The 57,671-nt window shown below is 63.8% G+C and carries 53 protein-coding genes and 1 pseudogene (2 of these 54 cut by a window edge); 32 read left to right on the forward strand and 22 right to left on the reverse strand.

The window, feature by feature from the left end:
- Positions 1-474: the 3' portion of a crotonase/enoyl-CoA hydratase family protein gene (locus ACT53M_RS06260; RefSeq protein WP_064310888.1), read on the forward strand. Its footprint begins 333 nt before the window's first position; the window shows 474 of its 807 coding nt (coding positions 334-807); the start codon falls outside the window, past its left edge; it ends in the stop codon at positions 472-474.
- 102 nt (positions 475-576) lie between these two features.
- Here ACT53M_RS06260 and ribB read toward each other — a convergent pair whose 3' ends face one another.
- The gene (gene ribB / locus ACT53M_RS06265; protein ID WP_064310759.1) at positions 577-1,710 is read right to left on the reverse strand and encodes a 3,4-dihydroxy-2-butanone-4-phosphate synthase; all 1,134 of its coding nucleotides are present in this window, start codon (positions 1,708-1,710) and stop codon (positions 577-579) included.
- A gap of 75 nt (positions 1,711-1,785) precedes the next feature.
- Between ribB and ACT53M_RS06270 the strand changes: the two genes are divergently transcribed.
- From ACT53M_RS06270 to ACT53M_RS06280, 3 genes are all read left to right on the forward strand, one after another.
- Entirely contained in the window at positions 1,786-2,592 is an 807-nt protein-coding gene (locus tag ACT53M_RS06270) for an IclR family transcriptional regulator (RefSeq protein WP_084445133.1), read from the forward strand.
- 131 nt (positions 2,593-2,723) lie between these two features.
- A complete protein-coding gene (locus ACT53M_RS06275) occupies positions 2,724-3,863 on the forward strand; it encodes an acyl-CoA dehydrogenase family protein (RefSeq protein ID WP_064310761.1) in 1,140 nt (379 codons plus the stop codon).
- Positions 3,860-4,828 carry an acyl-CoA dehydrogenase family protein gene (locus tag ACT53M_RS06280; protein ID WP_064310762.1) on the forward strand — a complete coding sequence of 323 codons (969 nt, stop codon included), beginning with the start codon at positions 3,860-3,862 and terminating at the stop codon, positions 4,826-4,828. Before ACT53M_RS06275 ends, ACT53M_RS06280 begins: the two co-directional genes overlap by 4 nt.
- 95 nt (positions 4,829-4,923) lie before the next feature.
- Here the strand turns inward: ACT53M_RS06280 and ACT53M_RS06285 are convergent, their stop codons facing one another.
- Positions 4,924-6,471 carry a class I adenylate-forming enzyme family protein gene (locus ACT53M_RS06285; protein ID WP_198161915.1) on the reverse strand — a complete coding sequence of 516 codons (1,548 nt, stop codon included), beginning with the start codon at positions 6,469-6,471 and terminating at the stop codon, positions 4,924-4,926.
- 436 nt (positions 6,472-6,907) lie between these two features.
- Between ACT53M_RS06285 and ACT53M_RS06290 the strand changes: the two genes are divergently transcribed.
- From ACT53M_RS06290 to ACT53M_RS06310, 5 genes are all read left to right on the forward strand, one after another.
- Complete coding sequence (locus ACT53M_RS06290) at positions 6,908-7,993, forward strand: amidohydrolase family protein (protein ID WP_064310764.1); 1,086 nt, start codon at positions 6,908-6,910, stop codon at positions 7,991-7,993.
- A gap of 88 nt (positions 7,994-8,081) precedes the next feature.
- On the forward strand, positions 8,082-8,750 hold the full coding sequence (locus tag ACT53M_RS06295) for a hypothetical protein (RefSeq protein ID WP_157105506.1): 669 nt from the start codon (positions 8,082-8,084) through the stop codon (positions 8,748-8,750).
- Between the two features lie 146 nt (positions 8,751-8,896).
- Complete coding sequence (locus tag ACT53M_RS06300) at positions 8,897-10,444, forward strand: AMP-binding protein (protein ID WP_476232175.1); 1,548 nt, start codon at positions 8,897-8,899, stop codon at positions 10,442-10,444.
- A gap of 40 nt (positions 10,445-10,484) precedes the next feature.
- Positions 10,485-11,792 (forward strand): phenylacetate--CoA ligase family protein, encoded by a 1,308-nt coding sequence (locus ACT53M_RS06305; RefSeq protein WP_064310767.1) that lies wholly within the window; start codon positions 10,485-10,487, stop codon positions 11,790-11,792.
- A gap of 114 nt (positions 11,793-11,906) precedes the next feature.
- Complete coding sequence (locus ACT53M_RS06310) at positions 11,907-12,722, forward strand: enoyl-CoA hydratase-related protein (protein WP_064310768.1); 816 nt, start codon at positions 11,907-11,909, stop codon at positions 12,720-12,722.
- Positions 12,723-12,759: 37 nt separating this feature from the next.
- On the opposite strand, the gene ACT53M_RS06315 is transcribed toward ACT53M_RS06310, so the two are convergent.
- Both ACT53M_RS06315 and ACT53M_RS06320 read right to left on the reverse strand, forming a co-directional pair.
- Positions 12,760-13,809: an NAD(P)H-dependent amine dehydrogenase family protein gene (locus ACT53M_RS06315; protein WP_064310769.1), complete on the reverse strand. Its 1,050-nt coding sequence runs from the start codon at positions 13,807-13,809 to the stop codon at positions 12,760-12,762.
- Between the two features lie 74 nt (positions 13,810-13,883).
- A complete protein-coding gene (locus ACT53M_RS06320; RefSeq protein ID WP_476232178.1) occupies positions 13,884-15,524 on the reverse strand; it encodes a GMC family oxidoreductase in 1,641 nt (546 codons plus the stop codon).
- 147 nt (positions 15,525-15,671) lie between these two features.
- Between ACT53M_RS06320 and ACT53M_RS06325 the strand changes: the two genes are divergently transcribed.
- Both ACT53M_RS06325 and ACT53M_RS06330 read left to right on the forward strand, forming a co-directional pair.
- Positions 15,672-16,436: an SDR family NAD(P)-dependent oxidoreductase gene (locus ACT53M_RS06325; RefSeq protein WP_064310771.1), complete on the forward strand. Its 765-nt coding sequence runs from the start codon at positions 15,672-15,674 to the stop codon at positions 16,434-16,436.
- Positions 16,437-16,485: 49 nt separating this feature from the next.
- Positions 16,486-17,280, forward strand: coding sequence for an SDR family NAD(P)-dependent oxidoreductase (locus ACT53M_RS06330; protein WP_064310772.1), 795 nt, complete (start codon positions 16,486-16,488; stop codon positions 17,278-17,280).
- 13 nt (positions 17,281-17,293) lie between these two features.
- Here ACT53M_RS06330 and ACT53M_RS06335 read toward each other — a convergent pair whose 3' ends face one another.
- Entirely contained in the window at positions 17,294-18,394 is a 1,101-nt protein-coding gene (locus tag ACT53M_RS06335; RefSeq protein WP_476232181.1) for an NAD(P)H-dependent amine dehydrogenase family protein, read from the reverse strand.
- Positions 18,395-18,483: 89 nt separating this feature from the next.
- Between ACT53M_RS06335 and ACT53M_RS06340 the strand changes: the two genes are divergently transcribed.
- The 3 genes from ACT53M_RS06340 (at position 18,484) to ACT53M_RS06350 (ending at position 21,486) form a co-directional block, all read left to right on the forward strand.
- The gene (locus ACT53M_RS06340; protein ID WP_084445135.1) at positions 18,484-19,611 is read left to right on the forward strand and encodes a zinc-dependent alcohol dehydrogenase; all 1,128 of its coding nucleotides are present in this window, start codon (positions 18,484-18,486) and stop codon (positions 19,609-19,611) included.
- Between the two features lie 164 nt (positions 19,612-19,775).
- Positions 19,776-19,976: a hypothetical protein gene (locus tag ACT53M_RS06345; protein ID WP_476232183.1), complete on the forward strand. Its 201-nt coding sequence runs from the start codon at positions 19,776-19,778 to the stop codon at positions 19,974-19,976.
- A gap of 40 nt (positions 19,977-20,016) precedes the next feature.
- Positions 20,017-21,486, forward strand: a complete 1,470-nt coding sequence (locus tag ACT53M_RS06350; RefSeq protein ID WP_064310775.1) for an aldehyde dehydrogenase family protein — start codon at positions 20,017-20,019, stop codon at positions 21,484-21,486.
- 72 nt (positions 21,487-21,558) lie between these two features.
- Here ACT53M_RS06350 and ACT53M_RS06355 read toward each other — a convergent pair whose 3' ends face one another.
- Positions 21,559-22,395 (reverse strand): SDR family oxidoreductase, encoded by an 837-nt coding sequence (locus ACT53M_RS06355; RefSeq protein ID WP_476232186.1) that lies wholly within the window; start codon positions 22,393-22,395, stop codon positions 21,559-21,561.
- 244 nt (positions 22,396-22,639) lie between these two features.
- On the opposite strand from ACT53M_RS06355, the gene ACT53M_RS06360 reads away from it, so the two are divergent.
- The 7 genes from ACT53M_RS06360 to ACT53M_RS06390 all read left to right on the forward strand — a co-directional run bounded on the left by ACT53M_RS06360 (position 22,640) and on the right by ACT53M_RS06390 (position 29,982).
- Positions 22,640-23,845, forward strand: a complete 1,206-nt coding sequence (locus ACT53M_RS06360; RefSeq protein WP_064310776.1) for an acetyl-CoA C-acetyltransferase — start codon at positions 22,640-22,642, stop codon at positions 23,843-23,845.
- Positions 23,846-23,870: 25 nt separating this feature from the next.
- Positions 23,871-26,042 (forward strand): 3-hydroxyacyl-CoA dehydrogenase NAD-binding domain-containing protein, encoded by a 2,172-nt coding sequence (locus tag ACT53M_RS06365; RefSeq protein WP_476232187.1) that lies wholly within the window; start codon positions 23,871-23,873, stop codon positions 26,040-26,042.
- A gap of 166 nt (positions 26,043-26,208) precedes the next feature.
- Positions 26,209-27,036: an enoyl-CoA hydratase gene (locus tag ACT53M_RS06370; protein WP_476232188.1), complete on the forward strand. Its 828-nt coding sequence runs from the start codon at positions 26,209-26,211 to the stop codon at positions 27,034-27,036.
- Between the two features lies 1 nt (position 27,037).
- Entirely contained in the window at positions 27,038-27,352 is a 315-nt protein-coding gene (locus ACT53M_RS06375) for an NIPSNAP family protein (RefSeq protein ID WP_064310779.1), read from the forward strand.
- Between the two features lie 18 nt (positions 27,353-27,370).
- Entirely contained in the window at positions 27,371-28,267 is an 897-nt protein-coding gene (locus tag ACT53M_RS06380) for a crotonase/enoyl-CoA hydratase family protein (RefSeq protein ID WP_476232189.1), read from the forward strand.
- Positions 28,268-28,322: 55 nt separating this feature from the next.
- Complete coding sequence (locus tag ACT53M_RS06385) at positions 28,323-29,258, forward strand: flavin reductase (RefSeq protein WP_476232190.1); 936 nt, start codon at positions 28,323-28,325, stop codon at positions 29,256-29,258.
- A 124-nt stretch (positions 29,259-29,382) separates the two neighbouring features.
- Positions 29,383-29,982 carry a TetR/AcrR family transcriptional regulator gene (locus tag ACT53M_RS06390; RefSeq protein WP_064310781.1) on the forward strand — a complete coding sequence of 200 codons (600 nt, stop codon included), beginning with the start codon at positions 29,383-29,385 and terminating at the stop codon, positions 29,980-29,982.
- 55 nt (positions 29,983-30,037) lie between these two features.
- On the opposite strand, the gene ACT53M_RS06395 is transcribed toward ACT53M_RS06390, so the two are convergent.
- Together ACT53M_RS06395 and ACT53M_RS06400 are read right to left on the reverse strand one after the other, a co-directional pair.
- A complete protein-coding gene (locus tag ACT53M_RS06395) occupies positions 30,038-30,967 on the reverse strand; it encodes a metal-dependent hydrolase (RefSeq protein ID WP_084445141.1) in 930 nt (309 codons plus the stop codon).
- Complete coding sequence (locus tag ACT53M_RS06400; protein WP_476232192.1) at positions 30,967-32,109, reverse strand: epoxide hydrolase family protein; 1,143 nt, start codon at positions 32,107-32,109, stop codon at positions 30,967-30,969. Before ACT53M_RS06400 ends, ACT53M_RS06395 begins: the two co-directional genes overlap by 1 nt.
- Before the next feature lie 197 nt (positions 32,110-32,306).
- Between ACT53M_RS06400 and ACT53M_RS06405 the strand changes: the two genes are divergently transcribed.
- From ACT53M_RS06405 to ACT53M_RS06415, 3 genes are all read left to right on the forward strand, one after another.
- Positions 32,307-32,990 (forward strand): TetR/AcrR family transcriptional regulator, encoded by a 684-nt coding sequence (locus ACT53M_RS06405; protein WP_476232194.1) that lies wholly within the window; start codon positions 32,307-32,309, stop codon positions 32,988-32,990.
- 266 nt (positions 32,991-33,256) lie between these two features.
- Entirely contained in the window at positions 33,257-34,378 is a 1,122-nt protein-coding gene (locus ACT53M_RS06410) for a thiolase C-terminal domain-containing protein (protein ID WP_245824770.1), read from the forward strand.
- Positions 34,378-34,830, forward strand: a complete 453-nt coding sequence (locus ACT53M_RS06415) for a Zn-ribbon domain-containing OB-fold protein (protein ID WP_084582332.1) — start codon at positions 34,378-34,380, stop codon at positions 34,828-34,830. Before ACT53M_RS06410 ends, ACT53M_RS06415 begins: the two co-directional genes overlap by 1 nt.
- A gap of 35 nt (positions 34,831-34,865) precedes the next feature.
- Here the strand turns inward: ACT53M_RS06415 and ACT53M_RS06420 are convergent, their stop codons facing one another.
- Entirely contained in the window at positions 34,866-36,233 is a 1,368-nt protein-coding gene (locus tag ACT53M_RS06420; RefSeq protein WP_476232195.1) for an MFS transporter, read from the reverse strand.
- Between the two features lie 254 nt (positions 36,234-36,487).
- Between ACT53M_RS06420 and ACT53M_RS06425 the strand changes: the two genes are divergently transcribed.
- The 6 genes from ACT53M_RS06425 (at position 36,488) to ACT53M_RS06450 (ending at position 43,421) form a co-directional block, all read left to right on the forward strand.
- A complete protein-coding gene (locus ACT53M_RS06425; protein WP_064310788.1) occupies positions 36,488-37,672 on the forward strand; it encodes an acetyl-CoA C-acyltransferase in 1,185 nt (394 codons plus the stop codon).
- A gap of 17 nt (positions 37,673-37,689) precedes the next feature.
- Positions 37,690-38,151: an HIT family protein gene (locus ACT53M_RS06430; RefSeq protein WP_064310789.1), complete on the forward strand. Its 462-nt coding sequence runs from the start codon at positions 37,690-37,692 to the stop codon at positions 38,149-38,151.
- Complete coding sequence (locus ACT53M_RS06435) at positions 38,148-39,161, forward strand: DUF2889 domain-containing protein (RefSeq protein WP_064310790.1); 1,014 nt, start codon at positions 38,148-38,150, stop codon at positions 39,159-39,161. The genes ACT53M_RS06430 and ACT53M_RS06435 overlap by 4 nt, the downstream gene beginning before the upstream one ends.
- Before the next feature lie 129 nt (positions 39,162-39,290).
- Positions 39,291-41,486: an acyl-CoA dehydrogenase gene (locus ACT53M_RS06440; protein WP_476232196.1), complete on the forward strand. Its 2,196-nt coding sequence runs from the start codon at positions 39,291-39,293 to the stop codon at positions 41,484-41,486.
- Positions 41,487-41,497: 11 nt separating this feature from the next.
- The gene (locus ACT53M_RS06445; RefSeq protein ID WP_084582326.1) at positions 41,498-42,292 is read left to right on the forward strand and encodes an enoyl-CoA hydratase/isomerase family protein; all 795 of its coding nucleotides are present in this window, start codon (positions 41,498-41,500) and stop codon (positions 42,290-42,292) included.
- A gap of 22 nt (positions 42,293-42,314) precedes the next feature.
- A complete protein-coding gene (locus tag ACT53M_RS06450; RefSeq protein ID WP_476232198.1) occupies positions 42,315-43,421 on the forward strand; it encodes an amidohydrolase family protein in 1,107 nt (368 codons plus the stop codon).
- 127 nt (positions 43,422-43,548) lie between these two features.
- Here the strand turns inward: ACT53M_RS06450 and ACT53M_RS06455 are convergent, their stop codons facing one another.
- Entirely contained in the window at positions 43,549-44,022 is a 474-nt protein-coding gene (locus ACT53M_RS06455) for a MarR family winged helix-turn-helix transcriptional regulator (RefSeq protein ID WP_064310794.1), read from the reverse strand.
- A 115-nt stretch (positions 44,023-44,137) separates the two neighbouring features.
- On the opposite strand from ACT53M_RS06455, the gene ACT53M_RS06460 reads away from it, so the two are divergent.
- Complete coding sequence (locus ACT53M_RS06460) at positions 44,138-44,977, forward strand: phytanoyl-CoA dioxygenase family protein (RefSeq protein ID WP_476232199.1); 840 nt, start codon at positions 44,138-44,140, stop codon at positions 44,975-44,977.
- Between the two features lie 88 nt (positions 44,978-45,065).
- On the opposite strand, the gene ACT53M_RS06465 is transcribed toward ACT53M_RS06460, so the two are convergent.
- The 9 genes from ACT53M_RS06465 to ACT53M_RS06505 form a co-directional block, all read right to left on the reverse strand.
- Positions 45,066-46,115 (reverse strand): NAD(P)H-dependent amine dehydrogenase family protein, encoded by a 1,050-nt coding sequence (locus tag ACT53M_RS06465; RefSeq protein ID WP_064310796.1) that lies wholly within the window; start codon positions 46,113-46,115, stop codon positions 45,066-45,068.
- Positions 46,116-46,206: 91 nt separating this feature from the next.
- Positions 46,207-47,190, reverse strand: a complete 984-nt coding sequence (locus tag ACT53M_RS06470) for an NAD(P)H-dependent flavin oxidoreductase (protein WP_476232200.1) — start codon at positions 47,188-47,190, stop codon at positions 46,207-46,209.
- 100 nt (positions 47,191-47,290) lie between these two features.
- Positions 47,291-48,034, reverse strand: coding sequence for an enoyl-CoA hydratase/isomerase family protein (locus ACT53M_RS06475; RefSeq protein ID WP_476232201.1), 744 nt, complete (start codon positions 48,032-48,034; stop codon positions 47,291-47,293).
- Positions 48,035-48,125: 91 nt separating this feature from the next.
- Complete coding sequence (locus ACT53M_RS06480) at positions 48,126-49,280, reverse strand: acyl-CoA dehydrogenase family protein (RefSeq protein WP_476232202.1); 1,155 nt, start codon at positions 49,278-49,280, stop codon at positions 48,126-48,128.
- Positions 49,277-50,392 (reverse strand): acyl-CoA dehydrogenase family protein, encoded by a 1,116-nt coding sequence (locus ACT53M_RS06485; protein WP_476232203.1) that lies wholly within the window; start codon positions 50,390-50,392, stop codon positions 49,277-49,279. The genes ACT53M_RS06480 and ACT53M_RS06485 overlap by 4 nt, the downstream gene beginning before the upstream one ends.
- A gap of 3 nt (positions 50,393-50,395) precedes the next feature.
- Positions 50,396-51,184, reverse strand: a complete 789-nt coding sequence (locus ACT53M_RS06490; protein WP_476232204.1) for an SDR family oxidoreductase — start codon at positions 51,182-51,184, stop codon at positions 50,396-50,398.
- A gap of 122 nt (positions 51,185-51,306) precedes the next feature.
- A complete protein-coding gene (locus tag ACT53M_RS06495) occupies positions 51,307-52,506 on the reverse strand; it encodes a CoA transferase (protein ID WP_198161935.1) in 1,200 nt (399 codons plus the stop codon).
- 243 nt (positions 52,507-52,749) lie between these two features.
- Positions 52,750-54,993 (reverse strand): TonB-dependent receptor, encoded by a 2,244-nt coding sequence (locus ACT53M_RS06500; RefSeq protein WP_476232205.1) that lies wholly within the window; start codon positions 54,991-54,993, stop codon positions 52,750-52,752.
- A 701-nt stretch (positions 54,994-55,694) separates the two neighbouring features.
- The gene (locus tag ACT53M_RS06505) at positions 55,695-55,934 is read right to left on the reverse strand and encodes a hypothetical protein (RefSeq protein ID WP_157105508.1); all 240 of its coding nucleotides are present in this window, start codon (positions 55,932-55,934) and stop codon (positions 55,695-55,697) included.
- A 57-nt stretch (positions 55,935-55,991) separates the two neighbouring features.
- Between ACT53M_RS06505 and ACT53M_RS06510 the strand changes: the two are divergent.
- Positions 55,992-56,346, forward strand: a pseudogene (locus tag ACT53M_RS06510) (transposase); the annotation flags it as partial.
- 236 nt (positions 56,347-56,582) lie between these two features.
- Here ACT53M_RS06510 and ACT53M_RS06515 read toward each other — a convergent pair.
- The 3 genes from ACT53M_RS06515 to ACT53M_RS06525 all read right to left on the reverse strand — a co-directional run.
- Positions 56,583-56,801 (reverse strand): helix-turn-helix transcriptional regulator, encoded by a 219-nt coding sequence (locus ACT53M_RS06515; RefSeq protein ID WP_084445150.1) that lies wholly within the window; start codon positions 56,799-56,801, stop codon positions 56,583-56,585.
- Between the two features lie 71 nt (positions 56,802-56,872).
- Positions 56,873-56,968 carry a DUF2274 domain-containing protein gene (locus ACT53M_RS06520; protein WP_084445151.1) on the reverse strand — a complete coding sequence of 32 codons (96 nt, stop codon included), beginning with the start codon at positions 56,966-56,968 and terminating at the stop codon, positions 56,873-56,875.
- Positions 56,969-56,977: 9 nt separating this feature from the next.
- On the reverse strand, positions 56,978-57,671 hold the 3' portion of the coding sequence (locus ACT53M_RS06525; protein ID WP_476232207.1) for a TraB/TrbI/VirB10 family type IV secretion system protein. Its footprint extends 530 nt past the window's final position; the window shows 694 of its 1,224 coding nt (coding positions 531-1,224); the start codon falls outside the window, past its right edge; it ends in the stop codon at positions 56,978-56,980.

Below are 57,671 nucleotides of genomic sequence, written 5' to 3' on the forward strand. Positions count from 1 at the left end.
GTGAACGGGCCGGCGATTGGCGCCGGCTGCGACCTTGCCTGCATGTGCGACATTCGCATTGCCGGACGCAGTGCAGCCTTTGCCGAAAGCTTCGTCAAGGTAGGCCTGGTCCCGGGAGACGGGGGCGCATGGCTGTTGCCGCGCGCGATCGGCCAATCGCGCGCGCGCGAAATGGCATTTACCGGCGACATGATTTCCGCGGAGAAGGCGCTTGCCTGGGGACTGGTGTCCGAGGTGGTGGAGGATGCCGACCTGCTCGACGCGGCAATGGCATTGGCAAAGCGGATTGCCGTGAACCCGCCCCAGGCGGTCCGCCTGACGAAACGTCTGATGACCTTCGCCCAGGACAGCACGCTCGAACGGGTGCTGGACATTTCCGCGGCGATGCAGCCACTCGCGCACGCGACGGCGGACCATCGCGAGGCGCTGGACGCCTTTATCGACAAGCGGAAGCCACAGTTCACGGGGCGTTGAAGGGCCGCGCTCCACAGGCAGGCCTGGAGATTTCGGGATCGGGGAGACGAGACGGCGGCACCGCCTCCCCCAAGCCACATCCCCGCAAGCGGCGCCCCTGCATCACTGCTCCGGGGGCGAAAACAGCATCTCGCCGACGATGTTGAGGCCATAGCCGCCCAGGCTGCCAATGGATCGGCCCGAAGGATTGCGCAGCAGGATCATGTCGTGAATGCCCAGGTCTGCCAGCACCTGCGCACCGAGGCCGTAACTGCGGCGATCCATCGGGTTGACATCCGGGCCCGCCGAAACGTGGGTCTTGGCCGGCGGCAAGAGCACCAGGATGACGCCGGCGCCATGTTCGGTGATCCGCCTGATCGCCTTCGGGATTAGCCCCTGGCGGGGGCCGGGCACCCCGAGCAGATCGTAGAAGGCGGACGCGACATGGACGCGCACCAGGGTTGCTCCCTCGGACAGCACTGCGCCTTTTTGCATGACATAGGCGCGCGTCCCGTCGATCTTGCTCTCGTACACCGCCATCGTCCAGCGGTCACCGAACTCGGAAACGAACTCGGACTGCGCGACGCGTTCGATGAGGCGATCGAACCGCATTCTGTGCGCAATCAAATCGCGGATCGTGCCGATCTTGAGATTGTGCTCGCGGGCGAAAGCGACGAGGTCCGGCCCGCGCGCCATCGTCCCATCCTCTTTCATGATCTCGCAGATCACGCCGGACGGATTGAGGCCCGCCAGGCGCGCCACGTCGACGGCCGCCTCGGTATGGCCGGCGCGCACCAGCACGCCGCCATCACGCGCGACGAGCGGAAACACGTGCCCGGGCGTGACAAGGGTTTCGGGGCCGCCCGCCGCGTTGATCGCAACGGCGATGGTCCTGGCACGGTCCGCGGCGGAAATGCCGGTCGTCACCCCTTCGCGCGCTTCGATCGAGACGGTGAACGCCGTCTCATGGGGCGACTTGTTCTCCTTGGTCATCATCGGCAGCTGGAGTTGCGATACCCTCTCGCGCGAAAGCGCAAGGCAGATGAGGCCCCGCCCGTGGGTCGCCATGAAATTGATGGCATCCGGCGTCGCCATCTGCGCCGGAATCACCAGATCACCTTCATTCTCGCGATCCTCATCGTCCATGAGGATGAACATGCGGCCGTTGCGCGCTTCGTTGATGATCGCTTCCGCGGACGACTTCGCCGCGTGGACTTCGCTTTCCGACATCCTGCCTCCTGGCCTGCGGGTCGACATGGCAGCGCCTGCAGCCTCCCCTCGAGCCTTGATATTTATCAAACAACTGATAGGTTGAAAACAGGAGAGAGAAATATGCGCGTCAGCCAGCTTTCACGGTCGTTGGGTGAAACGAACGTCATTTCCAGCGACGAGCATGAGAGCGATCCCGTCGTCAAATCGGCGGGACGCGTGCTCAAAATACTGGAACTGTTCGACATCCTTCGGCGCGAGGCGCCCGTTTCGGAAGTCTCCAGCCTGTTGCACATGCCGCAATCGAGCACCTCCATCTTGCTGCGCAGCATGGTGGTCCTCGGCTATCTCCAGTTCAATCCGGAAAGCCGGATGTTCAAGCCGACGACGCGAGTCGCACTGCTGGGGAGCTGGATCAACGGTCCGATGATCAGCGACGGCCGCCTCATGCAACTGATGGAGCGGATCAATGCACGCACCAGCATGTCGGTGGTGCTCGCTGCACGGAACCGGGTGTGGTCGGAATATATCCATGTGGTCCAGTCGCCCAACCCGGTACGCCTGTTCATGGTCAAGGGTTCCAGGCGTCCGCTGGTCCGCTCCGGGACGGGTCTGGCCCTGCTGGCCGGCCTCTCGGACCCCGAGATCAAGCGGATCGTCATCCGCACCAACGACGAGGCGGGTCGCAACGGTCAGCAGGTCGGCATCTCGACGCTGATGGAACAGGTTGTGCAGACGCGACAGAACGGCTGGGCCTTCACCTTCGACACGATCACGAAAGGCGGCGGGATGATCGCGATGCGCCTGCCGATGCTCGAAAATAACGAAGAACTGGTCCTCGGCCTGGCGGGGCGGACCCAGCAGCTCAAGGACAATCTCGAGGAGTATCTCACGGTGATGCGCGAGGAAATCGCACGCAAGCTCGCCTGAACGGCCGTCCTTTTCGCCTCCCCATCCCGTCACGATCGTGACACCGCGTGGTTCGCAGCCGCTAGCCCCGTCCTTGTCTCGTCACCAGTCTCCCACCCCGCAGAAAAAGTCGAACGCAACGGAGACGCCATTTGCAGACGTTTCATCCCCAACCCATCGCCTGGCCGGACAATGCCGCGTCGATCCGTGCGCAGGTTCGATCGATCATCGCCGCCCATCCGCGGCACCCGGATCCCGCCAAACGCGCGAACAGCTGGGCCGTGGCCGATCCGGCGTTCAGCGCAAGGCTGGGCGCCGAAGGTCTGATCGGCATGACGTGGCCGAAGGAATATGGCGGCCATGCGCGGTCCAACCTCGAGCGCTACGTGGTTTTGGAGGAACTGCTGGCCGCAGGCGCACCGGTCGGCGCGCATTGGATTGCCGACCGGCAGACCGGTGGAATGCTGCTGCGCTACGGCCATGAAACGGAAAAGCGGCGCTGGCTCCCCGGCATGGCGCGCGGCGAAATCTTCGCCTGTATCGGCCTTTCGGAGCCGAACGCCGGCTCCGACCTCGCCTCGGTCCGGACCCAGGCGCGCAAGCGCGGCGACCGATGGATCATCGACGGGCAGAAGGTCTGGACGACCGGCGCGCATTTCTCGCACCTGATGATCGCGCTCGTGCGTACCGCGGAAGGCTCGCAGCGCAACGAAGGGCTGAGCCAATTCGTCATCCCGATGGATGCGCCGGGCGTGAGCATCAAGCCGATCATCGATCTCACCGGCGGCCATGATTTCAACGAGGTGTTTTTCGACGGCGTCGAGCTGCCCGAGACGGCATTGGCCGGGATCGAGGGCGAAGGCTGGAAGCAGGCGACGGCGGAACTGTCGCTGGAGCGATCGGGGCCCGAACGCTATCTCTCCTCCACCGCCCTGTTCCTCGAACTGCTGCGGCATGTGGGCGAGAGCCCGGACCCCGCCGTCCGGCAACTTGTCGGGCGCCTCGCCGCAGACATGTGGACGCTGCGCATGATGTCGGCAACGGTGGCCGCGAAGCTCGCCGATGGCGAGGATCCGGCGCTGGAAGCCACCATCGTCAAGGATCTCGGCAACAGCTTCGAGCAGGCCATGCCGGGCCTGGTCCAGGCGACGATCGATATCGATCCGGCGAGCACCACGGCCCTCACCCGGGTGCTGGAGCATCTGCTGCAGGTCGCCCCCTCCTTCTCGCTGCGCGGCGGCACGCGCGAGATTCTGAAAGGCATCATCGCGCGGGGACTGGGATTGAGATGAACGAACAGCAGAACATGTTGAGCGACATGGCCAATGGCGTGTTCGCCGAGCTTCGCGACACGCCCGCAGCCGAAGCATGGGCCAGGATCGAGGCGCTCGGCCTGCCATCGTTGCTGATCCGCGAGGCCGATGGCGGGTTCGGTGGAAGCTGGCAGGATGCGCTCGTCGTCTTTCGTCTCGCCGGCCACCACACGCTGTCTACGCCGCTTGTCGAAGCCATTCTGGCTGCCGGTGCGGGAACGCATCTCGGCTTTGTCGGCCGGGGAACGATCGCGTCGCGCAGCGAAGGACGCTTGGAGAACGGGCGATTTACCGGCACGCTGGCAGGTGTCGTGGCAGGGCCGGGCGCGGACTTCGTCGTCGCCCCGCTGGGAGACCGGTCGGTGGTCGTCGACCTCTCCCAGGCACGATTCGTGGAGGAGACGCACTTCTCGGGTGCCAGCCGCACGGTGATCGGCATCGACGGAGCACGCGCCGCGGCGAGCGAGCTACGCATCTTCGCCCTCGGTGCATTCGCGCGCTCCGCGCAGATTGCCGGTGCGCTCGATGCAGCGCTCGTGATGACGGTGCACTATGTCAACGAACGCTGGCAATTCGGCAAGACGCTGGCGAAGTTTCAGGCCGTCCAGCAAAATCTGGCGACGTTCGCATGCGAGGCGGCGGCCGCAAATTGTGCGGCGATGGGTGCGGCACAGGCGCTCGATCGCGGCGACGGCGCGTTCGAAGTTGCCGCCGCGAAGCTCCGCGCAAACCAGGCGGCGGGCATCGGCACCGCGATTGCGCACCAGGCGCATGGCGCCATCGGCTTCACGCACGAATTTGGCCTGCACCCGCTTACCCGCCGCTTGTGGTCGTGGCGTTCGGAATTCGGCGGCGACGCCTATTGGGCAAATCTGCTGGGGGCAGGCATCCTGGCGCGCGGCGCGGACCATTTCTGGGCCGATCTCGCGGCGCGTACCGACTGAGAACCCGTTTTGGAAATGCGCCGCAGCGCAATGAGCGGCACCGGCGTCCGGCCGGAACGTTCCGCCGGACGCCGAATGGCAGGCCCTGCCCGACTTTATGCCAGGCCGTGTTCCTTGCGGATTTCCACCTTGTTGATCTTGCCGCTTGCCAGCTTGGGAAGGTCAGCAACGAAGACGATCGACTTGGGGCATTTGTAGCCGGCGATCAGGGTCCGGCAATGCGCGATCAGTTCGGCCTCGGTCACGCTTGCCCCTTCGCGCAATTCGATCACCGCACGCACCGCTTCACCCCATTTTTCGTGCGGCACCCCGATGACGGCGGCGTTCGCCACCGCCGAATGCTGGTAGAGCGCCTCTTCCACCTCGCGCGAATAGATGTTCTCTCCGCCGGACGAGATCATGTCTTTCTTGCGGTCGACGAGATAGAGATAGCCGTCTTCGTCGAACTTTCCCACGTCGCCGGTGTGCAGCCATCCGTCGCGTAGCGCTTCGATCGTCGCGCTCGAATTGTTCCAATAGCCGCGCATCATGATCGGCCCCCGCAGCAGGATTTCGCCCGGTGCACCCACGGGGCAATCGACGCCCGCCTCGTCCACCGTGCGGATCTCGACGCCCGGGAACGGAATGCCGATCGACTGGAGCCTGCGCAGGTCGCGCTCGTCGCCGTCGGGGCGATGCGCCTCGATGGGCAACACCGTCCCCGATCCCTCGGTCTGACCATACATCTGGAGGAACACCGGCCCGAGCAAGGCGAGGCCGCGCCGCAACAGCGCAACCGGCATCGCCGCCGCCGAATAGAGGATCATGCGCAGGCTGCTGAGATCGAACGCCTCGATCTTCGGATGATCGAGCAGCATCTGGATCATCGTCGGCGCCATGTGGGTGATGGTGATCTTTTCGTCCTGGATGGTCTGCAGGATCCGCTCCGGGTTGAAGTCGCGGTGCAGGAAGACGGTTCCCGCGCGCCAGCTCTGGCCGAGCGAGACGTCTTTCGCCCCCACATGGAACATCGGCATCATCAACAGCATCCGGTCCTCCGGACCGGCAGCCATGAGCGTGTTGTTGGTGTTGGCGACACTCACTTTGGTACCGTGCGTCAGCATCACGCCCTTGGGGCGACCGGTCGTACCGCTGGTGTAGATGATATAGCAGACATCGCTGGCGCGCGGTTGATAGGAAACCGCGGCATTCCCCGATTCCATCACATCGTCATAGCTTTCCGCCCATTCCGGCGCGGTGCCGATGCACACGAAATGCTCGACACTGGTGAGCGCGGGCCGCAGCCCATCGATCATGGATGTGAATTCTTCTTCGAACACCAGGATCTTCGGCGCGCTGTCGCGGACGATATACTCTACCTCCGGCGCCGCGAAGCGAAAGCTGACCGTAGCGGTGATGTACCCCCCCACCTCGCCCGCCGCATAGACTTCGCAGATCTCCAGCCGGTTGCGGCTCATGACGGCGACTCGCTCGTGCGGCAGCAGACCGCGCGCCGCCCAGGCAGAAGCAAGGCGCCGCGCGCGGGCGTGATATTCCGCATGAGTCAGCGTGTGCCCTTCAAAATTCCAGGCGACCCGATCCCCATAATGCCGGGCGTTTGCCTGCAAGATGCTCGAAAGCGTGAATGTCTCTACGTTATTCAAGTTTGCCTCCATCAGGGCACGGGAAGGTTGCACACCGCTTCGCCGGGACTCCGCGCAGGGAACATCCGCAGGCAGGCGCACGGTTCGAACTGGACGAGGAGCAGCGGCCCGGCCGCCGGGCGCTAGGCAGCGGCGGGCCGAGCCGGATCGATCGATGGTCCGAGCTCCCGCCCGCACAGATCCTCACGTTCAGCCCTCACCCAATGCAGCCAAAGCCGTGGCAATCAGCGCGCCTGAGCCGCTGCTTTCGTGGCGGACACGTCGCGGGTTCCGCGCGATCCGTCCGCCGAAGCTGACAATAATTCTATCGGTCGTCAATTAGATTATTTGGCAGCCATGCAGGCGCGGCGCGCGCCGCCAGCGGCGCCCTTGACTCGAAAATTGCCATTCTTCATATCGGACGATAGATAGATTTTACGGCTAGCGGGAGAGTGTGATGAAGCCGTTCGTATTGAGTTGCGACTCGCATGTGGTCGAGCCGAAGGACCTTTGGGCCGAACGGCTCCCTGCGAGCCTGCGCGACAGGGCGTTCCGTTCGCGCAAGGACGAGAAGAACTTCTTCGTCGAAGCGAACGGCATGACGCTGCTGAAGATGCAGGTTGCCGACGGGGTTTCCGGCAACGAGAAGATCGGCAGGTACGAAATCGACCTCCGCATCAAGGACATGATCCGCGATGGCGTCGATGCCGAAGTCATCTATCCCACCACCGGTTTGCTTACGCCCCGGCTCAACGATCGCGACCTGGAGCTGGCATCCTGCGAGGTGTACAATGATTGGGTGCTGAAGCATTTCGAGGCACATCCCGATATCTTCGTTCCGGCGGCGATCCTGCCGGTTTGCTCGATCGAAGACGCGGTTGCCGAACTCAAGCGCTGCGTCTCCCTAGGCTATCGGACCGCGATGATCCCCGGTCGACTGCCCACAGAGGTGCCGAAATACAATTCGGATGCATGGGACGCGCTGTGGGAGGTGGCGGCTTCGGCGAAACTCCCGCTGATCCTGCATTCGGGAACCGGCGGCGAAACCACGATGGAGCGCGGTTTCGGTGCCGCCCTCATCAACTATATGCTTTCGGGGCGCGGCCCCATCGACTCCGTCGCCTATCTCGTCGCGAGCGGCGCGCTGGATCGCTTCCCGGATCTCACGGTGGCGACCATGGAATGTGGTTCGTCCTATCTCAATTATCTCGCGGAAATACTCGACGAGATCTATCCGGCGCACATTCATTACGTGCGCCCCAAGCTCAGCCGGAAGCCGAGCGAAATCATTGCCCAGCAGGTCAAGGCGGCATTCTCGCACGATCGGTCAGCCGTCGAGAACCGTCACGTGCTGGGCCACCAGACGCTGATGTTCGCCACGGACTATCCGCATCTGGAAGGTTCCTTCCCCTATTCTCGCGAAGTCATTGCGGAAAACTTCCGAGGCATCGCCATCAGCGAGCAGGAAAAGGCCGACATTCTCGGCCTGACGGCGGCCAAACTGTTCGGGATTGCCAACCCGAAGGTTCTGACGGACGCATGAGGCTCGGCGCGACGTGCGCATGGGAGGGGATCTCCCGTGCGGACGCCACGTCCAATAAATTGATACGGTTGCGAGAGGAGCAGCGCTGATGGCAGCGAGATCACTGGCCGGGATTCCGGGCAATACGGATATCATGATCGTGGGGTGCCTGCGCACGCCGCACCTGGTGACGGAATATCCCGTCAGCTACCGCGACGTCGACGCGGACGCGCGCTTCGGCGCGGCCATGTTCGGCAAGATGGGGGTGGTGCCCGGCTCGATGGTGATGTGCACCTCCGGCTCGTCCGAATATGCCCATTTCTGGCCCTACCAGCTTGCCGTCGAATCGCTCGAAGCGTGCGTGGCGATCGGCGAGAACTTCATCTTCGACGCCGGGCGTGCGGAGATGTTCATGCGCCGCTTCCCCATCAAGGTCGCCTTCGGCATCTCCGATGCGATCTTGGACGGCATGGCCGCGCTCAACCTCGACACGCGCAAGGCGTTCGCGCCGGCCGAGGTGATCTGCGCGCGCGACGGCGCCGCGGATCGCTTGGCGGCGCTCGGCTTCGCACCGTGGCGGATGGTCAGCCTGGGGATCGCGTTCGGGTTCGTTTCTCCCGAAGGCGAGACCTTCTACGATCGCGACGAATGGCTGATCGAGGAAGCCAATGGCGAGTTGCTGATCACTGCCTTGAAGAACCGGGCCAGCCCGGTCGTGCGCCTTCGCACGGGGGTGAAGGGATCGGTAAGCGCCAGCCACGATTTCACGCTCCACTAAGGCGTCGGCGCAAATGGCGGCGCGGCGGGAGCCAAGATGGTCCTTCCGGATGCGGCAATCGGGCCGCGTTGTCGGAGGAACCGCACCGCGCCGGCAGACCAATGAGTTTCGCGCACGATCGTCCGTCGGACTCCTCGGAGACACGCATGTCTGATGCAATTCACAGCCTGTCGCTCTACACCGTCCTGGAAGAGCATGTCCGCTCCTATCCCGGAAAGGTCGCCCTGTCCTGCGGCGATCAGCGCTACACCTTTGCCGAGACGCTCGGCCGGGTCGATCGGTATATCGACGCGCTCGCGCGCGCTGGCGTCGGACGCGGCGATCGCGTCCTGTGGCTGGGGCAGAATTCGCACCGCATTCTGGAGACCCTCATCGCCGCCTCGCAGCTCGGGGCGATGCTGTGTCCGGCCAACTGGCGGCAGAGCAAGAGCGAACTGGCCGATCTGATCGACGACCTCGAGCCCTCCATCGTGCTCTGGCAGGAAGAGGAAGTCGGTGACGAGATCCGCGCCGCCCGTGCGCTGGCGCGCTACGCCGGCGGGTTATGGCTGCAGCATGATGGGCAGGGCGAAGACTCCTACGAGCATTTCGTCGCCGCCGGTTCCGAGGGCGGACAGGGCGAGCGCGAAGTCGATACGCGCGACACCGCACTCATCATCTACACGGCGGCGTTCGAAGGGCGCCCGAACGGCGCGATGCTCAGCCAGAACACGATCCTCCTCGAGAATCTCGTCCTGGCACCCACCCAGAAACTGTCGAACGAGACCGTCTTCCTGGCGGTGGGACCGCTGTTCCATCTGGGCACGCTGATGTTCTGCCTCACCGTGTTCCACATGGGCGGCACCAACGTCTTCGTCCGGCGCACGGATGCGCGCTCGATCGCGGAGGCGATCCACGCGGACCGCTGCACCCGCACCTGGCTGGTCAGCAAGACGATGGACGAGATCGTCGCCCTCAATCGCGATCGCACGCTCGATCTCAGCAGCCTGCGCTCCATCCCGTACACCGAAGAGTGGAACCGCATGGTCACCGTCGAACCGGCGGAGACGCATGTGCCGGGCTATGGCCAGACCGAAGTCATGGGGCTGGCGGTGCTGCCGCAATATGGCCGCCATGCGATCGGCATCTTCGGTCGCCCCGCGCCCTTCTGCCAGATGCGCATCGTCGATGCGGACGATAACGACGTCGCCCCCGGCGACGTCGGCGAGATCGTCTTCCGCGGGCCCACGGTGATGAACGGCTATTGGCGGCGCCCGGAGATCAATGCGCGTCGTCATCGCTCCGGCTGGCACCACACCAACGACCTCGGCAAGCGCGAGGCCGATGGCAGCCTGACCTTCATCGGCCCGAAGACGCAGATGATCAAATCGGGTGTGGAGAACATCTATCCCGCCGAAGTCGAGGCGTGCATTCGCCGGCACCCGGCGGTCGCCGACTGCGCGATCATCGGCATCCCGGACGAGCGCTGGATCCAGGCAGTCAAGGCGATCGTCGTGCTGAAGCCCGGTGCCGCGGCAAGCCCGAGCGAGATCATCGAACACTGCCGCCAGAATATCGCCTCCTACAAGAAGCCATCTTCGGTGGAATTCAGCGACTCCATCCCGCGGCTGGCCACCGGCGGCGCCGACTACAAGCAGCTCGACGCGCGGTACGGCGGGGGCAACTACCCCGGCGGCGGTACCCGCACGTCGTAGAATGACAGTTCAAGGCAACAGACAGAAAGCGCGCAAAGCCATGGATGAGGATCGCCTGTACTTCGACCCCGAGATTGAAACGATGCCGCGCGCTGAAATCGAGGCGCGGCAGTTTCCGGCACTCAAGGAAATCATCGAGATCGCCTATGAAAAGGCGGGTCTGGTGCGCCAGAAATGGGATGCGGCAGGTATCACGCCTGCCGACATCCAATCGCTGGCCGATTTCTCGCGCCTCGTGCCCTTCATCACCAAGGACGATATCCGCGCATATCGCGAGGCGACGGGCGATCCTTTCGGCGGCGTGCTGTGCGTCGATCGATCGGCCCTGCGCTCGATCACCGGCAGTTCCGGCACCACCGGCGATCCCACCATCCTGGCCCGGATGGACCTGCACGGCACGCAGATGGACTCGCGCTTCGATCGCGGCTTCTGGGATCTGGGAATCCGCCCGGGCGACTGGGGGGTGACGATGAACCCCACCATCCGCGGTTCCACGGTCGCGCCGTTCCTGCATTTCGGCATCACGCCGATCTGCCTCGACCATAATCCCTCCGAGATCGGCAGGCTGGTCGAGATCAGCCGCAAATACCGGCCGACGCTGCTGTCGGCGCTGTCGACCGTGCTCCTGATGGGCCTGGAGCAGTTCGAAATCGATACCGGTGTCGATCTCGCCGAAGCCTTTTCCTCCTACAAGGCGGTGATCTGGGGCGGCGAGCCGCTCGGGCCACGCGGCCGGATGTTGACCGAGCGCTGGAACCTGAAAATCTACGAAGTGCTGTCGCTCGGCGATGCCACCATCACGCTCCAGTCGGCCAATCAGTCCGGCGCCTATGCCTGGGAAGACGAAGTGTTCGTCGAGCATGTCGACCCCGTCACGGGCGAGCCGGTTCCCGATGGAAGCCTGGGCGAGCTGGTCGCAACGCCGCTGCAGAACCGGGTCGACCCGCTGATCCGCTTCAAGAGCGAAGATCTGGTGACGCTCACCCGCGCGCCTTGCCCTTCGGGCCGAACGCACGCGCGGTTCCAGATCAAGGGCCGTGCCGGCGACCAGATCGTCGTCAGCGGCAACACCCTGCTCCCGATCAGCATCTGGCCGACGATCGAATCGCAGCTCGAAACCAAGGCAGGGCTGTTCCAGATCGTTCGCCCGCCGCAGCCGGAAGATTTCCTACGCCTGCGCGTAGGCTATGCCGGCAAACCCGACCTGGAATCGCTCGAACGGCGGCTGAAGGCGGAAATCCGAAACCAGCTCGGCGTCGATTCCAAGCTCGAACTCGTGCCGAACGACGATCTGCTCAAGCTCGGCCCCCCGCACAAGATCCCGCGCATCATCAAGCTCCAGGTCTAGTCCGGCGGCAACGGGACATCGAAAGAGACGGCCGACGGCACCTGCACACGTCGTCGGCCGTGTTGCAGGCGGCGCCGTCCCCCGCGCCGAACAGCCAGGTCAGGAGATGAGAGGATGGCCGACGCTTTGATCGACGTGCGCATGGACGAGGCCGTTGCGGGCATCTTGATCGTCACGATCGACAATCCGCCGGCAAATCCGCTCACGCTCGACATGTTCCGCGCGCTGCGGGACCTTTTCGCGAGCGTACGCGACGACTTCCCGGCGGCGCGATGCGTGATCCTGACAGGGCGCGGCAGGATCTTCTGTGCGGGTGCGGACACACGCGAACTCGCCGCGCGCACCACCGAGATGCAATTGGCGCGTTCGGAAGTGTCGCGCGCCTGTTTCGATGCCATCCGGCGGTGCGCGCTCCCCGTCATCGGCGCGGTCAATGGCGGCGCCGTCGGTGCCGGCGTGGTGCTGGCCGCGAGCTGCGATATCGTGCTTGCGTCGGAAACCGCCCATTTCTCGCTTACCGAAGTGCTGATTGGGGCGCTGGGCGGAACGCGCCACACCGCGCGCCTGGTTCCCAGCAAACTGGTCCGCTTCATGGCGCTCACCGGGCAGCGGGTTTCCGCACAAACCCTCGAGCGCGTGGGCGGCATTCTGGCCGTCACGTCGCCGGATGCATTGATGCCGCGCGCACAGGAGATCGGAGCCCAGATCGCCACTCTCAGTCCGTACGGGGTTCAGCTGATGAAGGAATCGATCAACCTGACCGAGGAACTGCCGCTGTCCGAGGGCTATCGCATCGAACAGCTCTACACCACGCTGGCGTCGAACCTGCCCGACGCGCAGGAGGCTGCCGCCGCGACGCGCGAGAAGCGCAAGCCCAATTGGTCGGGACAGACGCTGTCGCTCAACCGCAAGAAATCGCCCGACGCCTGAGGGGCGCCGGGCGCAAGCGCGATCAACGTGCGCCTCGTCAGCGCACGATGTTCTTCGAATAGAAATGCCCGAGGTCGAGTTGGCCATAGATGCCGGGCTCGGCCGCGCAAACCGCCCCGATCGCGTTGATCGGGTGCAGGGCCGTGACCGAACAGCCATCATAGAGGTTAAGCGACATCTCGGTATGGAACGTCGGATCGCCGGCGATGGTGATTTGATATCCGCCTTCGCCGCCCGGCAATGGCTGTTCCCAGTCCGGGCCTGCCTTGGGGTTCAACCGCTCCACCTTCTTGTAGATGATCAGCGGCCTGCCCTTGTAGATGCCTTTCATCGTCCAGCGGACGGCCGCGGTGAGCCCGGCCTTGATCGTGCCGAACGCCGCCCGCGCATCCTCCTCCAGCGCGGCAGTCTCCCATTCGGAGGTGATTTCGTCCAGCTCGACACCGAGATAGTCGGCGATCGCCCGCAAGGTGCTTTCGTGCCAGCCACGCCCCGCATCGTCGGTGTACATCGGTGGCAGATAGTCGAGCGGCTGGTTGAAGCCATATTCGCGCAAGGAATCGACACCGCCATACTCGGTGATGTCAGCCAGTTCGACGAAGGTGATGCACTCGATCTTCCCAGCCCCGGACAGCAGCGAGAAAAGATGCCCGATCGACATATAGCCGGGATCGGTGCCGCCGCAGAAGATGGCCGACCGCCCCTTCTCGCAAGCCCGGCGAATGGGGTCGACGAACCGGCTCCGGCCGAACTGGGGGGCGTGGAGATCCATCAGCGAGGGGGTCACCACGTTGGTTCCCGCTTCCAGGAACGGAATCACGTCCGCCATGCATTCCTGTTCCCGTTTCGCCGAATTGCCCTGGTAGACAAGGCAATCCGCTTTGAGGGCGAGGAGCTCGGCGACATCGCCGGTGGCAATCACGCCGGTCTTCTCGCGCCCGGCGATGTCGCCGGCGTCGCGGCCGATCTTTTCCGGATGCCAGGCGTGCAGCCCGACCAGTTCATATTCCGGATGGCCGATGAGGCCGCGAAGCCCCGGCATTCCGATCGGTCCGGTGCCCCAGACGATGACACGCTTCTTACCCACTGTTTCTCTCTCCTAAGCGACTCTGCGGTCGGATGATCCTGATCCCCGAAGCGGGGGCGTTCGGCCGTCGCGCATCAGCGATGCTTGCGGTCTTCCAGAATGAGATCGGCCGCGTGCCACGCAAAGGCCATGGCCGGGCCGTTGGTGTTGCCGGAAACCTGTGTCGGCATGGCAGAACAATCGATCACGCGCAGGCCCTCCACCCGACGGACCCGAAGCCGGTCGTCCAGAACCGCATGGTCGTCCGTGCCCATCCGGCAGGTGCCGGTGGCGTGAATGCCAGGCTCGGACGCGCGGCGGATATACTCCAGCATCTCGCTGTCGCTCGCAAAGTCGATCCCCGGAACCGTTTCGACGGCCTGGTAGCGTTGCAAGGCACGGGTCGATGCAAAGCGCCGCGCGAACTTCATCACGTCGATGGCCGGCTGGTGGTCGCGGGGATCGCCCAGCACATTGGCATCGATCACAGGTGCAGCGTCCGGATCGGGCGAGACGATTTCGATCGTGCCCGCGCTGTGCGGGCGCATGAAATAGCCGCCGATCATCATGCCATGCTCGCGTTCCAGCGCAGTTTCGGTGAACGACTTGCTGCCGTCCACGGAAAAAGCCCCCATGAAGAGCTGCCCGTCCGGCCGATCGAGCTCTGGCCGGGTGCGGAAGAAGGCGCCCGCCTCGAAAGCACCATCCGCCAGCGGGCCGGTGCCGAACAATTGCTGACGCACGACATTGGCGGCCAGACGCCAGCCGGAAAATTGCCGATTGAGGCTGTCACGGTTGACGCGCAGCTGGATTCCCGTCGTCCCGCGATGATCGCGCAGGTTGCGCCCGACCTCGCGGTGTTCGACGGCTACCTCCACCCCGGCCCGTCGCAACACCTCGCCGGGCCCGATGCCCGAACGCTGGAGCAGCAGCGGCGAATTGAGCACGCCGCCGCTCAGGATCACCTCGCGCGCCTGTACTATGGTCTCGCGCCCGTCCCGCCGTACGACCACGCCGGTCACCCGATTTCCCTCGAGGTGCAACCGGTCGACCGGACTGTCGGTGAAGATGCTCAGGTTGCGGCGCGTGCGGACCGGATCGAGAAAAGCGCTGGCCGCGCTGTTCCGCCGCCCCTTGTGGATCGTGCGGAAATAATAGCCGGCGCCTTCGTGATCGTCTCGATTCAGATCCTTGCGCCGACGCAGTCCCAGTTCACCGGCGGCGGCGATGAACGCCTCGGCGAGCGGCGCCTTGCCGCGATAGGCGGAGATGTCGAGCGGGCCGCCCGCGCCCCGCATGTCATCGGCGCCCAGCGCGTGGTTCTCCATCGCCCTGTACGCCGCGAGCATGTCGGCCCAGCTCCACGCCCTCAGGCCCATGGCGTTCCAGCCATCATAGTCCTGCGGCTGCCCGCGCACATAGACCATGCCGTTGACGGAGCTGGAGCCCCCGAGCGTACGCCCCCGAATCCAGGTTTCCACCCGGTTGCTGCCGCCGCCGACGTTCGCCTCGTATCGCCAGAGCAGGTCCGGCTGCGCATAGATCTTGAGGAAGGCGCGGGGCATGTGAATTGCCGGGTGCGAATCCTTCGGACCGGCTTCGAGGAGAGCCACCTGCGCGGCAGGATTTTCAGACAGCCTATGGGCGAGCACGCAGCCCGCAGATCCTGCGCCTACGATGACGTAATCGTATATCAAGCGGCCTCTCCAGCGCATGCTCTTTTTTGCGTGCGGCATGGTGGAGGCAAGCTACGATTTGAGTCAAGTTTTCTAATTGACGACCGGCAGATTTTTACCCATTGAATCGACAACCGACGGAGACCGAGGACGGGGCTGCACGCCCCGTCGGCAAGGCTCCGATCGAACAAAACCGAGGAGAGGGACGTGCGTCTGGAAGGCAAGGCCGCGATCGTGACCGGTGCCGCACGCGGCCTCGGCGCCAGCATCGCGGCGGATCTCGTCCGGGAAGGCGCCCGGGTCATGCTCTGCGACATTCTGGTCGAGCAGGGCCAGGCGGTTGCCCGGGAGATCGGCGAAGGCGCGGTCTTTCGCGCGCTCGACGTGACGAAAGCCGATCAATGGGCGGAGGCGGTGGCGGCAGCCGAGGCGCGCTTCGGCACGGTCGACATCCTCGTCAACAATGCGGCGATGATCGAGCAGGTCCCGTATGACGACGTGACCGAGGAACTGTTTCGCGCGATCTTCGAGGTCAATGCGCTGGGGACGTTCCTGGGCATGAAGGCGGTGGTCCCGGCGATGCGTCGCGCGGGTGCGGGATCGATCGTCAACATCTCGTCCACGGCGGGGATCCATTCCTCGGGCGGGCTTGCCTATACCGGTTCGAAGTTCGCCATCACCGGTCTCACCAAGACGGGTGCGCACATGCTGGGGCCGGAGCGGATCCGGATCAATTCGGTCCATCCCGGCTGGATGCGGACGCCCCAGACGGAGGCAGCCCCGCTCGACTGGGTGGCCAGCCTGCAACCGCTGCGCGCGGTGATGGAGACGCGCGAAGTCGCGAAACTGGTGTCCTTCCTGGCATCGGACGATGCTTCGATGATCACCGGCAGCGCTTATGTGATCGATGCCGGCGCGCTCCTCATGGGCGCGCGCGACATCGTCGATCGCATGCACGAGCATATGGCCTGACCGCGAACGCGGCTGGCCGTCGACCTACCCGATCAAGAGGGACACCAAGATGAACATAGACCTGACCGGCAAGACCGCACTTGTTACCGCATCGACCAGCGGGATCGGCCTCGCCATCGCCCGCGGCCTGGCCGGCGCGGGTGCCGCCGTCATCGTCAACGGCAGGCGTTCCGACGTCACCGACGGGGCGGTGCGCGAGTTGGGCGCACAATTTCCCGGCGCTTCGGTACGCGGCATTTCCGCGGACCTCGGAACGCGGGAAGGGGTCGACCAGTTGATCGCGTCCGTCGACTCGATCGATATCCTGGTCAACAATCTCGGCATCTACGAGATGGCAGATTTCTTCACCGTGCCCGACGAACAGTGGATGCGCTATTTCGAGACGAACGTCATGTCGGGCGTTCGGCTGGCACGCCACTATATGCCCGGCATGCTGCAGCGCGACTGGGGGCGCCTCATCTTCATTTCCAGCGAATCGGGCGTCACCGTCCCGGATAACCGCATCCATTACGGCGTGACCAAGGCGGCGATGTTGGCCGTCGCCCGGGGCCTTGCCGAAATCGCGCGCAATTCCGGCGTGACGTCGAACTCCATTCTGGTCGGCATCACGATGACCGAGCATGTGGAGCGCTCGATCGCCGAAGCAGCGGCAACGCAGGGGGTGACGACCGCGGAAGTTCACCGCCAGATCGCCACCCAATATCGCCCCTCGCAATTGCTCGGGCGGCTGGCGAGCTCGGAAGAAGTCGCCAACATGGTGGTCTACACCGCTTCCCAACAGGCTTCGGCAACCACCGGCGCGGCGCTGCGGGTAGAAGGCGGCGGCATTCCGACGATCTTCTGACGCTGGGGGCGGTTCACGCCGTCATGCGGTGGACCCCGATCGCCAGCGGCAAATCCATGAAGCTGCGAACGCCCGCGGGCGCCTCGCATACGCCGATGATCGAGTTGGCCAGATGGCCGCCGACGGCCCAGCCGGCGTCGGCCATCGGATTCCGGCCGAACGCACCGAGTTCGAGTTCCATCTTCATCGACGGTGCGCCATGGATTTCGACCTGATAACCCTCCCGCTGACCGGATCCGAAGCGGGGCCAATCCGGCGCAACCTGGTCATCGACGCGGGTGATGTGCTCCGCGACGATGCGGGTCCGCCCGTCTCGGATGCCCGAGGCGCGGATCCGCTCGGCCGCGATCGTTCCTGCCTCGATGCGGCCCGTCGCGATGTCGAACCTGGTCGAGGCCATGGCGAATTCGACGTCGATGTCGATCCTGTCGAGGTTCGTCTGGATGGCATCGGCGACCATCGCGACCGATCCGCCCAATGCGCGCGCAAAACTGCCCGACAAGGCGGACGGATCGAACCTCTCCGGCCGCTGTCCGAACCCGAGCAGGCCCATGATCATGTCGCGGTCGCCGTAATTTGCGTAGTTCATGATCTCGCGCACCGAAATCTGGTCGATCCGGGCGGAGATCTGCGTCAGCGCGAGCACCAGCCGATCCGGCATGAAACCGGGCGAGACGCCGGTGTAGAGAAAGCTTGCATTCCCCGCAGCACACGCCCCCTCCAGCCGCGCCATGGTCTCCGGTCCGAGGTACGGAGGGTAGACAAGCGAATTGGGGGCCGACGCCACGACGTTCTTGCCGCTCGCCAGAAGGGCGCACACAAGCGCAAACAGCGCACCGGAATGGCTATCCGCCTCCAGCACATCCCCTGCTGGCGAATCCCAGGGCAGGAATGCCACGCAATCCGCTTCCGTCGAAAGAAGCGAGTCGCGATCGCGTGTCGCCAAGACGCCGGTTTCGGGGAGGCGACAGAATGCACCGGCATCCCGCCCTTCATTTTGGGGGCTGTGGACGCCGAGACCGACAAGGTGGAGGCGAGGATGCGTAAGGATCGCGCGCAGCGCGAATTTTCCGGTCGCACCGGCACCGAACTGTATGACTTTGTAGGTCTTCATCGCCCACTCCCCTCTCCTGCCGCACGCGTCGCGTCGGCCGGACGGTAGCTATTCAAAAAATCAACCGGTCGGTAGACTGAAAATATCTTGTGGAGCTGTTGGGTGCGGATTACGATGCGGCGATGGCGGCCCGCAAAGGACCAGCCAAAGCCCAAAGGGTGCTGTTAGGCCCAAGCCCGAAGGGCGCCGTTAGGAGAGTGTGCATGAAGGCGGTCCGCGTCCATCAGCCAGGCCAATATTCCATCGACGAGGTGCCGATGCCCGTCGCTGGCCCCAAGGACGTTGTCGTCAAAATGCGGGCGTGCGGTATTTGCGGCAGCGACATCCATTTCGTGCAACGGGGCTCTTTGCGCCCCGATGGCAGTCCGATGCCACTGGGCCATGAAGCGACCGGAGTCGTCGAAAGCGTGGGCAGCGCGGTCACGAATATCCCGGTGGGATCCCGGGTGTTCATCAATCCGATGGCGACCAACGGCGCGATTATCGGCACCGGAGCCGACGAAGGCGCCTTCGCCAGCCACATCCTGATCCGCAACGCGGTCATGGGCGAGAGCATCCTCGCGGTTCCTGCCGATCTCAGCATGGAACGCGCAGCCCTTGCAGAGCCGCTCGCAGTCGGTCTTCACACCGTGAACCGCGGCAATCCGACGCCCGACAGCAAGGTTGCCGTGTTCGGCTGTGGGCCGATCGGTCTCGCCGCGATCATCTGGCTGGTGCGTCGGGGCGTGCGCCACATCGTGGCGATCGACGTTGCGGAGGAACGGCTCGAACACGCGCGCCGCATGGGCGTGCATGCCACCGTCAATCCATCGAAAGAGGACTTGGCACAGCGGCTCCGCGAAGAGCATGGCGCAGGCGCACCGGTGATGGGCCAACCCACCGTCGGCACCGATATCTTCTATGATCTCGCTGCCGGCAAGGGACTGATCGATCAGATCACCGCCATGGCGAAGTTCCGTTCGCGGCTGGTGATCGGCGCCATCTACATCCAGCCGGTGGAAGTGAATTTTCGCGGGCTGATCATGCGTGAAATGGAGATCACCACCGCGGGCGTTTACCAGCAGGAGCTGCGCGACGCCCTGAACGAGCTGCCGGCGTTCGATCCCGCCGTTCTCGATGCCTATGTCACCAGCACCTTTCCTTTTGACGATTTCGACACGGCGTTCGCCGTCGCGAAGCAAGTGACGAGCGCCAAGGTAATGCTGACCTTCGCCTGAAGCGTTTTCCCTGCTCGCTGGAGCGCAGATCATGGGTGAGAGCCTCCAGCCGTTGCAGGCGCGGCTGCGCGCGAACCGTGCCGAGATTCCCGCCACGGTGGAGGAGATGCTGCGTGCCTTCTCGGTTGTATCGAGCTCTCGAACGGCGCTTGAGGACATAGAGATTGCCCAATCGGCACCTTGCATTCGGCTACGGCCTGCACCACTGCCTCGGCGCGCCGCTTGCCCGGCGCGAATTGCGGATAGCGATGCACAGCTGGTTCGACCTCGTTCCTTCGTTCCACCAGAGGGGCGATCCGAGCGCCGGTTTGCCGTGCTGGGTGGGGAATATGCTCTCGGTGGAAGCGCTGAACCTCGCCGGGTGATGACGCGAACGTGCGACCACACAGCCTCAAGGAGAAACGCGTGAGCCTGCCAGATCGACACCATGCGGCAGCGGTCCATATACCTGCGCTGCACCATATCGTCGATGGTGCTGCCCTATGGGGTCGATCCCAGGGCGTTCACCGACACATCAATCCATCGACGGGGGAGGTGCAAGCCGATATTCCGCTGGCAGGCGCCGACGAAGTGGATGCCGCCGTTGCCGCCGCGAAGCGGGCATTTGCAGGCTGGCGCGCGAAGCCGCCGCTTGAGCGGCGCCAGATACTGGAACGCCTCGCGACACTCCTCGGCGACCATGCCGACGAGTTGGCCGTGCTTTCCAGCCTCGAGTTCGGCGGTGCGGTTTCCTTCACCCGCCACATCAGTTTGATTTCCCAGAAGTTCACCAGCTATTATGCCGGGTGGGCCGACAAGCTGGAAGGACAGATCGCGTCACTGGACGAGGCCGGCTTCGTCTACAGCATTCCCGAGCCGCTTGGCGTGATCGCAGTCATCGTGACCTGGAACGGCCCTATCATCTCGTTGGGAATGAAGGTGATCCCGGCGCTGGCAGCCGGCAACACGGTCGTTCTCAAACCAGCCGAAATCGCCCCCTTCACCGCGCAGAAGTTCCTGGCGCTGGCGACAAGGGCGGGTGTCCCTGCCGGCGTGATCAATCTTGTCCATGGCGGTGCGGCCGCGGGAACGGCGCTGACCGGCCATCCAGATGTCGCCAAGATCACCTTCACGGGAGGCGCCGCGACGGCGCAACGCATCCTCGAAGGCGCAGCCCGCAACCTTACGCCGTCGGTACTCGAACTCGGCGGCAAGTCCGCGAACCTCATCTTCGCCGATGCCGATCTCGACGCGGCGTGCCGCCATACCAGCCTGGCAGGGCTGGCGAATGCCGGCCAAGGCTGTGCGCTTCCCACCCGCGTGCTGATCGAACGATCGATCTACAAGGACTTTCTCGAGCGGCTGACAGCCACGGTATCGGCCATGCCGGTGGGCGATCCGTTGCTGGAAGACACCGTGGTTGGCCCTGTGATCAGCGAGGCGTCGAGCCAGCGCATCCTGAACATCGTGTCGGAAGCCGCGGCATCCGGCAGCGGCCGCGTGACGACGGGCGGCGAGCGCCTGGGCGGCGAACTGGGCGACGGCTGGTTCGTCGCGCCAACGGTGCTGGCCGATGTCGATCCCAACAGCGCCGTCGCGCAGAAGGAAATCTTCGGCCCGGTCATCTCGGTCATGTGTTTCGACGACGAAAGCGAGGCGGTCGCGCTTGCCAATAGCACCCGCTACGGATTGTCGGCCTATGTCCAGACGACGGACGAGCGGCGGATCCGACGACTGGTTCGCCAGTTGCGGTGCGGCACTGTCGGCGTCAACGGCGGCGATCCGCTGACCTACAACGCACCCTTTGGCGGGATAGGCCTTAGTGGATATGGCAAGGAAGGCGGCCGGGCAGGCATCGACGAGTTCCTTCATCTCAAGACCGTGCTGGTCCGCTGACGGTTGTGCGATGTCCCCGTCCCTCCCTCCGTGGGGAGGCGGGGATGGGCCGTCCGCAAAGGCCATGCTGCGTCAGATCGATCCGCCGCCGAACGGTACGTCGGATATCGCGCCCGCCAAGCCGCCATCGATCAGCACGTCGGTGCCGGTAATGAAGGACGCACGATCGGAAGCGAGGAACGCCACGACCTCGGATATTTCGTCCAATCTCCCCTCCCGCTTCAAGGGCACCATCGCGGCGAGACGGCGCTTCGCCGGATTCGTCTCCCATTCGCGCGCACCCATCGGAGTTGCGATCAGGCCAGGCGAAACGGACAGGATCCGCGCCTGGCGCTCGGCCCAACGCGCTGCCTCGCGGCGGCAGAGCATCAGCACGCCGAACTTGGACAATTGATACGCCCGGTCCGACGTCGCTGCGTCCTCGCCGAGTTCCGCCCGCAACCGCTCGCTGATATCGTCCTGTGTGGCATGTTCGCGAAGCACCGCTGCGACCGGTGGCGGAACCGCGACCAGATGCGCCCCCAAAGAGGCGATCACGATTGCCGCAGCCCCGGGCTGCGCGAACGGCAGCAGTGCCTGCGCCACTCTTGCCGGGCCCAGAAGGTTGACGCGCATGATCGCGTCGAACGCGGCCATGGACGGCGACATACCGGCGACATGGGCGAGAACGCGAAAGCCCCCGCGCTCCCCAACCATGGCAGCCAGGGCATATACCGACTCGGCACTGGTCACATCGCAACAGGCTGCGGTGGCGGTCCGGCCTTCGCTGCGCAGCGCTGCGGCCCGCTGCTCCGCACGCGCCGCGTCGATATCGGCCAGGAGCACGGCATGGTCACGCGACAAGGTCGCCGCGATCGCCGCTCCCATCCCGCCCGCACCGATCACCACGGCCAGCGATTGTTTGGTCAAAGGCCTCTCCCGCTCCTTCCGCGCACGCGCAATTTGCCCATGCCGTGCCCTGCATGGTCCCGCCAACGTGCAGCCCAAATAGGCCTTGCCATATCAATCAAACGGTCGCTAGGTTGAAACATCAGAGGAGAAGCGACCGGCAACCGGCGCAGGGCCCGCCAACGGGTTCCGTTACTCCTCCCGCACCTTCGCGTCGGCCATAGGGCATCGGTCGCGAAGCAGGAGAGCGATGAGGCGACGGCGGATGAGACAAGCCTATATCTACGACACGGTGCGCACGCCGCGTGGTCGGGGCCGCAAAGAAGGGTCCCTGCACGAAATCACATCCGTGTCCCTCGCCGCGCAGGTGCTGGAAGCGATCCGGGACCGCAACGCACTCGACACCAGCGTGGTCGACGACGCGGTCTTTGGCTGCGTCGATGCGGTGGGCGAGCAAGGCGGCGTGATCACGCGAACCGCGCTCCTTCGGGCTCGATATGATCATCGCGTACCGGGGATGCAGCTCAACCGCTTTTGCGCCTCGGGCCTGGAAGCCTGCAATGTAGGTGCAGGCAAGCTGATGTCCGGCGAAGCGGACATGGTGATCGCCGGCGGCGTTGCGAGCATGAGCCGGGTTCCGATGGGCTCCGAAGGCAGCGCGATCGGGACCGACCCTATCTCGCTGCTCGAGAACTATGTGCTGCCCCAAGGAGTCGCAGCCGACCTTCTCGCCACGCTGGACGGATATGGCCGCCACGATGTCGACGCTTATGCTGCAGAGAGCCAGCGGCGCGCGGCCCGTGCCTGGTCAGAAGGACGCTTCGCCAGGTCGATCGTGCCCGTCAAGGACCAGCTGGGGATGCTACGCCTCGATCGCGACGAACATATTCGCGCCGAGACGACGACCGAGTCCCTGTCGGCACTGCAGCCGTCCTTCGCACAAATGGGCGAAATGCTGTTCGATGCAACCGCGCGCCAGCGGTACCCGCAAGTCGAAAAGATTGCGCATGTGCATCATGCCGGCAATTCGGCGGGCATCGTCGATGGCGCAGCGGCGGTATTGATGGGCACGCACGAGGCGGGTGCCCGCGCCGGACTGAAAGCGCGCGGCGTGGTGCGCGCGGCAGCTTCGATAGGATCGGATCCGTCCATCATGTTGAGCGGGCCCGTGCCGGTCGTGGAGAAGCTGCTCAAGGCCCAGGGGATGACGGTGAACGACATCGACATCTTCGAACTGAACGAGGCGTTTGCCGCCGTCGTCCTCCGCATGATGACGGCGCTCGCCGTCCCCCACGACCGGATGAACGTGAACGGCGGTGCGATCGCGATGGGCCACCCCCTCGGCGCGACGGGCGCGATGCTGGTGGGCACCGCGCTCGATGAACTCGAACGCGCCGACAAGGAGCTCGCCGTGGTCGCACTTTGTGTCGGCGGTGGCATGGGCACTGCCGCCCTCATCCAGCGCGTCTGATCGCTATCCAGAACTGGAACACCGCATGAAACACTGGAAGATCGAGATCGATTCCGACGGCATCGCGCTGATCACGTTCGACATGGCGGATCGCCGGATCAATACGCTGGACGCCGAGACGCTCGAAGAGTTTGCGGCCCTTGTCGCGCGCATCAAGGCCGATGCAGCCATCAGAGGCGTGGTGCTGGCGTCCGCAAAAGCCGGGACGTTTTGCGCAGGCGGCGACTTCACGCACCTCGAAACCTTCGCCGGACCGCCCGAGGCCGGTACCGAAGCCGAAACCCTCACCCGCGACGTGGCGCGGCTGACCGAAGCGCAGGCGCTGTTCCGTACCCTCGAGACCTGCGGCAAGCCGGTTGCGTGCGCCATCGAGGGGACGGCGCTGGGCGGTGGGGCGGAACTCGTGACCGCCTGCCATTACCGGGTAGCCAGCGATGGACCCGAGGCGAAGATTGGGCTGATCGAAGCGAGCCTGGGCCTGCTGCCAGCCGGTGGCGGAACCCAGCGGCTGCCGCGCATCGTCGGCATCCGGGCGGCGCTGCCGCTACTTCTCGAAAGCAAGATCATCGGTGCGGCCGAAGCGTTGAAGATCGGCCTTGTCCACGCCCTGGTCCCGCTCGGCGAGACCGTCGCGGCCGCCCGGAACTGGGTGCGCGAGCATGGCGATCCGGTGCAGCCCTGGGACAAGAAGGGCTATGCCGTCCCCGGCGGCGGACCTTATGTGCAGGCCAACAGCGAAGCCATCGCCGTTGCGGCGGCGCTGTCGCGCCAGCGATATCACGGCAACTATCCCGCGCAGGGGCATATCCTGACGGCGGTCTACGAAGGGACGCAACTTCCGTTCGACGCCGGCCTGCGGATCGAGATGCGGGAGTTCATCAAGGCGGCACGGTCGCCCCAGGCGCGCTCCATCCTGCGTACCAAGGTCGTGTCGCCGCGCGAGATCAGGAACGGCGCCAACCGCCCGCTCGGCATCCCGGTTCGCAGGTTCCACAAAGCCGTCGTGATCGGCGCAGGCCTGATGGGAAGCGGTATCGCCCATGCCCAGGCTGCCGCCGGCATCGAGACCGTGTTGATCGACGTCACCCAGGAGGCCGCGGACAAGGGCAAGGCCCATGTTCGCGCCGCACTCGAAAAGGCCATTGCCCGCGGCCGCTCCTCCCCGGACGCGGCTGACGCGATCCTCGCCAGGATCACCGCTACCACCGACTACGACCGCGTCGCCGACGCGGACATCGTCATCGAAGCGGTGTTCGAAGACCGCGCGGTGAAAGCGGAGGTGGCGCGGCGCGCCGAAGCGAAGCTGGCGCCAGGTGCCGTCCTGGCCTCGAACACCTCGACCCTGCCGATCACCGGCCTTGCCGCAGCGTCCGCCCGGCCGGAGAGCTTCATCGGCCTGCACTTCTTTTCCCCCGTGGAGCGGATGGAACTGGTCGAAATCATTCGGGGCGAGCGGACGAACGACGCGACCCTCGCCGCTGCGTTCGACTATGTCGCGGCGATCCGCAAGACGCCGATCGTCGTCAAGGATTCGCGCGGCTTCTACACCTCCAGAACGATCTCCATGTATCTCGAAGAGCCCTGCGAGATGCTCGCCGAAGGCATCGCGCCTGCGATCGTGGAGAATATCGGGCAGATGACGGGAATGCCGGTGGGGCCGCTGTCGCTCCCGGATGCGATCGGCCTGGAACTGCCCTATCATGTACTGCAGCAGACCAGACGCGATCTTGGCGACGCCTATGTGCCGAGCGCGGCGGATGCCATCTTGCACAAGCTGGTCGTCGAGCACGGACGCCACGGTCGCCGTAATGGCAAGGGCTTTTTCGATTATGCGGAGGACGGCAAGACCAAGTCGCTCTGGCCGGGGCTCGCCGACATCGCCAAACCCACGCTGACCGACGCATTCGACGAGCGCGTCAAGACCGACCTCAAGAACCGCATTCTCTACCGAATGGCACTCGAGGCGGCCAAGTGCCTCGAAGAAGGTGTGCTTGCCGATCCGCGCGAAGCGGATGTCGGCGCGACCTTGGGATTCAGCTTTCCGCTTTGGACGGGCGGTCCCCTCTCCCTTATCGATCAGGTCGGCGTTGCCGCCTTCGTCGCACAATGCGACCGGCTGGCGGATCTGTACGGAGAGCGGTTCCGCCCCGGACGGAAGCTCCGCGAGATGGCAGCCAGCGGGGAGCGCTTCTATTGACCGCCCGGCCCACAGGGTCTGGTGCCGCGCCATATTGCGCCGCGGTGGTTTCGGACCGTGCGCAGCGGGCCTGCTGCAGCCGCTGGGCGATGCGAGAAGCTGAATCGTCGTCGGTAGGAACCGCACGGATCGTGCGTACGCTCGCGACGCCCATGGGACGATGCACATGACGACCCCTGTCCTGACCGATCTGGAAGACGGCATTCTGACGATCCGGCTCAACAACCCGGCCATGCGCAACGCCCTGAGCCAGCCGATGGGCGCGGAACTGATGGCGGAACTGCGCGACGCAGCAAACGACCCCGGGGTCCGGGTAGTGATACTCACGGGGGTTGGGGACGCATTTTGCGCCGGCGCCGACGTCAGCAAACTCGGAATCCTCGATCCGCGCGACAAGGTATCGGCCAAATGGGCAGGCGATCCCATCATGCAGGGAACCGAACAGCGGCACCTGCGGATCAAGGCCAACAGCGAGATCGCGACGCTGCTGCACATGATGGGCAAGCCGACCATCGCCATGGTGCGAGGCCCGGCGGCCGGCGCAGGCCTGTCGATGGCGATCGCCTGCGACTTCCGCTTCGCGTCGGAATCCTCCTTCTTCACCAGCGCCTTCAGCAAGATCGGCGCGTCGGGCGACCTTGGCTGCGCCTATTATCTGCATCAGCTCGTCGGCCCGACCAAGGCGCGCGAGATCCTGATGCTGTCGGACAAGGTGTATGCGGACGAAGCGCTGCGCATCGGTCTGGTCAGCAAGGTCTTCGGCGACGACCGCCTGCTGGAGGAGACCATGGCCTTCGCGCGCAGACTCGCCAGCGGACCGCCGATCGCGATGCGCTACATCAAGAAAAACCTGATCGCTGCAGAAGACATCGATATGGATCGCTACTTCGAGCAGGAGGCAGCGAGCATGGTGCGCTGCTTCCAGACCGAGGATTCGAAGGAAGCGATCAAGGCGTTTCAGGAAAAGCGCCCCGCCACGTTCAAAGGAATGTGAGATGATCGTCGAGGAACGCAATTACAGCTTCGCGCCTGCCGATATCGGGCCGTTTCTGGCGATCTACGAGAAGGAAGGCGTGCATATCGCCAAGCGCGTGCTGGGCAATCTGCTGGGCTATTTCCGTACCGAGATTGGGCCGGACCTCAACGAAATCGTCCATCTCTGGGGCTTCGAGGACCTTAACGACCGCGCGGTTCGACGACAGGCGCTGTGGGCCGATCCGGAATGGCGTGCATTCGCCGCACGCTGCCCATCCCCGGTGCGCCAGCGCAACCGCTTGCTGATGCCGACCGCCTGGTCGCCGATCCGCTGAACCCTGAAAGGATGTGCCATGGGCAAATGGCTGAAATCGACCGAGCAGCTGCGTTTCGAGGTTCGCGACCATGTCGCCTGGATCACCCTGAACCGACCGGAGAAGCGGAATGCGCTGAACTGGCAGAGCTTGCAGGAACTGCGAGACGCCCTTCTCGAGGCGGACGATCTCACCAGCGTGCATTGCATTGTCCTCGGGGGTGCCGGCCGTGACTTCTGCGCGGGCTGGGACCTGACCGGTGGGCAACCCAGTCCGGTGAAGGAACAGCAGGACGCCGCCCATGGCGTGACCGGCGAATATCGCAGCCAAACCGCCACGATCGATGACGATATGTGGCAGTTGGGCAGGATGAACGAACTGCGGCTCGTCCTGTTCGACATGCACAAGCCGGTCATCGCCAAGGTACAGGGAAACTGCATCGCGAACGGCACCGACATCGCCCTGCTGGCGGATCTGGTGATCGTGGCGAGCGACGCGAGGATCGGCTATCCGCCGGTGAGGGCGCAGGGCTCGCCGCCTTCGCACATGTGGCTGTACCATATGGGTCCGCAATGGGCGAAGCGCATGCTGCTGACCGGCGACCTGCTCCGCGGAAGGGACGCCGCCCGGCTGGGCCTGGCGCTGGAATCCGTTGCCCCCGCCAAGCTCGACGCGCATGTCGAAGCCCTGGCCGCGCGGATCGCCGCGACCGCACCGGATCTGCTCGCGTGCAACAAGCGTGTGGTCAATCTCGGGCTGGAACTGATGGGCGCCAAGACGCTGCAGCGCCTGGCCAGCGAAATCGACGCACGCGGGCATCTGTCGGAAGGCCGTATGCAGTTCCGTCGCTCCATCGAGGCCCTGGGGCTGAAGGAAGCGGTTCGCCGACGCGACGCCGCATTCGGCGACGGCATGGTCGACTATAGCCAGGAATAGCGCGCTCGGGGCGATGGCGGGCGACGCAAGCAGCCAGAATATCGGGGAGGCATTGATGACCGGACAGACTTTCGACCCATCGCATTTCCGGAACGCCCTCGGCTCCTTCGCGACGGGCGTTACGATCGTGACGACCGTCGGCCTGGAGGGCGAAGACGTCGGCATGACCGCGAACAGCTTCAACTCGGTCTCGCTGGACCCGCCGATGATCCTGTGGAGTGTCGGTAAGAACGCAATGAGCCGCCCTGCCTTCGCTGCGGCCGAGCATTTTGCCGTCCACATCCTCGCCACCCAGCAAAAGGCGCTTTCCGATCGCTTCGCCAAACGCGGTACCGACAAGTTCGCCGGTCTCACCGTGGAGCGCGGGCCGGGCAACATACCGCTCCTGAAAGACTGCGCTGCGCGCTTCAAGTGCCGCACGGCCTATCGATACGAAGGCGGTGATCACGACATCATCGTGGGCGAAGTGATCGAATTCGATCATCTGGATGCCGCGCCCCTCGTCTTCCATAGCGGCAAATACTCGGCACTGGCCCCGCATTGCGCTGCGGATGAGGCGGAATCCGCTGCCTTTTCGCGATCGTTTCTCGGCTTCCTGCTGCCGCGCGTGCAATATGCGCTGTTCGAACCGATCAAGAAGGCGATGCAGCAACGGGCGATCGGACTGGACGAGTATTTCGCACTTTCGGCACTGGCTGCGAAGGACCTCTCGATGCTAGAAATCGCGGAACTCGGCCGGTTCTACGACCGGTCGTTCACCCCCGCGGAAGCGCTGAAGTTGAAGAATCGAGGTCTTGTCGAGCCAGCCGAAGGCGATGGCGCGGCGATGCGCATGCAACTGACGGCGAACGGACATGCGCTGATGCTCGAGCTGCTGTCGATCGGCAAGGACGCGGAGGAAACGTTGCTCGAGCGCATCGAGCCCACCGAAGTACAGGCGCTGAAGAGCCTTTTGCATCGTCTCGTGAAGGACACCCCGTCGGTCGCCTAGCTGCGATCGCCGGGACCATGTGTCGTCCTTGGGAGCGAACGTCTCTTTCCTTGGTTCGGCCCGTCCTGTATGGCAACACGAATGTGCCTGCGCACGGCCAAGACGGAGATGAAAAGCTACTGATATGGCAAAGCCGAAGAAGAGCGAGTTGACACGCGAACGTGTGTTGTCGGTGACGTCAGAGCTGTTCCGCACCAATGGCTACAAGACTACGTCGATGCGCGACATCGCCGCCGCGGTAGGGATGAAATCCGGCAGCCTCTATTATTATTACGAGTCCAAGGAAGCGCTTCTCGCGGCTATTCTCAACGACAATATCGATGCGACCATCAAGTGCCTGCGCGAAGCGGTGGACTCGCTGCCCCCCGGCACCTCCGTCCGGGAAAAATTCCACGCTGCCGTTCGGGCGGCCGTGAAGACCGTGGCCGATGCCGGCGACATGGCCGTCGCCTCGGCGAAAACACTTTCCTACCTTCAGGAACCGGAATATTCCGAGCAGGTTCGCCGACGCCAAGCCTACAACAAGTTTTGGCGCGACCTGATCCAGGAAGGCAAGGCCGCCGGCGAGATCGACTCTGCCATTCCCGAAGCGATGACCTGCATGGCGATCATCGGTGCCATCACGTTCGTCGGTGAATGGTTCGAGCCGGGGCGATCGTCGACCGACGCCATCGGCGAGATCTTTGCCCACCTGTTCTTCGACGGTTTGCACCGGAAACGATAAGGCAAAAGCAAGTCGCTTCCGTCGAGCGGAATCGGTCGCTCGATCGCGCCCTTGCTCAGGCGGGGTGTCCTGCGGGCGATGCGGTAAGGTCCTGGTTCGGCGCGGCCTTCTGCTGCGGCTTGATCCAATGCGCATCAATGTCGCTTTCCAGCTGCTGCCATATCTTCGGGATCGGCAGCACATGCGGGCGATAGGAAGGCGAAAGCACCTGCAGAAGGTTGTACAGGATGTTTTTCATCATCATCTTCGCGACCATCTTCTCCCGCTTCTTGGACTCCTTGCGCTCGGCCGCATCCATTTTTGCGCGATCGACTTCCAGCAGATAGTTCTTCACTTTGCCCGCATATTTACTGAAGAAATATAACTGATAGAAGAAAGCGTATATTCTCAGGAAGTACCCGCCGTGGATGCGTTTAAAAACATCGTAACAGACATGGCGGTGCTCATATTCCTCCAATAGGTGCCAACGCCACATCGTCTCGATATTCGGATCGGAATCCTTGAGATACGCGTCGAGGCTGTCGCCGCACCATGCCATTGCCGAAGCAGGACCAAGGGTCTCGAACCCTTCGCAATAGGCGGTGAGGAACGCAAGCGACTTGGTCTCGAACAGGCGCGCATAATGCGCCTCAATTTCGCGCTCGAGCTCCGGCACCCGATCATAGCCATCACGCACAAGCATTTCGTTCATGCGGTCGTGCATGGCGTAATGGCAGGATTCCTGCCGGATGAAGGTTGTAACGTCGGCACGCAGCGCAACCGATTCGGGATCGTCGCCCTTTATCTCCTTGCGCGCCTTCGCCATTACCCGGTTCAGGAACCGCTCGAGCGGCGGTATCCCGACCGATGCGCCGTTCTGACTCTGCGCGAACTCCAAGTTCGGCGCCCAATGGGCATGGGAATTGGAAAAATCGAATTCCGGTTGCCGCACTCGCATGTTCGACCTCCCTTTACTTTTCTCGTTATGATTCACCGCGCCGTTCATCACCGCAGTTGGCGGAAACAGTCCCGAAGCTCCGCTACGAAGAGATCGGGGCACTCCCAGGCTGCAAAGTGGCCTCCGCTCGGCGCTTCCCGCCAATGGATGATGTTCGGAAAGGCGCGCTCCACCCACGTCCGCGAAGCGTTAAAGATGTCTCCGGGGAACTGGGTGATGCCGGTCGGCAGCTCCACCTTGGGTGAGGAAGGGTCCAGCGCCCGGTTTTCCCAGTAGAACCGCGCCGATGAGGTGGCGGTGCCCGGCAGCCAGTAGAGCATGATGTTGTCCAGCATCTCGTCGACCGTGAGGACGGTCTCGACCGCCCCGTCATGGTCGGTCCATGCTTGCAGTTTCTCATAGATCCAGGCCGCCAGGCCCGCAGGGCTGTCGTTCAGGCCATAGCCAAGGGTTTGCGGGCGGGTGGACTGCTGCTTCGCATAACCGCTTCCGTCTTCCTGATAGCGCTGGGCCTTGCCGAGCATCGCCTGCTCGGCAGGCGTCAGCGACGCCAGATCCTCGGCTGTGGGCGGAACGAACGCAAAATTGAGGTGGATGCCCGCGCACCCGGGCGCGCGGCCTGCGCCCAGCGCCCGCGTGACGATACTACCCCAGTCCCCGCCTTGCGCGACCCAGCGATCATATCCCAGCCGCTGCATCAACACGGCCCACGCACGCGCGGTTCGTGCCGCGTTCCAGCCCGGCTCGGCCGGCTTGTCGGAGAAGCCGTATCCGGGCAGCGAAGGCAGGACGAGGTGGAAGGCGTCCTTGGGATCCCCCCCGTACCGTGCCGGCTCGGTGAGCGGACCGATCGCCTTGACGAACTCCAGTACCGATCCGGGCCAACCATGGGTCATCACCATCGGCAGCGCATTCGGCGCCGGAGAGCGTATATGGAGGAAATGGATACCGAGCCCGTCGATCACCGTTCGGTGCTGGCCGAGACCGTTGAGCATTCGCTCGCACCGCCGCCAGTCATAGCGATCGTGCCAGTAGCCGCACAGGGTGCGCATTCGCTCGAGCGGGACGCCTTGGTCCCATCCCCCGGTCGTCTCCCCTTCGGCCCAGCGTGTTCGCGCAAGCCGCTCGCGAAGATCGTCCAGCGTCGCCTGTGCAACATCGATCTGAAAAGGCTCGACCTTTCCGCTCATGCTGAACGCTCGTTCGGCTGCTTGCTCATCTGGCCGCTCTCCATGTCATCCCGCCGCCCTTGTCCGACCCGGCCAGGATGGTTTCGATTCGATGTCCCTATCTTTGGGATTATTTCTAATGTTAGTTCCATTTTTGTCGAAGGCAAGGGTGATCACGCTCGCAACGACGGGGTAGCTACCGGGAAGGAAACCAGCCGATGGAAGCGATGCAACGCCAGGACACCGACGACGCGATCGAGTTCTCGCACGCGGAGTCGTTAGGATTCTTCGCAGCGGTTCAGGCAGCGATCGACGAGAAGGGCCTGCAGGACGTCACGCAGGACGACATCATTCGGCATTCGGGTGTGCCGCGGACAACCTTGTATCGGCGCTACGGCGGCCGAGACGCCCTGCTCGCGAAGTTCCTGCGATATCGCTTTGCCGACGACATCGCCGCATGCGGACAGTTGGCGACCAGTCCTGCACCGTTCGCCGAGCGGATGGAGAACCTGATCGTCTATTCGATCATGGCCGCGCATCGCCATGGCTGGTTGCAACGCGAGCTGGATCGCGGGCTCTCCACGGCAACCATCGAGCTGCTGGCGAGCGCCATGCAGAACGCTTCCAGCCAGACACTGGTGCCGCTCCTGGCCCGTGCGCGCGCCGAAGGCCTGTGCCGATGCCCGGCCCCATTCGATGAACTCCAGCGGTGGCTGCTGGTGCAGATCTTCGAGCTCAGCCATCGTCGGTACGATACGGACGAGGAAGCGCACAGGATCGTCCGCACCTATGTCCTGCCGGTACTCGCGCTCGCCCCCACCAGCCCCTCCATCGAGGAAAAGATCGACGTCCTCTACCATCACCTGATGGCCGCATTTCCGCCGAGCAAATCCCCCGACTGACCTCCAAGCCCCCACCATCTACCGCCGACCTGGGAGACGGATTGATTGTCGCGCGCGCCGCTGTTATCAACCAATCGACCGTTCGATTTTCAGCGCGGCCTCGGTTGGTGCCGCGAACGCATGAACAGCGGGTGCGATAGCAGCGCTTGGACCATCAGGGGAGGAACGCCGTGACTTGGGCGCATCAGGACAAATGTGCGATCGTCGGGGTAGGCGCGACGGACTATTATGTCCGCGGAAAGAGCTGGCCCCGCACGATCAACGACATGGCCGGCGAGGCGATCCTCAAGGCGTGCGAAGATGCAGGCATCAGCGTCAAGGATATCGACGGCTTCGCGTATTATGGCGGCGCGAGTGCGGGCTATGTCGACAAGTTCGACAGCGGCTCGCTGATGGAAACGCTCGGCATGCCGCACATTTCCTTTACCGCGACGCTGACCTCCGGCGGGGGTGGCGTCGCCGGGGCAGTCGGCCTCGCCACCGCAGGGTTGATGAACGAGGATTGTACCTATGCGGTCACCGTCATGGCGGTCCAGCAGACGCCTTCCGCTCGGCTCGGCGATATCTTCGGCAGGATGAAGCCGGATCCGGAAAACAGCTTTTTGCAGCCTTCAGGCCTGATCGGCCCCGGCCATCTCATGAGCGTCCTCGCAAGACGCCACATGCACCTGTACGGGTCCACCGAAGACGCGCTGGCCGAAATCGTGATGGCCTCGCGCACGCATGCGCTCAATCGACCGAAGGCGATCCGCAGAACACCGCTGTCGAAGGAGGACTATCTCGCCTCCGTCATGCTGGCGGATCCACTCCGCCGCCTCGATTTCTGCCTTGAGACCGACGGTGCGATCGCCGTCATCACCACCACCGCGGACAGAGCGCGCGATTGCCGCCAGAAGCCCGCCTATATCCATGGCTGCGTGCATGGCGCGTCGCGAAAATGGGGTCGCGCATTCGGGTGGATGAACATGCCGGACCCGGAATTCTCCAGCTCGGGCCACCAGTTTCTGGCGGAGCGGGTTTGGGCACAGACCGGGCTTGCCGCCAAGGACATGGATGTCGCCCTGATCTACGATCATTTCAGCTCGATGGTATTGGCGCAGCTCGAAGACTATGGCTTTTGCGAGCGCGGCGAGGGCAACGACTATGTCCTCGCGGGAAAGACCCGCTATGATCCGGCGAGCCGCGGCGGCGTCAACGGCGGCATCCCCGTCAATACCCACGGCGGCAATCTCAGCGAAGCCTATATCATTGGCATGACCCACGTCGTGGAAGCGGTGGAGCAGGTCCGCGGAACCGCCATCAACCAGGTTGCAGATTGCGAATTCGCGCTCGCGACCGGCGGCCCCGCCCCGATTCCCGTATCCAGCCTGGTCCTGAGGAGCGCCTGATGTCCGCCCATTCGATCGCCTATGGTCCCGCGCGGCTGCTGCCCGGAGACCAGATCCACATCACGACCAATCCCGATACCGAGCCCTTCTGGCTGGCAGCAAAGGAACATCGGCTGACGGCCTGCCAATGCGCATCCTGCGGCGCATTTCGTCTGCCGCCGACGCCCTATTGCCCGATTTGCGCGAGCAAGGAACGGACATGGCCGACCCTGCCCGGCACGGGCACGGTGTTTAGCTATGCGATCTGCAGCAAGAATCCCGCCACCGGTGAAGACTATGTGTATGTACCTGTCGTGGTGGAAATCGATGGCGCGCGCGGCGCGCGCCTGGTCGGCAACCTGACGGGCTGCAATGCCGAAGACGTACGGATCGGGACGCGGGTCGTCGTCGAATGGACCGATATCTGTGACGGCTGGGTTCTGCCCAATTTCCGAGCCCTAAGCGACCGCTGATACCTTCGCCTTCCCCGCGAGAAGACCCGCGTTCGTCAGGTACGACGCGGGCGGGCGGCGCCCGTCCCCAATTGGGCGACCAGCGCGATAAGAACGCCGCTGAGCGCAATCCCTGCCAGAATGACCGTGTAGCCGAACTCGGTGGGATAGGCGCGGCCGCCAGCCGGGGCGGGCGTCGCGCTGGCCGCCAGCGAGAGCGTTACCAGCTGCGCGCCAGCGGCGGTGAAGACGCGCAACACCGTCATGGTCAGCCCGGTGGCCTCTCCGGCACGCTCGGGCTGCACATGGGCGAGCACGACGTTGGGCACAGCCGCCAGCAAGGTGGTCATCCCGGCCGCTCCGCCGATCGTGATAGCCATGATCTGCCACGGATTGCTGTGGAAGAACGGAAAGGATCCTAGCGAGAGGGCCGCAAGCAGCCCGCCATATTGGATCACCGGCCGGCCGCCGTGGCGCCCGCAAAGCCAGCCGGCCAGCATCGCCGCCAGGAGCGAACCCACGTTCGAAGGCAGCTTGATCCATCCCGCTGCGGTAGCGGACAGTCCGAGCCCGGCGCCGCTGCTGGCAGGCTGCTGCAGATATTGGATCAGCACCAGCGGGAACTGCATGATGCCCAGCGCCGCGATGGCAAAGCAGAGATTGGCGATCAGCACGGGCCGCTGCGTCAACAAGCGGACCTGTATCAGGGGATCCGTACGGCGCCATTCGTGGCCCCACCACCACAGCAACAGGACAACCCCCGCCACACCCGCGCCCGCGACCCAAGGACCACGGCCGCCCTGGGTGACGGAGGAGGTGACGGCGTACAATATGCCCGCAACCCCCAGCGGCAGCAGCACGCCGCCCAGCCAGTCGACACCCCCGATCGGCGGCGCGTTGCCGAGGCGGGGCACGGTAACCAGCAGCAGGGGGAGCACAATGGCGCCATAGCCCGCAGCAAACCAGAAAATCAGCCGCCAACTCCCCAGATCGGCCAGATAGCCCCCCAGGATATAGCCGAATGCCGCCGCCAGCGTTACGCCGCCCGTCAAGGCGCCAACCCAGAAGGGCAATCGCTTTGTAGGCACCATCTGCCGGGCGATACCATAGCAGAGCGCGAGGTTCGCACCCGACAGCCCCTGGAGGCAGCGCCCGACAATCACGAAGTGAATGCTCCCGCCGAAAGCGCTGATCAGGGATCCTGTGGTGGTCAGCACCAGGATTACGGCGAGCACGCGCTCACGCCCGTACATGTCGCCCAGCCGAGCACCGATCGCCGCCGAACTGGCCTGTACGAGCAGGAAGCTGGTGACGACCCACCCTGCCGATGCGAGGCCGAACGCACGGGAGATGAACGGCAGTGCCGCAATGATCATGACATGTTCGAACGAGCTCAACGCCTCGATCAGGATCAGGGTGATCATGGCCAACCGAAAACCGCCTTGCTGCGTCGCTGCCATGCTCGCCCTCCTCACCATTTGCGGTGCAGGCTAGCCGCCGGCGCCGCACCTGTCCGCGCGTTCGGCAACACGCTTGTGATTTCTAGCGTGGCGGCCGGAAGCCCTTCTGCCCATCCGCCGCGGTGGACGACCCCATTCCCCTCCCTTAAATTTTTTACCTATCGATTGATATTTTCCCCGTGCTAGAGCGGCACTCCTGAAAACTTCGAGGTGAATCCATGACCGATGCGGTCGTTGTCTCGACTGCCCGCACACCGCTCGCCAAAGCGTTTCGGGGCGCCTTCAACAATACGCACAGCGGCACGCTGGGCGGCCATGCCATCCGTCACGCAGTCGCGCGCGCCGGAATCGATCCGGCGGAAGTGGACGACGTCATCTTCGGTTGCGCGGTTCCGGAAGGAGACAGCGGCAACAACATCGCGCGCCATGCCGGTCTCGTCGGCGGAATTCCGCAAACCGCCGGCGCCGTGACGATTGCACGCGCATGCAGTTCCGGCATCCAGGCCGCGAGTTTCGCCGCGCAGCGCATCATCGTCGATCGCGTACCCGTGGTGGTCGCCGGCGGCGTCGAGTCGGTCAGCATGGTCAGCCCCACGCCGCACATACCGCGGGCCGGTCGCGCGCCTTGGATTCGCGCGCATCAGCCCGGCATGCTGTTGAGCATGAACGAAACCGCCGAGGTCGTGGCGGAACGCTACGTCATCAGCCGCGAGGTGCAAGACGCCTATGCCTATTCGAGCCAGATGCGGACCGCGCAGGCGCAGCGTGACGGGCGCTTCGATGACGAGATCGTACCCCTGCCGACGCGCAAGCTGGTGACGGACAGGGCCACCGGCGAGGTTTCGGAGCTAGACGTGCTGCTCGAGCAGGACGAGTGCAACCGCCCGGACACCACGCTGGAGACGCTCGCAAAGCTGAAGCCCGTGGTGCGTGAAGACGGCACGGTCACGGCGGGCAATGCCAGCCAGCTCGCCGACGGCGCCTCCGCGAGCGTCCTCATGAACGGAACGCTCGCGGCACAACGTGGCCTGCCCGTGCTGGGCCTGTATCGCGGCTTCGCCATCGCCGGTCTTGCGCCGGACGAAATGGGCATTGGGCCGGTCTATGCCATTCCGAAGCTCCTGAAACAGCACGGACTGCGGCTGGAGGATATCGGCCTGTGGGAATTGAACGAGGCCTATGCCTGCCAGGTCGTCTATTGCCGCGACCGGCTCGGGATACCGGACGACCGACTCAACGTCGATGGCGGCGCCGTGTCGATCGGCCATCCCTTCGGCATGACGGGCGCGCGCCAGCTGGGCCACGTCCTGATCGAAGGCAGGCGCCGCAAGGTGAAATATGTCGTGGTCACCATGTGTATCGCCGGCGGGATGGGCGCGGCCTCCCTGTACGAGCTGGTCTGATCGCACAGGAGGCAGCCATGTCGCTGGTCGGCACCTATGATCCAGACAATGTCTTCGCGAAAATCCTGCGGGGAGAACTGCCTTGCCATCGCATTTGGGAAGACGAGGACACGCTCGCCTTTCTCGACCTTTTCCCGCAATCGCCCGGGCATAGCCTGATCATTCCGAAGCGGGGACAGGCGCGGAACCTGCTCGACCTCGACGAAGCGAGCATCGCCCCGCTCTTCCGCCGCGCGCAGATGCTCATGCGGGTCCTGGTCGCGGAACTGGATCCCGTTGGCGTTCAGTTGCTGCAGTTCAACGGGGGCGATGGGGGACAATCCGTATTCCATGTGCACGTCCATCTGGTGCCTCGCTTTGCCGGACAAGCGCTGGGCATCCACGCACAGCAACGCGGGGACCCGGGCGAACTCGACGCGATGGCGCAGCGCCTCCGGGCGAGGATCGCACAGGGTGAGGGAGGAGCATCGGAGGCATGATGACACATAGACCGCAGCAATTCCCATTGGCGCGGCAGTCGGCCGGCGTCGCGCCACTGCGTCGTCCGGGCTCGATCCGACGCACCACCTCCATCGACTCCCACTGGCCGGATGGGGCGTCCGCAGCCTGGACCATGGCGGCGCGCGCCCGCGACTTGTGCACCCCCGAAGACGGCGGCGATCCGCATATCCTGAGCGAGGCAGGGTATGAAATGCGCATTTCCCCGGCCAGGGAAATACTGGCGTTGAAGACGAACGCGCACCAGGAGCGCACCGGCGAGTTGGTCGGCGTGCGGGCGGGCGGCGACAGCAGGCGGATGATCGCCTCGGCACTCGGCGATCTGGTCGGCACCCCGCTATATCAGATCCTTGATGATTTCGCCGGTGCCAGCCTGGTTGCCCGCTGGATCTGGTCGCAGTGGATGCCGGACTGGGCGGCGTTTTCCAAGGATAAGACGCAACCGCAGACGCATGGCCGGAAAGGCAACATGCTCAACATCTGTACCGGTTTTGCGGAAGGCTCCTCCGCGCTCCTGCCGGACCGGTTGCAGGACGCCGCGACGGAAGACACTGCACGCGTGGGTCCACTGGCCGATCCTTCGGACAGCTGGAGCTGGCATGCCATGCCGGACCAGCACGGCCCTGCGATGCGTCGCGCCCGCCGACTGGACATCTGGCGCGAGGACCGGTTGATCCTGGTGGACGCGGCGTTTCAGGACAGCGGCACTGCGCCCGATGGCGGGCGCAGGGCGGTGCACGAATATCGCGTCTATGCGGAGATCGATGCCGAGAGCGGCATTCTCGAATCGCTCCAGGCGCTGCCGCTGATCCTTCCTTTCCCGGAGTGCCCGGGCGCTGCCGTCAAGGCTGCGCGAATGGTGGGACACCAGATCGGCGATTTCCGCAACACCGTTCTCGACACGCTTCCCTCGACGCTCGGCTGCACGCATCTCAACGATGTGCTGCGAGGACTGGCCGACGTGCCCGTGCTCGCCGCCAACCTGGCCTAAGGGGTCGCCCGCACCCCGTTGGAGGCGCGATCACGCCCTTGTCATTTTACCTTCCAATCGTTAGATTGTAAATTAGTCTCGGTCTAAAGGACCGCCGCAAGAGCGTGTCCAAACCCAAGGAGATGGCATTTGAACCTGCAACTCAGCGAACAACAGGCCTTGTTGCGGGACAGCCTTGAGCGACTGTTTCAGAACGAATCGACTTCGGCACGCATCCGGGCCGCAGAACCGCTGGGATATGATCCGGCACTCTGGACGGAACTGGTCGGATTCGGCCTTCCCCTGATGCGGGTGCCGGAGGGGCGGGGGGGCGGCGGCCTGGCCCTTATCGATGCGGTGGTCGTTGCCGAAACGCTCGGCAGCTATCTGGCATCGGTGCCACTGATCGAATGCGCCGTGGCGAGCCGAATTCTCGCGGACATCGCACCCGCCGGGCATGCCGTCCTGGAGGACATTGCAGGCGGTTCGATCCTCACCGTCGCGCTCCACCCTGTGGAAGCCGGTATGCCGCAACTGGTTCCCGCCGGCGCCATCGCCGATCGGGTCCTCTGTTCGGACGGGGCAACCGTCTATCTCGCCGCCGTGCCCGCAGATCGGACGGTTCCGGCCAACCTCGGCACGCTGCCGCTGGCTATGATAACGATCGATCTCGAAAATGCGCTGGCACTCGCCTCCGGTCCGGACGCATGCGCCGCCTGGCAGGCCGGCATCGAGGAATGGAAGTTGCTCGCGGCCGCCAATATCGCCGCCATGGGCCGCAAGGCGCTCGAGCATGCCGCAGCCTACGCGTCGGAGCGCGAGGCATTCGGCCGGCCGATCGGCAGCTTCCAGGGCCTCGCACATCCGCTCGCCGACGCCGTTACCGATGTCGAGGGTGCGCAATTGCTCTGCTGGCGGGCGGCCTCGGAAGCCGAACCTTCCGCCCGCGCCGCGCAGATCTCGGCAGCGCTTTGGTGGTCGACCCGCGCTGCCTCCGCGGCGACGATCCGGGCTATGCGGACCTTCGGCGGCTACGGCGTGTCGATGGAGTATGACGCGCAGATCTATTTCCGGCGGGCCCGCGCCTGGTCGATGCTGCTCGGCGATCCCGAGGCCGAGCTCAACCTGCTCGGCGACCGCCTCTGGGGTGGGCGGACGGATCCCGTGCCCGACATCGGCAGCGGCGAGATCAGCTTCGGGCTCGGCGATGCCGCGGAAGCCTATGCGGCCGAGGCCCGCGCCTTCTTCGCCGCGCACATGACTCCCGAAATGCGCCGATTCATCCACGAAACCGACGACGGCGACCACCCCTTCAACACCCAGCTGGCCAAGGCGGGCTTTCTCTACGCGGATTGGCCTGCCGCCCTCGGCGGGGGCGACAGGACTCCCTATGAGATGGCAGCACTGAACGAAGTCTATTGCGAGTTCGAGTGGCCCCGCGTGCCCGGCACGGTGACGCACATGGTCGGCAAGATTCTCATGCACTTCGCCTCGGAAGAGGTGAAAGAAGAAGTCCTTCCCGGACTCGCGTCCGGGGAGCGGAACGTCGCTCTCGGCTATTCCGAGCCTTCGGCCGGGTCGGACATCTTCGCCGCGAAGACGCGCGCCACCCGCGATGGCGACGACTGGATCATCGACGGACAGAAGATGTTCACCAGCCAGGGCCATCTGGCCGACTATGTCCTGCTGATCGCCCGAACGGACCCGGCGCTGCCCAAGCATGCCGGTCTCACGCTTTTCCTCGTGCCCGTTTCCATCCCCGGCTTCGAAGTACACGAGATCAAGACGCTGGGTGGCGAGCGGACCAACATCACCTATTATTCCGACATGCGCGTCCCGGATCGCTATCGGATCGGCGACGTCAATGGAGGAACCAAGGTTCTCGGCCTCGCGCTGGCGCTGGAACAGGGCGGCGGCGACTTCTTCGTAAGTGCCCTGCGTATCATGCTCCGCCATGCGCTCGCCTGGGCGCACGCCGCCAACACCCAGGGCGAGCGGCCGATCGACCGGCAGCGAGTCCGCGCGCGCCTTGCCCAATGTCATGCCCGCCTGCTCGTCGCGGATGTCCTCGACAGGCGATGCCTGTGGGGATTCGTGAGCGGCCAGGGCAAGAAATATTACGGCCCCATGGCGAAGCTGTTCGCCTCCGAGGCGCTGGTCAGCTGCTCGAGCGAACTGGTCGAACTCGCCGCGCCATGGTCGCTGATCCAGGCGCATACCGACCTTGGCACCGTAGAGCTCGAAAGCCGCAAGGCGATTCAGGCGACGATCTATGGCGGCACCAGCGAAGTGCAGCGCAGCATCGTGGCGGAATCCGCGCTCGGGCTTCCGCGGACCCGAAGCTAGGAGTGCAACCAATGTCCGAACCCGATCTGCTCCGGAAAGAGCGCGGCGCGATCCTCGAACTCGTGCTCAACCGGCCGGCGAAGTACAACGCGATCAACATGGCGATCGCCGACGGCATCGCAGATGCCTTGGATGTCTTCCGGGATCGACGCGACCTGCGGGTGCTGCTGATCCGCGCGAACGGGAAGTATTTTTCCGCCGGGGCCGACCTGACCGACATCAAGAAGGGCGACACGGCGGGAAGCTCGTCGAACGAACGGACATGGTATCGCCGCGGGCGTGGTAGCTTCCACAGCATGTTCGACGAAATGGAGGCCATCGAGAAGCCGATCGTCGTCGCGCATCAGGGGCCCTGCTTTGGCGGCGCGTTCGAAATGTCGCTCTCGTGCGACTTCCGCCTCGCCGCTTCCTCGGCGACCTACAGGATGCCGGAAATCGATATCGGCTGCATCCCGGGCTCGGGCGGGACGAGCCGGCTGACGCGCCTGATCGGCCCCCATTGGGCGCGCTGGTTCGTGCTGGCCGGGGCAACGGCGAGCGCGCAGCAAGCACTGAGCATGGGCCTGCTGCATGACGTGTTTTCCGATGAGGATTTCGGCGCCCGCGTCGAGGCGTTCTGCGAAAAACTAGCCTCCCTCCCCCCCGAAGCGGTCGCCATCTCCAAGCTGACGATCGAGCTGACGGCGGATCTCGAGCGGCAACAGGCCCGTAACGTGGAACGCCTCGCCAACAGCATCCTCTTCCTCGGTGACGAGCACCGCAGCCTGATCGCTGCCATGATCGAAAAGCTTTCGAAGAAAAAATGACGTTGTCTTAGGAGCTAGCGCTATGAATGACCTGACCGAATTCTGGCCGAAGAACAGGAAATTGTCGAAGGGCGATTGGACACCGCCAGCCGGCACGCGGTTCATTTCCGCCGACGATCATCTGATGGAGGCCCAAAATCTTTGGGAAGAGCGGCTGACCGGCCCCGACAAGGATCGCGCGCCCAAATTCTGGCAAGACGAACACGGCATCTTCCATCTGGTCGTGGATGGTGAATCCTACAACACGCCGGGCTTCGATCTCTCGTTTCCGGAGGGACGGCCCGGCTTCTGGGACACCCAGAAGCGGCTCGAAGACATGGATGCCGAAGGCATCGATGCGTCGATCACGTTCCACTCGCGCGCTGCCGCACTGATCCGCATGAAGGACAAGGACCTTTGGTTCAAGTGCATCGACGTTTTCAACGAGTGGTTGGCCGAATGGCGAATGATCGCGCCCGACCGACTGTTCCCGGTCGCCTATCTCCCGACCTTCTACAAACCCGAGATGACCCGGGACTATATGCAGAAGATCAAGGCGCTTGGCTTCAAGGCCGTCGAAATCCCGTCGGCACCGCGCGGCGTCCGCTATAACGGATCGGAAATGCTCCCCATGTGGGAAGCCATCGCCGAAGCCGGTCTGCCGCTTTCGATCCATATCGGCGTGGCGCTCGAATATACGGGCACGGGGGCGCTGGCGGCGAACATCAACCGCAATCTCCAACCGTTCAACGCGCTCTTCGGCCAACTCGTTTTCGCGGGTCTCTTCGATCGGTTTCCCAATCTGCGGATCGTCTTCACCGAAGGCGGCGCCAGCTGGGTTCCGCCGACGATCACCGGCGCGGACAAGATCTACCGCGACTATATCTCGGCCATTCGCCCCCGCATCGAACACAAGCCCAGCCACTATTGGTATCAGAATTGCTGGACGACGTTCATGGACGATCCGGTCGCGCTCGATCTGATCGACTGGATCGGCGAGGACAAGCTGATGTGGTCGATCGACTATCCGCACCCCGAAGGCGTCTTCGGCGAATCCATGCAGATCGCCAAGCAGATCTACGAGAAGGCCGGGGAAGCGCGATTCAAGAAGATCGTTGGCGGCAACGCCGCCCAGCTCTGGGGCATTTGAGCCTGCGCGGTTTGCCGTAATCAGGGAGGAGGCGTAGCCGGGCGCCTTCTCAAACCCTTCTGCCCCGCATCGCGCGCAAGGCAACAGGCACCGACCCAACTGCAGGCGATGCCTGCCTTGTGCGCCGCTACCGCTTCCCGTCCGGTTTCCGCAGATATGCCTCGATCGTCGTCCGCACCGCGCGTAGCTCTGCGGCCACGCGCTGGCATGCCTCCACGGAAAGCGCCTCCAGCACCGCCTCGGCCGTCCGCGTCGCACGTTCGGTTGCGGCCTGATAGACGGCCGCTCCCGCCTCGGTGACCTGCAGGAAATGGGCGAGCTTGTGATCGGGATTGGGCTCCGTCCGTAGCAGTGTTGCCGTCACCAAGCGGTTGGCCGTGCGCTGAACGACCTGGCGATGCAGACCGAGGCTTCGGCCGATCTGCGGCACCGTCGGGGGGCGCGTGGCCTCAACGACCGCGGTGAGGATGGTGAGTTCCATTTGCGAGAGGTTCACCGACGGCGCCACATCCGCGAACAGACCGTCCAGCCGGCCCTTCAGCCGGATGACTTCGTCGACAAGGGGAACCAGCGGATGCGAGGCAGTCGAGAGGGGCTTCATGAACTCTTTCCGGCAGAATGACGGGCAAGCGCGAAGCCTCGCACATTGCAACGCCGTTTTCCAGATTGACTCTAAAGTTCCAAAGTGGAACGTTGTGTCAAATAGGAGAGGGTTCATGTCGGTCGTTACACCCGCCCATATCGAACAATATCGCCGTGACGGCGCCGTGCTCATCAAAGGCGCTTTGTCGAGCGCAGACGTCGCCCAGCTCGAGCGCGGCATCGAGCAATGCTATCGAGAGGAGCGGGGTCCCGCGACCGTGGTCGAAGGCGGCGCAACCGGCGGCGCCACGGTCGTTCGCGACTATGCCTCGATGGAGAGCCCGGTTCTAGCGGATCTCCTGGGGTCGGGACGAATCGGAGCGATCGGATCGGCCCTGATGCAAGCCCCATCGGCGCAGCTCATCCTGGACCAGGTTTTCTATAAGGCTGGCGGGCCGGTAGTGGCGACGCCATGGCATCAGGACACACCTTTTCTGCGCGTGCGCGGGGAGTCCATCGTTCGCTTATGGTTTCCCTGCGATTTCTCGCCGCGACACTTGACGGTGCAGGTCCTCCGAGGCTCGCACCGGTGGGACATGATCTTCAGCACCCAGGTTCGATCGGGCGACCCGTCCGCCAAGGAAGGCGCGACGGGAATTGGCGATCCCGGGATGCCGATGGTGCCAGACGTCGCACGTTTCCCGGAAAGCTTCGACATCTTGACCTTCGACGTGGCGCCCGGCGACGTGCTCGCCTTCCAGGGGAACGTCGTGCACGGTGCCGGGGGGCATCCCAATCACCCCACTCCCCGGCGCGCCTATGCGGTGCTGCTCGGCGGGCCGGACCTCCGCTATCACGCTCCCCGGGGCAAGGCCTTCCCCTCACCCGGCCGGATGCGGGGGTTGCGCGCAAAGGACGATATCCCGGATGCCGCGAAGATCGGTGCGTATCCGGATGCATTCCCGGTCTGCTGACCGGCACCGTTGCGCCTGATAGGGCGGACGCACGCAACGCCGCGCGTCCGCCGAAAGCCAGGGAGATGCTGCGGCCCGCACGCCCCCCTCAGCGGCGGATGTTCCTGGAGTAGAAGTGCGGCATGTCCAGCTGGCCGAGGATGCCCGGCTTCGCTGCGCAGACCTCGTTGATGGCGTTGATCGGGTGCAGGGCGGTGATCGCACACCCATCATAGAGGCTGAGCGCCATCTCGGTGTGGATATTGGGCTCACCCTTGATGATCACCTGATAGCCGCACTCGGCGCCGTTCAGCGGCTGCTCGAATTCGGGCCCGGCGTCGACATGGCACCGCTCCACCTTGCGGTAGATGATCAGCGGCTTGCCTTTGTACATGCCGCGCATCGTCCAGCGGACCGCGGCGATCGTGTTGGCAAGCCCTTTGCCCCAGGCTGCATCATAATCATGATCGAGCGCCGCCGTCTCATAGGTTTGAACGATCTCGTCCAGCTCGACGCCCAGATAATCGGCGATCCCCCAGATGGTGCTTTCATGCCAGCCCTTGCCGATATCATCGTAAAACATCGGTGCGCGATAATCGAGCGGCTGGTTGAACCCCCAGTTCATGATGGACAGGAAGCTGCCATAGCCGTTCAGGTTGGATATCTCGCAGACATCGACGGTGTCGACTTCACCGGCACCCGACAACAGGCTGAACAGATGGCCGATCGTCATATAGCCGGGATCCGTGCCGCCACAGAAGATCGAGGCTCCGCCCTTTTCACAGGCTTGCGCGATCGGCTCGACAAACGCGCTGCGGCCGAATTCGGGGGCAATGAGATCCATCAGCGCAGGCCCCACGACATTGATGCCGGCCTCGAGAAACGGAACCACATCCGCCACACATTCCGCTTCGCGATGCGAATAGTTTCCCTGGTAAACCAGACAATCGGGCTTGAGCGCCAACAGCTCGGCCGGATCGGCGGTCGCAATGACGCCTGTCTTCCGACGCCCCGCGATATCGCCGGCATCGCGACCGATCTTGTCGGGTGACCAGGCCAGAAGACCGACCAACTCATATTCTGGATGACCGATCAGGCCGCGCAGGCCGGGCATTCCGATGGGGCCCGTACCCCAGACGGCAACTCGCTTTTTCGCCATTTCTCTCTCCTGCTCGGGTTCTTCTTGCTGGAAATCGCTCGAAACGAGGGTACCTATTTAAATCTAATGTTCAATAGAATATATGAAGATCCTACGAGCGTCGCGTGCGCTCGCGCAGGCGCTTCGTCGCTTCACCATATTCCGCGGCAATGCGGTCAACGAGATCCTGCACGGCGGGAACGTCGTCAATCAGCCCGACGCCTTGGCCGGCAGCCCAGATATCCCGCCAGGGCTTGCGCTCGGAGGAACGGGGATCCTGCGCGACGGTGTCGACGGACAGGTGGTCTGGGTCGAACCCGTTCGCGCGGATGGACGATCGCATGAAATTGCAAGGCACCCCGCGCGTGAAGGCAGGCGTGTAGAGGATGTCGCTGGTATCCGCCGCCACCAACATCGCCTTATAGGCATCCGGCGCCATCGATTCCTTCGTGGCGATGAAGCGGGTGCCCATGTAACAGAGATCCGCACCCAGCGCCTGCGCCGCCAGAATGCCGCCGCCCGTGCCGATCGCGCCGCCAAGGACGATCACGCCGTCGAAAAAGGTGCGAACCTGCGGGACGAGGGCGAAGGCGCTGACAGCGCCGGCATGGCCACCACCACCACTTGCGATCAGATTGATGCCGTCGACTCCTGCCTCCGCCGCCTTTTTGGCATGGCGAACGCTCGTTGCGTCATGGAAAACGACGCCGCCCCATCCGTGCACTTCCTTGACAAGATCAGCCGGTGCACCGCCCACGCTGATGACGATCGGTACCCGCCGCCGCCTGCAGACCTCCAATTGCCTCTCGAACAAGCCGGCACGGTGCGCGTCCCTGCCCGCGCCTGCGCTTAGATTGGCGGCATAAGGCCCCGCCCGCTGGCCGGTGCGCGCTTCAAAGGCGGCGAGTTCCCCGGCAATCCGATCGAGCCATTCGTCATATTCCTCCGCAGAACGCGCCGACGCTGAGGCAACGCCGGCCATGATACCGGCGGAACATGCCGCGATGACGATATCGGGGCCGGTGACGAGGAACATGGGCGCCGCCACCAGCGGCAGACGCATTCCCGAGAATAGCGGCGTGTCCAAGAGTTCCATCATTAGCCTCCCTGTGACTCCCTCGTTCATCCTCGGGGCTGCGGGTGTGCAGCAGCGCCGCAGCACGACCTCCTGCCACTTCCCGCCCGCGCCGCATCCCCTAGAAGCCGCCGCTTTCCAGACGCGACGCCAGATCGGCGTTGCGGCCCGGATTGGTCTCGATCTCCATCGCCAGCCCGTCGGCGAGCGGCATCTCGGCGCCGCCATCGATCATCGTCTTTAGCCAACGGGTCACGCCGCGCGGGTGACTGGCGATCCGCGCAGCGAACGCCTGGACCTCTTCGTGCAAGCGGTCCGTTGGAAACGACCTGTTCGCCAGCCCGATGCGCACCGCCTCTTCGGCCAGGACTTCGCGACCGGAGAACATCATTTCCTTCGCCCTGGCACGGCCGATCCGCCGCGGGAGCCGTTGAGTCAGCCCCCAGCCTGCGTGCAATCCCCATTTCTGATGGGTATCCCCGAACCGTACATCCTCCGCCGCGAAAAGGATGTCGGCGGTCAGCGCCAGTTCCAGGCCGCCTGTTAGGCAATGGCCCTGGACGGCTGCGATCACGGGTTGCGGAAGCGCGGCCAGGGCTGACAGGGTGGCGCGATTGAAGGCGGTGGGGTCGGGATCGGTCGGCTTCCGTTCCTTGAACGCCTTGAGATCGGCTCCGGCGCAGAAGGACCGCCCGGCACCGCGCAGGACGACGCAACCGATGGCCTCCGTCTGGGTAGCGATGGCGTCGATATGAGCGCGCAGTTCCCGGAAGCTGCCCGCTGAGAGCGCATTCAGAACCTCCGGACGATTTAGCGTCAGGGTAGCAACGCCGTCCGCGTCGCTTCGATCTACCAAAGAAGTCACGCTGTCTCACCTCCTTGCTCAGCAGCGATCGCCCCTATGCCCCAGGGTTCGCCCCACGTATAAAGGCGAGGTGCCGGAGAAATTGCCGCGTTCAGCTTTTACCCATCAGCGTGTTGGAAACGATGTTGCGCTGAACTTCGCTTGCGCCGGCATAGATGGTCGACGGTCGCGCGATCATGTATATCTTGCGGAGATCCAACGGGCTTTCCGCGCCGATCGTCGGCGTCTGCAGCCCGGCATCCTCGTCGATGACATTCAGTATCTCCTCCGAGATATTCTGGAACGCCTCCGTCGCGAGGACCTTCATCATGCCCAGCACGGCATTGTCGACCTCGCCGCGAATTGCCGCGTCCGCAACTTGCGAATGCAGCGCGGCAAGATCGTGCACGTCACAGAACAAGGAAGCAGCCCTATCCGTCACCCCGGCATCTTCGGCGAGCCCGCGCGTTTCGATCAGTTGCTCGAGCACTTCGAACGCCTGCCTGGGTAAGGTGGGGGCGCCGTTGGATATGCGCTCATCCCCGAGCAGGGCCTTGGCCACCGTCCAGCCCTGGTCGAGCGCGCCGACCAGATTTTCCGCAGGAATGCGCACATTCTCGAAGAAGATCTCGCAGAGTTCGTCTTCGTCGGCGAGGTTGAGAATGGGGCGCACGGTCAAGCCGGGCGTGTCCATGTCCGCCAACAGGAAGCTGATACCTGCCTGCTTCTTCACCTCCTTGTTGGTCCGCACCAGCACGAAGATGCGGTCCGCACAGCCGGCCAGCGTCGTCCAGATTTTCTGGCCGTTGACGAGGAACGCCTCTCCATCCCGCACCGCCGAGGTCCGCAGGCTGGCCAGATCGGAACCCGCATTGGGCTCGGAATAGCCCTGGCACCACAGATCTTCCCCGCGCAGGATCGCCGGCAGGTAGCGCGATCGCTGCGCATCGGTGCCATATTTCATCAGCACCGGTGCCAGCAGCACCCCGCCGCTGTCGAGCACGCGGGCGCAGCGATGGCGTTCCATCTCCTCGTTCAGGATGAGCTGTTTTTCTAGGCTCAGGCCCAGGCCGCCATATTGCTTTGGCCAGGCAGGCGCGCGCCAGCCGGCTTCATAGGTCATCCGGTGCCACCGCCGTTCCTCATCACCGGCAAGCCGGCGGATGATCGGGATGCGCCATTCCGCCGGATAATTTTGCTCCAGCCAGTCGCGCCACCGGGCGCGAAACGCGTCGTTGGACAGCAGGTTGAGGTCTTGCGTCATCATGCGCCCTTTCCGCCGCGATGCGCCATCAGCGCTGCCCGGCGATGCGCGGAGGCACTGCCGAGCCAGCTGGACCAGCGCAGCGCGCAATGGACGTAGAGGCCTACATCCGCTTCGTCGGTATAGCCGAAGGCTCCGTGATACTGGATCGCCCAGCGCGCCATTTCCTGGGCTGCCTGGCTGCAACGGGCTTTGGCTGCGTGCACGGCCGGCCCCCAAAGCTTGCCCTCTTCGACGCAGTGCGCCGCCTTGCGCCAGCTGGCGGCGGCGAGTTCGATCTGGCTATAGAGGTCCACCATGCGATGCCGCAGCGCCTGGAATTCCGACAGCGCGCTGCCGAACTGCGCACGCTGCTGCATATAGGCCAGCGTTTCTTGCCACAGCGCCTTTGCCAGGCCCTCGAGTTGCGCGCTCACCGCGACGGTGCCGCGTGCGATTGCGTGCTCGAGCGCGACCCGCGCAGCATCGCCCTCCACAATCACGGCATCGGCAGTCACACGAACATCGTCGAACACGATGTCGGCAGTCAGAGTACCATCGGTTGCGCGCGCAACGACGAGGGTGACTCCCGAGGCCGATGGATCGACCGCTACCACGACAGGGCCGTCATCGCCTTGTGCGGCAACCAAGAGTGCCGAGCCAGGGTGCCAGGCGGGCACGTGCACCTTTGCTCCCTGCAGCCGGCCGGCGGCCAGGCGCGTCCCGAACGCCGGAATGCCGACGCCGCCGCGCCGCTCTTGCCAGGCGAGCGTGACCGATCGATGGCCTTGTGCCAACCCCGTGGCGAGCGCCGCTGCCACCGGCCCGGCGCCGCGGGCCAGGAGCGTCCCCGCCAGGATCGCCGACGCAACAAAAGGTTCGGGCGAAAGCGCGCGGCCGAGTTCCTCCGCCAACGGAAGGGCCGCACTCAGTCCGAGTTCGGCGCCGCCCAGTCTTTCCGGCAGGAGCATGCCTGTCCAGCCGAGTTCGGCCATGCGCCGCCACGTGTCGGCGTCGAAACCGGTTTCGGACGCACGCACCCCCCGGAAATGGCCCGGCCCGCCCGCATCGCCGAGGAATGCGGTAGCGCTGTCGCGCAGCATCTGCTGCAGTTCGTCATCGGTGCGCCAGCCCATGGATCACCCGGCCATCTGCATGCCGCCATTGGCGGACAACCGCTGGCCCGTGATGAAAGAAGCCGCATCGGAGAGCAGGAAGCAGACGGGCTTCGCCGCCTCTTCCGCGGAACTCCACCGGCCCAGTGGGATCCGCGACAGATAGGTCTCGGCGAACTTCTCGCTGCGCACCGTCTCCGTCATCGGCGTGACCACCACGCCAAAGGCGACGCAGTTGGCGCGAATATTGTACTTCGCCCATTCGCGCGCCGTAGACATCGTCATGCCGATGATGCCCGCCTTGGCCGTTGCGTAGTTTACCTGGCCTATCGTTCCCTGGACCCCGGCATCCGAGGAGATGTTGACGATCGATCCGGGGTTGGGATCCCCCGCCTTTGCACGTTCGATCATATGGTTGCCGACGGCCTGCGAACACAGAAACGCGCCGGTCAGGTGAACGCTGATCACCTGATCCCATTCTTGAAGCGTCATTTTCGACAACATCGCGGGACGGGTGATGCCGGCATTGTTCACCAGGCCATGCACGGCGCCGAACGTGTCGACGGCGTATTGCACCAGCGCATCCACATCGGCGGCGTCGGCGATATTGGCCTTCACGCCCAGATAGCGTCCTTCGGGGTACTCGGCCTTGGCCGCTTCGAGGGCATCGCCATTCATGTCCGCGATCACGACATTGCCGCCCAGCGCAACCACCAGATCGGCGACTGCCCGGCCAATGCCCTGGGCGGCCCCGGTAACGATGACCGTCCTATCGACAAGGGACATGGGGTTGGCGGTCGGCTGACTATCCATTGCGGGCATCCTTCTTCATCTCAGCGAATTCTCATGGCCTGCTCCGAAACGCTCGCAATTCCATTCCCTCGATCCGGGACCAGGTATCGCGATGCCGTCATCGTCCAGCACACCGCCGGCGCTCAGAGCACGCCGGCGGCCCGAAGCGCAGCGCGCTCGGTTTCCGAATATCCTGCCTCTGCCAGGATCTCGTCATTATGCTCCCCGACGGCAGGCGGCGGGTAACGATAGGCGGGGGGAGTAGCGGAAAGTCGATAGGGCGAGGCAACGGTACGGACATCCCCGAACGCGCCGGAGGAGAGCGTCAGGAACATGTTGCGGGCAATTGCCTGCGCGTCCCGCTCCATATCCTCAATGTCGTTGATCGGGCCGGCGGACACTGTGGCATCGTTCAGGATCGACACCCACTCGGCGCGTGTCTTTGTACGGATGATGTCGGCGATCAGCGCCTTCAGCGCCGGACGATTGCGGACCCGATCGCCATTGCGCATGAAGCGAGTATCGCTAAGCCATTCGGGGTGCCCCAGAACGTTTGCGAGCCGGACGAACTCCCGATCGTTGAACGTCGCGATGATGATATGGCCGTCGGAGGCACGGAAGACGCCGTACGGCGCGGCACTGGGATGATCGTTGCCGGTCCGGCCCAACTTTACCCCGGCATTGAGCCACGAAGACGACGTGTTGAGCAATGCCGCTGCTAGCGATTCGAACAGGGAGATATCGACCTGCTGCCCCTCCCCGGTCTTGCGCCGATGCTCGAGCGCTGCGAGAATCCCGATGACGGCATTCATTCCGGCGAAGGCGTCGACGACGGGTATGCCGACCCGCAACGGCCCCGCCCCTTCCTCCGTATCGGCGTGACCGGTGACGCTCATCACCCCGCCCATTCCCTGAACAAGGAAATCATAGCCCGAACGCTCCGCATACGGGCCCGTTTGGCCGAAGCCCGTGATCGAGCAATAGATCAGCCTGGGATTGATCTCGCGCAGCGCCGCATAGCCGAGACCGTAGCGCTCCAATGTACCGGTGCGGTAATTCTCGATAAGGATATCAGCCGCGCTCGCCAGCCGCCGGATAATCGCCTGCCCTGCCGCGGTCGCGAAATCGACGGCGATCGAGCGTTTATTGCGGTTGACCGATAGAAAGTAGGTCGACTCCCCGGAGCTGGTTTCGGTCGGCTGCCGTAACCAGGGAGGACCGACCCGCCGCGAGTCATCGCCCTCTCCCCGGCGCTCGATCTTGATCACCTCGGCACCGAGATCCCCCAAAATCTGCCCGCCAAGCGGACCGGCGATGACCCGGGTCATATCCAGCACGGTCAAGCCGGAAAGAGCGCCGGGTGGCGATCCTGAGGTCATTCGGTATCTCCATATTTCGACGATAGTGCCACCAGAAGCCATGCACCGGCGCCACAGGACGGCGGCAACGATCACTTCCCGGTCAACATCCACCGAAGGTTCCGCAGCAAGGACCGGGCAAGGCGCACGGCGGCTTGAAAGCGTTGTAGCCAAAGCGACCTGGCAGCTTGCCATGCGGGACGCCCGATGCGCCCCGCATGGGGACACTCAGAAGCGGAACGTCGCCTCCACCCCATAGGTGCGCGGGTCACCATAGGTGAAGGTTTCGTAACCCGCCCCCTGCAATTGGAAATTGCGCGTAAGGCTGTAGAGTTCATTCGTAATATTGCGCGCGTAGATGCCCGCACTAATTCGGCTCCCACCGATATTGTTGTAATCGATGCGCGCATTAAGCAGCGTATAGCCTGCCTGCGCGCTATTGAACCCCTGGAGGTCATTGCCCAGGCGTGAGCTTCGGTAGTATACGTTACCGTTGAACGCCAGCTCTTCGCCATTTCCATTCAGAGGAATGGTATAGATTGCCGTAAGCCCAGCCGTATCCCTGGAAATGTTGCCGAAGTTCTGCCCGGTAAGATTGCGCGAAGCCACTGCCAGCGTGCATCCATTGACATCCGGTATGGCAAACTGGTCGTACTTGCCGAGAGTCAAGTTATAGAAACCATTCAGCTGCAGGCCCTTCAGCGGTCGCGCCTCCAGTTCGAGTTCGATCCCCTTTGGGGTACCCTTGCCCGCATTAACGATCAATGAGTTGGAGTTCTGGCTAGCACCACACGAGCCTGTGACCTGAGTCTGGATATTCGAATACTTGCCCTGGTATAGCGCCAGATTGGCACGAACAGGCACTCGGCCGATATGCGCATCGGCTTTGACGCCGATTTCATAGTCCGTGAGCTTCTCAGGTGCGTAGGTTCGCAGCGCCGGTGGGATCGCCGGAGAAATCAGGTTGAATCCGCCTGCCTTGTAGCTGTGCCGGTTGGCTACATAGATCAACACATGACTGGTGACCTGATAGTCGACACCCAAGGTCGAGCTCAGTTCCTTGTCGCTTATCCGTAGGGGATCAGGAACTCCCCTGTTCGATCCTACGCGGGTATCCCAGGTATGCCGTAGGCCACCGGTGATTTTGACGCCGGTCAGCCCAAGATTACTGAAATCATAGGTGACCTGACCGAACAACGCCTTGGACGTATATCGATCGAATGATGTATCGAATAGCGTAGGGCTCGTACTGAATAGAGTTGTCGTCTGATCCACTCTAGTCTTTTGCCTGGATATGAAACCACCCATCAACCACGTCAGGCTATTTTCAAAGGATTTACCAAATACCTGCAGTTCGTCACTGATTTGGGTCTGATGACGAGCCTGTGCAACATCGACCATCGGAAAATTAAGGCTCGTCGAATTAAGGTCAAAAGCGTTCTTTATATCGTAATATCCAAAGATATTTTTCAATGTAACACCGCCAAACTCATAGGAGGTGGTGTTAGCAATAAGGTAGCTCTTGTTATTATCGTAATCCGGAGAATATGACTGATCGATCGTCCGGTTACCCAACTGCTGCTGGCGTGCAAGTCCGGCCAGCGCGGGAGGGAAAAACAGGCCGAAGCCACCGAGTGTCTTCGTGATCGGGGGGTTCAAGTGCTGCTTGCCATTGAAATAGGTGACAAGCAGATCGTTCTCGAGCCCGTCCACAGGGGTCAGCGTAACCGCTGCTCGAAGTGCGGTATAATCCTTGTCGTTTCCGTCAGGCCCGCTCAAATTCTTGACCATGCCGTCCTGGCGAGCGACCTGCCCGGAAAGGCGTACGCCCAGAATGTCCTTGACGATCGGCAGGTTGATGGCGCCGGTGAACTGCAGAAGGTCATAGTTACCGATGTTCCCGGTTACATAGCCGCTCACGTCGCGCGTATTTGCTCTTTGCGGGGTAAACAGAACCGCGCCGCCCGTGCTGTTCTTACCGAAAAGGGTCCCCTGCGGACCGCGGACGATCTGCACCGAGGCCAGATCGAAGATACCGGCCGCAATCACGCGCGAGTCGACGGGCACGTCTCCAAAATAGTTTACGACGGTGTTATCGGCACCCAGCGGCGAAGTCTGGCCACGCAACTGGAAGACCGGCGCGCCCGACCCTCCCAGGGGGTCCGGCGTGATCACCAGGCTTGGTGCACTGAACTGGAGATCCGTCGCACGACGGATCTGCTGGCGCTCCAGCGAATCCGAGCTCAGCACGGATGCCGCAACGGGAACATTCTGGAGATTCTCCGATGTTCGTCGCGCGGTAACGATAATGTTTTCGAGCTGCTCCTGATTAGTCGGCGACGCTTGCGCCGGCTGGGCCGGCGAGGAGCCCGGCACTGGCGCCGCATCCTGAGCGATCGCGGGAACAGCAAACATCACGAACGAGGCAGCTGTAGCGCCCAGCAATGGGCACCAGGTACGAGTATGGCGCATTCTTTTCCTCTCCCAAAAGCGCCTCCCGCCCCTCTATCATGCTAGTCCCTGTCCAAGCGTCATCGCTTTGCCCGGGGCAATTTTTTATCAAGCGGAAGTTCGAAATTGGTATCGCGGGACGATTGTTCCGTCAATCATGCGCATCCCAAAGTGACATCACGCATACGATATTTGGGACACAAGCTCGCCAAAGGCGCATCGCTCTGGCATCGAACCGACACTTCCTTTGGAGATCCGAGGCAGTGGGATCGCGGCGCGCCTGCCCGGTCGGAATGATCGATCCGAGGCGCCGCCGCGGCAATCAGGCGCATCTCAGTGCGTCCCGTGCGCGCAGCTGATCGAAGCGAGCGCGCGCGGGCCGATCTCCGCGACCGATGGTGGGTAGTCGTGTAGATCGCTGATCCGGCGCAAATGCTATATCCGTCAAAGACTCCGAGCTCGATCCGCAAGAGAAGGCCTGCGCGTTCCTGTTCGGCGTCCGCGGCCGAACCGGTCTTCGACTGTTGCGAGAAGCGCGTCGACCACTGCTCGCCGAGCGACCATGGTGCATCATTTGGCTCGGTCTGCGCCCGCGGGAGTACCGGTCCTGATTCCGGACACTTGGCATCCTGTATCGCAAATGTGATTTTTGAGCGCCAGCCTCCCCACTGCCTGGCTAATATGGAATATATGTGGCTGCGTATACGGCAGTGCCCGCTCCATCACGGCACCATCCGCATGCGTGTGGTGCCAAAGAGATCACACGATCCGTGGCCAGGAGAGGCGATATGCTGAAAAGAGTCGGTGCCGCGCGTTGGATCGATATGGCAGACATCCGTTGCGCCATGATGGGGATCATACCGCTCGCTTGCCTCGCTGCAGCCTTTTGGCTTTGCGGCTTGCTCTTCTAAAATCCGGACCTTCACGAAGCGCGGGTCGAGGACGCCGCCATCGTAGAACATGGCAATTTCAGGAATTTCGTGTGCGGGCGGGCATAGAGGGTAAGAAAGAGACCCGAGATATCCCGACGCAAAGAGCCCGCGATACCAAATGAGTTGCTGGACCAGCTTCTGGCCGGCGGGGATGCGGCAACAGCACCGCAGCAAGCCGACTTGCTGGATGCGCTGAAAAAGGCGCTGGCGGAGCGCGCGTTGAACGCGGAGATGAACCATCGCCTCGCCGGTGAGGACGGCGGCGGCAACACGCGGAACGGCTATGGCCGGAAGACGGCGATGACCGACACCGGGAGCCTGGCGATTGCGGTGCCGCGACCGCCAGGCGAACTTCGATCCGCAGCTGATCGCCAAATATCAGCGGCGGTTTCCCGGCTTCGACGACAAGATTGTGTCGATGTACGCACAGGGGATGAGCACGCCGCCGAAAAAGCCGCCCCAGCTACCTCCTGATCGGCTCCTACGCGATGATCACAGCGATTTCCTCCAACGTCAATCGCCGCCGCTCCGCACACGACTTCGAACCCACAGGCGCTTCCCTTCGTAAATCCCGCCGAGGAGACGAAGGTTTCCGGAGAAATGCCCCGTCGCGTGCCCCGAAAATTTTTGGTGACACCAAGTCGCTGTGATACCAAATTTTTTCCCAGCACCGCTACGCTACCAGCCGCGTTTCTTGCCCCTCGAAGCCATCCTTGACCCGGTCGATCCATTCGACCACCTCACGCTGGCTCCAGCGGGCCGTGAAGGCGATAAATTGTAGGGTGCAGGAAATCGCTGCTGCCGAATGAGGCGATAGATCATCGTCTTACCCAGCCTCACGCGCCGCTTCACCTCGTCGATCCGCAACAACCGGTCGACTTCCTCGGGCGGGGTCATTTCACCCTCTCGCGTGCCAGCGCCTCGCGCGCCGGCTCTTCGCGGCCATAGGTCTCCGCATAAACGCGCGCCTAGTCGCCGAGCGCAAGATGCAGCTGTGGCAGCACCGTGATGGTGAGCTTGACCGGGGTCCGATCAGGAATGCGCGCAAGTTTGAGATCTACCATGGTGTTCTCCTAACCGCGCCACGGCGCGAGAATGAGATCGTGGTGGACGACCAGCCGAACCGGCGCGCCCGGTCGGATCGTGATGGTCGGCTGGATTTGGAGGTTGCGGGAGGTGATCTGGTCACCGGCACGCGAGACGTTTTGCTGGGTCGATTGGCGGATCGCCTGTACGAGATCGCTCTCGCCGGAGAAGGTCATGTTTGCACCGACGCCGAGCAGGGTCGAAATCGCAACGCCCTTGAGCAGCGCCCAGGTGTGGAAATCGACCCGATCCGCAAGCCCGGCATAGCCCGACGGGTCAGTTGCTGGCACATTGTCGAGCCGGACCGAGCTGCCGTCCGGCAGGATGATCCGCTGCCACACCACCAGCGCGCGCTTCTGCCCGAAAGCGACGACACTGTCGTAGCTGCCGATCAGCCGCGCACCCTGGGGGATGAGAAGGATACTGCCCGTCGCGCTGTCGAAGACCCGCTCCGTCACCTGAGCGATGACGAGCCCGGGGAGATCGGACCTGAGTCCGGTGATCAGGCTCGCCGCGATGACGCTGCCGGCGGACAGCATGTTCGGTGACACTGGCGGGCTCAGCCGGTGCGCATTGACATCGCCGCCGCTGTCGCGCGCAGCCACGAAGTCAGCCTTGCGCTGCTGCGCATTGGGATCACGATCGGGATCGATCGCGAGCCGCGACGCATCGGTGGCTTGG

The organism is Sphingomonas sp. DMC6 (assembly GCF_056314225.1).

Bases quoted from the DNA above. Each gene is read 5' to 3' on its own strand.
- ribB (WP_064310759.1), bottom strand. From the start codon at position 1,710: ATGTCGACCCGCAGGCCAGGAGGCAGGATGTCGGAAAGCGAAGTCCAC.
- ACT53M_RS06270 (WP_084445133.1), top strand. From the start codon at position 1,786: ATGCGCGTCAGCCAGCTTTCACGGTCGTTGGGTGAAACGAACGTCATT.
- ACT53M_RS06280 (WP_064310762.1), top strand. From the start codon at position 3,860: ATGAACGAACAGCAGAACATGTTGAGCGACATGGCCAATGGCGTGTTC.
- ACT53M_RS06290 (WP_064310764.1), top strand. From the start codon at position 6,908: ATGAAGCCGTTCGTATTGAGTTGCGACTCGCATGTGGTCGAGCCGAAG.
- ACT53M_RS06295 (WP_157105506.1), top strand. From the start codon at position 8,082: ATGGCAGCGAGATCACTGGCCGGGATTCCGGGCAATACGGATATCATG.
- ACT53M_RS06300 (WP_476232175.1), top strand. From the start codon at position 8,897: ATGTCTGATGCAATTCACAGCCTGTCGCTCTACACCGTCCTGGAAGAG.
- ACT53M_RS06305 (WP_064310767.1), top strand. From the start codon at position 10,485: ATGGATGAGGATCGCCTGTACTTCGACCCCGAGATTGAAACGATGCCG.
- ACT53M_RS06310 (WP_064310768.1), top strand. From the start codon at position 11,907: ATGGCCGACGCTTTGATCGACGTGCGCATGGACGAGGCCGTTGCGGGC.
- ACT53M_RS06320 (WP_476232178.1), bottom strand. From the start codon at position 15,524: ATGCCGCACGCAAAAAAGAGCATGCGCTGGAGAGGCCGCTTGATATAC.
- ACT53M_RS06330 (WP_064310772.1), top strand. From the start codon at position 16,486: ATGAACATAGACCTGACCGGCAAGACCGCACTTGTTACCGCATCGACC.
- ACT53M_RS06335 (WP_476232181.1), bottom strand. From the start codon at position 18,394: ATGAAGACCTACAAAGTCATACAGTTCGGTGCCGGTGCGACCGGAAAA.
- ACT53M_RS06360 (WP_064310776.1), top strand. From the start codon at position 22,640: ATGAGACAAGCCTATATCTACGACACGGTGCGCACGCCGCGTGGTCGG.
- ACT53M_RS06365 (WP_476232187.1), top strand. From the start codon at position 23,871: ATGAAACACTGGAAGATCGAGATCGATTCCGACGGCATCGCGCTGATC.
- ACT53M_RS06370 (WP_476232188.1), top strand. From the start codon at position 26,209: ATGACGACCCCTGTCCTGACCGATCTGGAAGACGGCATTCTGACGATC.
- ACT53M_RS06375 (WP_064310779.1), top strand. From the start codon at position 27,038: ATGATCGTCGAGGAACGCAATTACAGCTTCGCGCCTGCCGATATCGGG.
- ACT53M_RS06380 (WP_476232189.1), top strand. From the start codon at position 27,371: ATGGGCAAATGGCTGAAATCGACCGAGCAGCTGCGTTTCGAGGTTCGC.
- ACT53M_RS06385 (WP_476232190.1), top strand. From the start codon at position 28,323: ATGACCGGACAGACTTTCGACCCATCGCATTTCCGGAACGCCCTCGGC.
- ACT53M_RS06390 (WP_064310781.1), top strand. From the start codon at position 29,383: ATGGCAAAGCCGAAGAAGAGCGAGTTGACACGCGAACGTGTGTTGTCG.
- ACT53M_RS06395 (WP_084445141.1), bottom strand. From the start codon at position 30,967: ATGAACGGCGCGGTGAATCATAACGAGAAAAGTAAAGGGAGGTCGAAC.
- ACT53M_RS06400 (WP_476232192.1), bottom strand. From the start codon at position 32,109: ATGAGCGGAAAGGTCGAGCCTTTTCAGATCGATGTTGCACAGGCGACG.
- ACT53M_RS06405 (WP_476232194.1), top strand. From the start codon at position 32,307: ATGGAAGCGATGCAACGCCAGGACACCGACGACGCGATCGAGTTCTCG.
- ACT53M_RS06410 (WP_245824770.1), top strand. From the start codon at position 33,257: ATGGCCGGCGAGGCGATCCTCAAGGCGTGCGAAGATGCAGGCATCAGC.
- ACT53M_RS06415 (WP_084582332.1), top strand. From the start codon at position 34,378: ATGTCCGCCCATTCGATCGCCTATGGTCCCGCGCGGCTGCTGCCCGGA.
- ACT53M_RS06420 (WP_476232195.1), bottom strand. From the start codon at position 36,233: ATGATCACCCTGATCCTGATCGAGGCGTTGAGCTCGTTCGAACATGTC.
- ACT53M_RS06425 (WP_064310788.1), top strand. From the start codon at position 36,488: ATGACCGATGCGGTCGTTGTCTCGACTGCCCGCACACCGCTCGCCAAA.
- ACT53M_RS06430 (WP_064310789.1), top strand. From the start codon at position 37,690: ATGTCGCTGGTCGGCACCTATGATCCAGACAATGTCTTCGCGAAAATC.
- ACT53M_RS06435 (WP_064310790.1), top strand. From the start codon at position 38,148: ATGATGACACATAGACCGCAGCAATTCCCATTGGCGCGGCAGTCGGCC.
- ACT53M_RS06445 (WP_084582326.1), top strand. From the start codon at position 41,498: ATGTCCGAACCCGATCTGCTCCGGAAAGAGCGCGGCGCGATCCTCGAA.
- ACT53M_RS06450 (WP_476232198.1), top strand. From the start codon at position 42,315: ATGAATGACCTGACCGAATTCTGGCCGAAGAACAGGAAATTGTCGAAG.
- ACT53M_RS06455 (WP_064310794.1), bottom strand. From the start codon at position 44,022: ATGAAGCCCCTCTCGACTGCCTCGCATCCGCTGGTTCCCCTTGTCGAC.
- ACT53M_RS06460 (WP_476232199.1), top strand. From the start codon at position 44,138: ATGTCGGTCGTTACACCCGCCCATATCGAACAATATCGCCGTGACGGC.
- ACT53M_RS06465 (WP_064310796.1), bottom strand. From the start codon at position 46,115: ATGGCGAAAAAGCGAGTTGCCGTCTGGGGTACGGGCCCCATCGGAATG.
- ACT53M_RS06470 (WP_476232200.1), bottom strand. From the start codon at position 47,190: ATGGAACTCTTGGACACGCCGCTATTCTCGGGAATGCGTCTGCCGCTG.
- ACT53M_RS06480 (WP_476232202.1), bottom strand. From the start codon at position 49,280: ATGATGACGCAAGACCTCAACCTGCTGTCCAACGACGCGTTTCGCGCC.
- ACT53M_RS06485 (WP_476232203.1), bottom strand. From the start codon at position 50,392: ATGGGCTGGCGCACCGATGACGAACTGCAGCAGATGCTGCGCGACAGC.
- ACT53M_RS06490 (WP_476232204.1), bottom strand. From the start codon at position 51,184: ATGGATAGTCAGCCGACCGCCAACCCCATGTCCCTTGTCGATAGGACG.
- ACT53M_RS06500 (WP_476232205.1), bottom strand. From the start codon at position 54,993: ATGCGCCATACTCGTACCTGGTGCCCATTGCTGGGCGCTACAGCTGCC.
- ACT53M_RS06505 (WP_157105508.1), bottom strand. From the start codon at position 55,934: ATGTTCTACGATGGCGGCGTCCTCGACCCGCGCTTCGTGAAGGTCCGG.
- ACT53M_RS06515 (WP_084445150.1), bottom strand. From the start codon at position 56,801: ATGACCCCGCCCGAGGAAGTCGACCGGTTGTTGCGGATCGACGAGGTG.
- ACT53M_RS06520 (WP_084445151.1), bottom strand. From the start codon at position 56,968: ATGGTAGATCTCAAACTTGCGCGCATTCCTGATCGGACCCCGGTCAAG.